At 52.3% G+C, this 57,671-nt stretch carries 49 protein-coding genes, 8 tRNA genes, 1 rRNA gene and 1 other RNA gene (1 of these 59 running past the window's edge); 9 read left to right on the top strand and 50 right to left on the bottom strand.

Annotated elements, in window-relative coordinates:
• Window positions 1-1,370 carry the 5' portion of a putative thiazole-containing bacteriocin maturation protein gene (locus HMPREF1207_RS14590; RefSeq protein ID WP_009676365.1) on the bottom strand. The gene continues 589 nt to the left of window position 1, outside the view, so only the first 1,370 of its 1,959 coding nucleotides appear in the window; the start codon lies at window positions 1,368-1,370; its stop codon lies beyond the left edge, outside the window.
• Window positions 1,371-1,657: 287 nt separating this feature from the next.
• Entirely contained in the window at window positions 1,658-1,900 is a 243-nt protein-coding gene (locus HMPREF1207_RS30785) for a heterocycloanthracin/sonorensin family bacteriocin (protein ID WP_138918233.1), read from the bottom strand.
• Window positions 1,901-2,435: 535 nt separating this feature from the next.
• Between HMPREF1207_RS30785 and HMPREF1207_RS28505 the strand changes: the two genes are divergently transcribed.
• Window positions 2,436-2,825: a DUF3888 domain-containing protein gene (locus HMPREF1207_RS28505; RefSeq protein WP_050803035.1), complete on the top strand. Its 390-nt coding sequence runs from the start codon at window positions 2,436-2,438 to the stop codon at window positions 2,823-2,825.
• A gap of 205 nt (window positions 2,826-3,030) precedes the next feature.
• Here HMPREF1207_RS28505 and HMPREF1207_RS14580 read toward each other — a convergent pair whose 3' ends face one another.
• Complete coding sequence (locus tag HMPREF1207_RS14580) at window positions 3,031-3,987, bottom strand: 5'-nucleotidase (RefSeq protein ID WP_016423767.1); 957 nt, start codon at window positions 3,985-3,987, stop codon at window positions 3,031-3,033.
• Between the two features lie 736 nt (window positions 3,988-4,723).
• Entirely contained in the window at window positions 4,724-5,068 is a 345-nt protein-coding gene (locus HMPREF1207_RS14575) for a hypothetical protein (RefSeq protein WP_036740127.1), read from the bottom strand.
• Window positions 5,069-5,189: 121 nt separating this feature from the next.
• Between HMPREF1207_RS14575 and HMPREF1207_RS29285 the strand changes: the two genes are divergently transcribed.
• On the top strand, window positions 5,190-5,585 hold the full coding sequence (locus tag HMPREF1207_RS29285; RefSeq protein ID WP_138918234.1) for a hypothetical protein: 396 nt from the start codon (window positions 5,190-5,192) through the stop codon (window positions 5,583-5,585).
• The gene (locus HMPREF1207_RS14570) at window positions 5,566-6,084 is read left to right on the top strand and encodes a hypothetical protein (RefSeq protein ID WP_016423765.1); all 519 of its coding nucleotides are present in this window, start codon (window positions 5,566-5,568) and stop codon (window positions 6,082-6,084) included. The genes HMPREF1207_RS29285 and HMPREF1207_RS14570 overlap by 20 nt, the downstream gene beginning before the upstream one ends.
• Window positions 6,085-6,797: 713 nt before the next feature.
• Here the strand turns inward: HMPREF1207_RS14570 and HMPREF1207_RS14565 are convergent.
• The 13 genes from HMPREF1207_RS14565 to HMPREF1207_RS14505 form a co-directional block, all read right to left on the bottom strand.
• Window positions 6,798-12,095 carry an S-layer homology domain-containing protein gene (locus tag HMPREF1207_RS14565; RefSeq protein ID WP_231392086.1) on the bottom strand — a complete coding sequence of 1,766 codons (5,298 nt, stop codon included), beginning with the start codon at window positions 12,093-12,095 and terminating at the stop codon, window positions 6,798-6,800.
• An 89-nt stretch (window positions 12,096-12,184) separates the two neighbouring features.
• Window positions 12,185-12,361, bottom strand: coding sequence for a hypothetical protein (locus HMPREF1207_RS29280; protein WP_009674531.1), 177 nt, complete (start codon window positions 12,359-12,361; stop codon window positions 12,185-12,187).
• 154 nt (window positions 12,362-12,515) lie between these two features.
• Window positions 12,516-12,881, bottom strand: a transfer-messenger RNA (tmRNA) gene (gene ssrA / locus HMPREF1207_RS28820).
• A 164-nt stretch (window positions 12,882-13,045) separates the two neighbouring features.
• Window positions 13,046-13,525, bottom strand: a complete 480-nt coding sequence (gene smpB / locus HMPREF1207_RS14550) for an SsrA-binding protein SmpB (RefSeq protein WP_009674535.1) — start codon at window positions 13,523-13,525, stop codon at window positions 13,046-13,048.
• Window positions 13,526-13,951: 426 nt separating this feature from the next.
• Entirely contained in the window at window positions 13,952-16,891 is a 2,940-nt protein-coding gene (gene rnr, locus HMPREF1207_RS14545; RefSeq protein ID WP_231392143.1) for a ribonuclease R, read from the bottom strand.
• A gap of 515 nt (window positions 16,892-17,406) precedes the next feature.
• Window positions 17,407-17,643 carry a preprotein translocase subunit SecG gene (secG, locus tag HMPREF1207_RS14540; RefSeq protein ID WP_009674538.1) on the bottom strand — a complete coding sequence of 79 codons (237 nt, stop codon included), beginning with the start codon at window positions 17,641-17,643 and terminating at the stop codon, window positions 17,407-17,409.
• A 183-nt stretch (window positions 17,644-17,826) separates the two neighbouring features.
• Window positions 17,827-18,552, bottom strand: coding sequence for a M50 family metallopeptidase (locus tag HMPREF1207_RS14535; protein ID WP_009674537.1), 726 nt, complete (start codon window positions 18,550-18,552; stop codon window positions 17,827-17,829).
• Between the two features lie 58 nt (window positions 18,553-18,610).
• Window positions 18,611-19,903: a phosphopyruvate hydratase gene (eno, locus tag HMPREF1207_RS14530; protein WP_009674533.1), complete on the bottom strand. Its 1,293-nt coding sequence runs from the start codon at window positions 19,901-19,903 to the stop codon at window positions 18,611-18,613.
• Window positions 19,904-20,062: 159 nt separating this feature from the next.
• Window positions 20,063-21,604, bottom strand: a complete 1,542-nt coding sequence (gpmI, locus tag HMPREF1207_RS14525; RefSeq protein WP_009674534.1) for a 2,3-bisphosphoglycerate-independent phosphoglycerate mutase — start codon at window positions 21,602-21,604, stop codon at window positions 20,063-20,065.
• 1 nt (window position 21,605) lies between these two features.
• Window positions 21,606-22,358 carry a triose-phosphate isomerase gene (tpiA, locus tag HMPREF1207_RS14520; protein ID WP_009674536.1) on the bottom strand — a complete coding sequence of 251 codons (753 nt, stop codon included), beginning with the start codon at window positions 22,356-22,358 and terminating at the stop codon, window positions 21,606-21,608.
• A gap of 27 nt (window positions 22,359-22,385) precedes the next feature.
• A complete protein-coding gene (locus HMPREF1207_RS14515) occupies window positions 22,386-23,567 on the bottom strand; it encodes a phosphoglycerate kinase (RefSeq protein WP_009674528.1) in 1,182 nt (393 codons plus the stop codon).
• Between the two features lie 341 nt (window positions 23,568-23,908).
• The gene (gene gap, locus HMPREF1207_RS14510; RefSeq protein ID WP_016423763.1) at window positions 23,909-24,913 is read right to left on the bottom strand and encodes a type I glyceraldehyde-3-phosphate dehydrogenase; all 1,005 of its coding nucleotides are present in this window, start codon (window positions 24,911-24,913) and stop codon (window positions 23,909-23,911) included.
• Between the two features lie 51 nt (window positions 24,914-24,964).
• Window positions 24,965-25,993, bottom strand: coding sequence for a sugar-binding transcriptional regulator (locus HMPREF1207_RS14505; RefSeq protein ID WP_009676835.1), 1,029 nt, complete (start codon window positions 25,991-25,993; stop codon window positions 24,965-24,967).
• Between the two features lie 241 nt (window positions 25,994-26,234).
• Between HMPREF1207_RS14505 and HMPREF1207_RS14500 the strand changes: the two genes are divergently transcribed.
• Window positions 26,235-26,306: transfer RNA gene (locus HMPREF1207_RS14500), tRNA-Arg, on the top strand.
• Window positions 26,307-26,379: 73 nt separating this feature from the next.
• Here the strand turns inward: HMPREF1207_RS14500 and HMPREF1207_RS14495 are convergent.
• A complete protein-coding gene (locus tag HMPREF1207_RS14495) occupies window positions 26,380-27,030 on the bottom strand; it encodes a DedA family protein (protein WP_009676858.1) in 651 nt (216 codons plus the stop codon).
• Window positions 27,031-27,385: 355 nt separating this feature from the next.
• Between HMPREF1207_RS14495 and clpP the strand changes: the two genes are divergently transcribed.
• The gene (gene clpP, locus HMPREF1207_RS14490) at window positions 27,386-27,988 is read left to right on the top strand and encodes an ATP-dependent Clp endopeptidase proteolytic subunit ClpP (RefSeq protein ID WP_009676841.1); all 603 of its coding nucleotides are present in this window, start codon (window positions 27,386-27,388) and stop codon (window positions 27,986-27,988) included.
• Between the two features lie 83 nt (window positions 27,989-28,071).
• Here clpP and HMPREF1207_RS14485 read toward each other — a convergent pair whose 3' ends face one another.
• The 24 genes from HMPREF1207_RS14485 to HMPREF1207_RS14370 form a co-directional block, all read right to left on the bottom strand.
• Window positions 28,072-29,829, bottom strand: coding sequence for a copper amine oxidase N-terminal domain-containing protein (locus HMPREF1207_RS14485; protein ID WP_009676839.1), 1,758 nt, complete (start codon window positions 29,827-29,829; stop codon window positions 28,072-28,074).
• 151 nt (window positions 29,830-29,980) lie between these two features.
• Window positions 29,981-30,250 carry an HPr family phosphocarrier protein gene (locus HMPREF1207_RS14480; RefSeq protein ID WP_016423762.1) on the bottom strand — a complete coding sequence of 90 codons (270 nt, stop codon included), beginning with the start codon at window positions 30,248-30,250 and terminating at the stop codon, window positions 29,981-29,983.
• A 269-nt stretch (window positions 30,251-30,519) separates the two neighbouring features.
• On the bottom strand, window positions 30,520-31,461 hold the full coding sequence (gene whiA / locus HMPREF1207_RS14475; RefSeq protein ID WP_016423761.1) for a DNA-binding protein WhiA: 942 nt from the start codon (window positions 31,459-31,461) through the stop codon (window positions 30,520-30,522).
• Between the two features lie 6 nt (window positions 31,462-31,467).
• The gene (locus HMPREF1207_RS14470; RefSeq protein ID WP_009676861.1) at window positions 31,468-32,454 is read right to left on the bottom strand and encodes a gluconeogenesis factor YvcK family protein; all 987 of its coding nucleotides are present in this window, start codon (window positions 32,452-32,454) and stop codon (window positions 31,468-31,470) included.
• A gap of 12 nt (window positions 32,455-32,466) precedes the next feature.
• Window positions 32,467-33,354 (bottom strand): RNase adapter RapZ, encoded by an 888-nt coding sequence (gene rapZ / locus HMPREF1207_RS14465; RefSeq protein WP_009676833.1) that lies wholly within the window; start codon window positions 33,352-33,354, stop codon window positions 32,467-32,469.
• A gap of 67 nt (window positions 33,355-33,421) precedes the next feature.
• A complete protein-coding gene (locus HMPREF1207_RS14460) occupies window positions 33,422-34,369 on the bottom strand; it encodes an ROK family glucokinase (RefSeq protein ID WP_009676840.1) in 948 nt (315 codons plus the stop codon).
• A 172-nt stretch (window positions 34,370-34,541) separates the two neighbouring features.
• A complete protein-coding gene (gene trxB, locus HMPREF1207_RS14455) occupies window positions 34,542-35,489 on the bottom strand; it encodes a thioredoxin-disulfide reductase (RefSeq protein ID WP_009676865.1) in 948 nt (315 codons plus the stop codon).
• A gap of 132 nt (window positions 35,490-35,621) precedes the next feature.
• Window positions 35,622-37,373 carry a tetratricopeptide repeat protein gene (locus HMPREF1207_RS14450; protein ID WP_009676855.1) on the bottom strand — a complete coding sequence of 584 codons (1,752 nt, stop codon included), beginning with the start codon at window positions 37,371-37,373 and terminating at the stop codon, window positions 35,622-35,624.
• Between the two features lie 72 nt (window positions 37,374-37,445).
• Window positions 37,446-38,396 (bottom strand): ribose-phosphate diphosphokinase, encoded by a 951-nt coding sequence (locus HMPREF1207_RS14445; protein ID WP_009676852.1) that lies wholly within the window; start codon window positions 38,394-38,396, stop codon window positions 37,446-37,448.
• 319 nt (window positions 38,397-38,715) lie between these two features.
• Window positions 38,716-39,393, bottom strand: a complete 678-nt coding sequence (gene hisIE / locus HMPREF1207_RS14440) for a bifunctional phosphoribosyl-AMP cyclohydrolase/phosphoribosyl-ATP diphosphatase HisIE (protein WP_009676836.1) — start codon at window positions 39,391-39,393, stop codon at window positions 38,716-38,718.
• Complete coding sequence (hisF, locus tag HMPREF1207_RS14435) at window positions 39,390-40,148, bottom strand: imidazole glycerol phosphate synthase subunit HisF (RefSeq protein WP_009676838.1); 759 nt, start codon at window positions 40,146-40,148, stop codon at window positions 39,390-39,392. The genes hisIE and hisF overlap by 4 nt, the downstream gene beginning before the upstream one ends.
• Before the next feature lie 97 nt (window positions 40,149-40,245).
• Complete coding sequence (gene hisA, locus HMPREF1207_RS14430; protein ID WP_009676848.1) at window positions 40,246-40,971, bottom strand: 1-(5-phosphoribosyl)-5-[(5-phosphoribosylamino)methylideneamino]imidazole-4-carboxamide isomerase; 726 nt, start codon at window positions 40,969-40,971, stop codon at window positions 40,246-40,248.
• Between the two features lie 42 nt (window positions 40,972-41,013).
• Complete coding sequence (gene hisH / locus HMPREF1207_RS14425) at window positions 41,014-41,631, bottom strand: imidazole glycerol phosphate synthase subunit HisH (protein WP_009676845.1); 618 nt, start codon at window positions 41,629-41,631, stop codon at window positions 41,014-41,016.
• A 2-nt stretch (window positions 41,632-41,633) separates the two neighbouring features.
• The gene (hisB, locus tag HMPREF1207_RS14420) at window positions 41,634-42,350 is read right to left on the bottom strand and encodes an imidazoleglycerol-phosphate dehydratase HisB (protein ID WP_009676834.1); all 717 of its coding nucleotides are present in this window, start codon (window positions 42,348-42,350) and stop codon (window positions 41,634-41,636) included.
• Window positions 42,343-43,632, bottom strand: a complete 1,290-nt coding sequence (hisD, locus tag HMPREF1207_RS14415) for a histidinol dehydrogenase (protein ID WP_009676860.1) — start codon at window positions 43,630-43,632, stop codon at window positions 42,343-42,345. Before hisD ends, hisB begins: the two co-directional genes overlap by 8 nt.
• Before the next feature lie 91 nt (window positions 43,633-43,723).
• Window positions 43,724-44,359 (bottom strand): ATP phosphoribosyltransferase, encoded by a 636-nt coding sequence (gene hisG, locus HMPREF1207_RS14410; protein ID WP_009676837.1) that lies wholly within the window; start codon window positions 44,357-44,359, stop codon window positions 43,724-43,726.
• 221 nt (window positions 44,360-44,580) lie between these two features.
• Entirely contained in the window at window positions 44,581-45,804 is a 1,224-nt protein-coding gene (locus tag HMPREF1207_RS14405) for an ATP phosphoribosyltransferase regulatory subunit (protein WP_009676843.1), read from the bottom strand.
• Between the two features lie 190 nt (window positions 45,805-45,994).
• Entirely contained in the window at window positions 45,995-46,579 is a 585-nt protein-coding gene (locus tag HMPREF1207_RS14400; RefSeq protein WP_009676850.1) for an acyltransferase, read from the bottom strand.
• On the bottom strand, window positions 46,576-47,229 hold the full coding sequence (gene ppaX / locus HMPREF1207_RS14395; protein ID WP_009676863.1) for a pyrophosphatase PpaX: 654 nt from the start codon (window positions 47,227-47,229) through the stop codon (window positions 46,576-46,578). The genes HMPREF1207_RS14400 and ppaX overlap by 4 nt, the downstream gene beginning before the upstream one ends.
• Before the next feature lie 35 nt (window positions 47,230-47,264).
• Window positions 47,265-48,197: a prolipoprotein diacylglyceryl transferase gene (lgt, locus tag HMPREF1207_RS14390; protein ID WP_009676844.1), complete on the bottom strand. Its 933-nt coding sequence runs from the start codon at window positions 48,195-48,197 to the stop codon at window positions 47,265-47,267.
• A 50-nt stretch (window positions 48,198-48,247) separates the two neighbouring features.
• Window positions 48,248-49,189 (bottom strand): HPr(Ser) kinase/phosphatase, encoded by a 942-nt coding sequence (gene hprK, locus HMPREF1207_RS14385; RefSeq protein WP_009676857.1) that lies wholly within the window; start codon window positions 49,187-49,189, stop codon window positions 48,248-48,250.
• 189 nt (window positions 49,190-49,378) lie between these two features.
• A complete protein-coding gene (locus tag HMPREF1207_RS14380; RefSeq protein ID WP_009676853.1) occupies window positions 49,379-50,503 on the bottom strand; it encodes an ABC transporter ATP-binding protein in 1,125 nt (374 codons plus the stop codon).
• A 102-nt stretch (window positions 50,504-50,605) separates the two neighbouring features.
• Window positions 50,606-51,721, bottom strand: coding sequence for a PucR family transcriptional regulator (locus tag HMPREF1207_RS14375; RefSeq protein ID WP_009676859.1), 1,116 nt, complete (start codon window positions 51,719-51,721; stop codon window positions 50,606-50,608).
• A gap of 122 nt (window positions 51,722-51,843) precedes the next feature.
• Complete coding sequence (locus HMPREF1207_RS14370; protein WP_009676849.1) at window positions 51,844-52,791, bottom strand: MraY family glycosyltransferase; 948 nt, start codon at window positions 52,789-52,791, stop codon at window positions 51,844-51,846.
• 258 nt (window positions 52,792-53,049) lie between these two features.
• Between HMPREF1207_RS14370 and HMPREF1207_RS14365 the strand changes: the two genes are divergently transcribed.
• The 4 genes from HMPREF1207_RS14365 to HMPREF1207_RS14350 all read left to right on the top strand — a co-directional run bounded on the left by HMPREF1207_RS14365 (window position 53,050) and on the right by HMPREF1207_RS14350 (window position 56,241).
• Window positions 53,050-53,442, top strand: a complete 393-nt coding sequence (locus HMPREF1207_RS14365; protein WP_009676864.1) for a hypothetical protein — start codon at window positions 53,050-53,052, stop codon at window positions 53,440-53,442.
• 5 nt (window positions 53,443-53,447) lie between these two features.
• Complete coding sequence (locus tag HMPREF1207_RS14360) at window positions 53,448-54,044, top strand: gluconate 2-dehydrogenase subunit 3 family protein (protein ID WP_009676842.1); 597 nt, start codon at window positions 53,448-53,450, stop codon at window positions 54,042-54,044.
• Window positions 54,041-55,600: a GMC family oxidoreductase gene (locus HMPREF1207_RS14355; RefSeq protein ID WP_009676854.1), complete on the top strand. Its 1,560-nt coding sequence runs from the start codon at window positions 54,041-54,043 to the stop codon at window positions 55,598-55,600. Before HMPREF1207_RS14360 ends, HMPREF1207_RS14355 begins: the two co-directional genes overlap by 4 nt.
• 332 nt (window positions 55,601-55,932) lie before the next feature.
• Window positions 55,933-56,241 carry an MTH1187 family thiamine-binding protein gene (locus HMPREF1207_RS14350; protein ID WP_009676862.1) on the top strand — a complete coding sequence of 103 codons (309 nt, stop codon included), beginning with the start codon at window positions 55,933-55,935 and terminating at the stop codon, window positions 56,239-56,241.
• Between the two features lie 240 nt (window positions 56,242-56,481).
• Here HMPREF1207_RS14350 and HMPREF1207_RS14345 read toward each other — a convergent pair.
• The 8 genes from HMPREF1207_RS14345 to HMPREF1207_RS14310 form a co-directional block, all read right to left on the bottom strand.
• A tRNA-Lys gene (locus HMPREF1207_RS14345) sits at window positions 56,482-56,554 on the bottom strand.
• A 10-nt stretch (window positions 56,555-56,564) separates the two neighbouring features.
• Window positions 56,565-56,650 (bottom strand) — tRNA-Tyr (locus HMPREF1207_RS14340).
• A gap of 42 nt (window positions 56,651-56,692) precedes the next feature.
• Window positions 56,693-56,768 (bottom strand) — tRNA-Phe (locus tag HMPREF1207_RS14335).
• Window positions 56,769-56,797: 29 nt separating this feature from the next.
• Window positions 56,798-56,874, bottom strand: a tRNA-Asp gene (locus tag HMPREF1207_RS14330).
• Between the two features lie 15 nt (window positions 56,875-56,889).
• Window positions 56,890-56,965 (bottom strand) — tRNA-Val (locus HMPREF1207_RS14325).
• A gap of 14 nt (window positions 56,966-56,979) precedes the next feature.
• Window positions 56,980-57,056 (bottom strand) — tRNA-Met (locus tag HMPREF1207_RS14320).
• Between the two features lie 7 nt (window positions 57,057-57,063).
• Window positions 57,064-57,154, bottom strand: a tRNA-Ser gene (locus tag HMPREF1207_RS14315).
• A gap of 133 nt (window positions 57,155-57,287) precedes the next feature.
• Window positions 57,288-57,671 (bottom strand): 23S ribosomal RNA (locus tag HMPREF1207_RS14310); the annotation flags it as partial.

The raw sequence follows: 57,671 nt of genomic DNA, 5'->3' as shown, positions 1-57,671 counted from the left end.
GGTTCTATCCTGCCGGCCTCTTCTCCCTGATGGGAAGGAAGCATTGAAACGAGCAAACCGGCCATTCGCGACACATAGGCTTCAATCCCGGCCAGCCCCGCTTCCCGTCGCGCCTCCTCATGCGTCAGATCGGTACAAATCATATCCGGCAGCAGCCCAGCGGGTCCTTCCGATAACGGATCGATGGCCTGAACGCGACACTGAGAGAGCGGAAGCTGCGTTAAATCCCCCTCCTCCCAAACATGAAAAATCCCTGATTCCGCCGAAGTCAATCGGCTGAAATAAGGAATCAATCCATGCTCACTCTTGTTTGATCTCCGTTTGAGCTGAAGATCGAAATCTTGAATCCATTCAGGTGCGCTAAGTCCGGTCACAAGCGGATGGGGCAGGAAAGAATGCCATTTTCCTTCCAAAGTCTCCAGATTAAGCAGAAAAAATCGATTGTTCTGTTCCGAATCGTCCGCTCCCGTCATCTTTTTAAACAGCTCAAACACGCTCACATTGGCCAACATCGCTCCCGCTGTTGAAGAAAAGGTATGCAGTTCCGGGTCTTTAGAAATTGCGGATTGGTGCAGGCGACGCCACGCTGACTCCCAACATCCCTCAAAATCCGGATGAACCAACGGTCCCACCATACCCACCTGTTGCAGGCATACAGCAGAAAGAAACAACTTCTGCTCCTCCCGGCAAGCTGCATGAAGAACTCTAAGTTCCCGGGCATCGTTCTCCCGTGATACAAACAGAATCGAATCAAACGGCCTCACAGCCTCCCGCCAGCAACTCTCCCCCTCCTTTTGCAAGGTAACCTCCTCTACTCCCACCTCGGAGTCCGTTATACGGGCATGTGCCACCAGCTCTGCCATCCGCTGCCGATCAGTCGAATCCGTACCCGAGAGCAGTACATAAAACTTGGGCAATCCGGATTCAAGCAGCGCAGAAATCGCCGAGATCAAAAATGGACCCGAGCCGACCAGCAATACTTTGGCCTGACGATAAGACTGAAACCGGTACGCGCCCGAATCACCGAAATGATCCAAAAATTCAATTTGAGAAGCATACTTTGTGAGAACCTCTTCCGGCAATTGATGTGGAGTATCCTGGCTCACATCCCGAGCAAAACCGTTACGATACAAAACTTCTGCAATTTCATACACCTGGTTCCGGTGTTGGTCCGGCAATCCGTCAGTCAAATCCTCCAATCTATGCTCCCCATTGAATATCGGTATCAGTGTTTCAATCCACTGATCAATCCCCTCACCTTCCATGCGGAACGAGCTTACATTATTTCGAAAATACACACCGCTCAAATCTGGAAGAAAAAATGTATCCCTTTTAACCTTTAGACGCATCGAAGGGTTCAAATTTGTCATTCTACTCCTCCTCCGTAGGCTGTTCGCAATCTGCTCCAGCACTTCACAAATAATCTTATGTACAGCTATTTGTCCCTCATGACTGTAACGTTGAGCTTCTGTCTTTTCGTCGCCAGCGCAAAACACCCCTAAAGTAGATTAGATTAACCCAAGGGTTTTTCTAACATCTATTTTAGGGGCGCACATCAAAGTGATTCAGGGTCTTTTTCTTCTCATTAGACAACCGCTGTTTCAAAGAGAAATAAGTAATATGGGACACAAATATTTACTTATCGGCAATAAATACCTTATTGTCCTCCACGGTGACAGTTGTGACAATTGGAGCAGTTGTGACAATTGGAACACCTGAAGCAACTGGAGCAATTGAAACAACTGGAACAGTTGAAACAATTGAAACACCTGAAACAATTGAAACAGTTGAAGAAGCATAAACGAGCCGATTGTTCGTTTTGAGCGTTCCAAGGAGTCGTCTCACTCGCCGTAAATTGGGAAACATTCAATTTCGCTAAATCATTTTTGAAATCGTTCATAATAATATTACCTCCATTTTTTATAAACAATTTGATTGGCGCATAAACCGGCACTGGCAAGAAGAACAGAAACCAAGACAATCAAGTAGAAACGACTTCGTTGTCCTTTTCAAAGCACGACGGTGTTTTTGCGAAAAACAATTGCCCTGACGTGATCCGCCAATTCTAATACTTCATGACAACATATGAATCGAGCTCCGCTCTTGTTACTGATCTAAATGCCTGTATATTTATTTTTCTTCGTCCATTGAAAATCGCTTCTCCGTGTTAGCTGAGACAGGAATAATAAAAAAAGCTTTCCGGCTGAACGGAGTCATGCAGGGAAATACAAAAAGGAGCCTGCCACCATTACAGTGACAAGGCTCCTTTGACTGGAACCATATCGTTGCCGCGAGCCCATGCGAATTCAAAGATTGAAAGGGGTTGTTTAATGACTATCGGTGAAGCAACAAATTATTTTGCGTGAAATCCTATAGAAGTTAATAAACTGGGAATTATATTATAGCGGAGATCTTATATTGGGAATGATTAGAGCGTGAAAAAAATACCCAAGCTTCTATTGATGTGCGTTCTCAGCATTATGTTTTTGCCTTCACCGGTTTCTGCGGAGCCGCTAAAGGCTTCAGAACATAATATTACCGATGCATTTTTAGCAACTATTGCACCTGCAATTGGCAATGCTCTGACTGGTTATTATGGCAAACTTAAACAGTTCGAACTTTACGATGCAAAAGTCGTAAGTCTGGAAAGAAAAACACAAGGTGGGTTCGACTTCATTTGTAAAGTTGCAGTGACTACCTTTGAAGGAGCCCACAACCCTCCATATGGAGACGACATTCTTACATTGGATATTTCGGGAGGGAAAATACATGTAATAAAATTTGAGCATAAAGATAAAAGAAAAGATTGGCCAATATGCAATTAAGTACAATAAATAAAAAACCTCCAAAAATCGTTATAAACGATCATGGAGGTTTTTTCTTACTCTAAGCCGCGAGTGATTGGAAGCATCTCCTTGCCGCAGTGGCAAAATTATGTTTCAAGCCACACAGCCTCTCGGCTAGCACCTTTTGCTGTTTGATGGAGGCGAGCCATGGCTATGCAAACCACAATTCGCCGCAGTGTATTAGTTAGGATGTTTGGGGAGGTGGCGTCAGCGATTTAATCTTATTAGCAACCCCAAAAGGAACATGTGCGGTTGGAGAAACACTCGACACTCCCTCAATATGACCTACCTGATCGTCGAAAAAGATATGAGGACGAAATACCTTTAATACTCTCCCCTTCTCTATTCCACCAAGGAAGAAAGCTTCATCAACTAGTATACCAAGAGTTCTTAGTGTCGTTACTACGCGTTCATGTGCAGGTGCATTTCTAGCAGTTACTATAGCTATCCGGACACGCGGGGAATAAGCATTATCCTTCTGCTTTTTTTTCCACTCACGGCGCTGAAGAGTGGCTATTTCACCAAAAAATTTAAAAAGCGGTCCGGGTGGCAGAGCTTCGCTTGCCTTTTGCCTCTCATTCTCATGAAAGCCTTCCATTCCAAGAGCCTGATAGATCCCTTCCGCTGAATCGTCTGCAATGATACCATCAAAGTCAAACGCAATCCGAAGTTCCAACTCTTTCTCATCATCAATAAATCCAGTAGGAAACACCTGGGCGGCTGGCAAACCCATTTCGATGGCAGATCGCACATCGTTAGGATCTGCCGAAAGAAATAATGAAGCGTTAAATGCATTCATGTAAATGAATGGATTCGATCCTGCAACGAATGCAGCACGAGATATCGAAAGTCCATAATGTTGAATAGATTTGAAAACACGAAGACCCGTATCGGGATCATTCCTCGACAATAGCACGACCTCAACCGGTTGGCCGGCTGGATCATCACCGTTGATCATGAGTAGACGTTTGATCAAAGGGAAAGCAACTCCCGGTTCTAGCACATCCTGTTCATGATCATGTTGATATTGGCGATATTCTTCCTCTCCCTTTTCCTTAAATACCTTGTCGGACTCCTCCAAGTTAAAAAGGGCACTTGAGGCGACAGCTACTACAAACTTATCTTCTATAGGAAAAGGCATGGTCTCCCCCTCACTGTTATATGTGAGATAGTAAATTCCAGTGGGGAAAAGCCAGTCCTTTCCCGCTGATTATTATCTCAAATAATACTACATCAATATTCGACTCCATCTTCCAAATCCCTCCACTTACAAATAAAAAAGTACCTACTCAACGTCGCATTGACGTAAGTCGGGTACTTTGCTGTGCAAAACCATAATTCGCCGGAGTATGATGGCTTGAATTTTAAGTGAGTTAAAAATTATCTAGTATGCTTAGAATATAAAAACTTCCGCATATTAATTGGGTTACAATGATTTTTCAGAAGAAGCAGCAACTTCATCCGTTACTATAGTATGCTCTGAGTCGATTACCTTTGCCCCTGATTGAATATCTCTCATCAAATCATATACCTGCCCTGCATCCCTGCTTCTGCTTAGATAACTTTGATATGTGCTTGCATCGCATTCCGAATTAATTCAGAATAAAGTACTACACGTGCGTCTTGACTCTTGAGTTTAGCAACGTCCTCTACTCTTTTACGGGAATCTTCCCACCCTCGCATAGGTTTTCCCAATACGCAGATGAATTCAAGTGATTCCTTGGCTCCTGTTTCATCAAGAATTCTTTGCATAGCGGACCTATACTTATCTATTTGCTTACCTAATTCCTAATAGTCCACGATACATTTTTATACCTAATATCTAGCCTCGCTCGTCTTTCTTCGTCACTTAAGTCAGCATCAAGAGCACCAAAAACTTAGTCTATGCGTTCTTCCATGTAATCGGAATCTGTAGCCCTTTCCCATGAAGGATCTAATAACCAAAGGTGGTTGAAAAAATGTTCTTGAATAACCTTTTCTAGATCGTTAGCATCTACTTTATCTTGAAGTACTCTAATTACCTCTATACGTTCCTTAATAATCTGATAGTAAAGAAAGGCTTCTAAATCATCCAATCTACCAAATACTTCACTCAAAGCCTGTAAGTTTTCCACTGAGATTTTATCTAAAGCATCAAGATTATCACGGTACCTTAGACTTTCGAATGCTAAAACCGCATGGCTAGAAAGTGTACCTCTATCTTCGCTTGATTCTGCAGTCATTTGGTTAATACGTCCGAACAATTTTGTAGCTGATGATTTATAATCCGGTGATAAAGTATTAAACCTCTGGTTTGGTTTATCCCTAATGTGCGTAATTATAGGTGAATGGTTGCTTTCGCAATTGCTAGCAGCATTAGCAGTTACTATTGGTGGTGTAGCATATGTGGTAGTCTCAGAAATTGCAACGACTTTAAGAAACGATAATCGATATGACCATTATATGGCTAATATTATGCAAGGAAATCTTTGGATTGGAAATTCACTAACTTTACCACAGGCTGTCGGAAGACTTGTTAATCCTATGTTTGTAAGTGGGGGAGAGGACGTTTGGTCTAGCAATTCCACATTAGCAGCAGAAGTAGCGAAAGTTGCTGGTGGGAATAGAATTCCTGTTGGCCCTGAGTTAACATTCAATCAAATACCTGGTAATTTTTACTACACTCACTATCATACATGGAACAGAGTGGGTGGACATCTTTCTTTTAATGGGGAATCTTATGCGAATAGAAGAACTTGATAAGCTTTTAAAGAAATCCAAATTGCCATTCAGGTATTCATTGAAAGATGCGGAGAAAATACTTAGAGACAAATATAACACAATCGAGATCGATAAAGAAATAGTTGACGATTTGAAGAAAGATCCCCTTGTTAACTATGATAACATCATGAAGTGTTACAGGGTAAATGATAGTAAAATTCTTTCTGCTCTCTTTAATGATAATGAACGGAGTATGCACGCTGAGATTCGGCAGTGTAATGCTAATGAGCCAATATCAAATTCTGAGATTACGGAATCTGAGTTACTCTGGAGAGATATTCAAGAAGGAAAGTTCCTCCAACTAGTACTCGAAAGTACAGATAGGGAGTATATTTCTTCGTTTACTATACAAGGTTTAAGCGAAAAAATGTTAGATGAATTGATCATACTTAAGGGTATTCCACCAGAAGAAGGTTACATAGGGAATCCCGCATATGAATTTTATTTAAACGTTTTGCACAAAAATGATTTAATTTAAATCGGTCGAGCTCTATTTAACAAGAAGCATCGTTTAAGAATCCAAAAAGGAGATCCTTGAACGATGCTTTTTGGCGTTTGTCGTAAAGGTCCCTCCTCAGCAGCAATAGGATCGCCAGTTGTAGCTATTCCGCATTGCAGGTGAGGGGAGAGAATTACACATCTGTAGGTCAGGTTCCTGAAATCTAGAAGTTCATCGGCAGCCATGTGGAAAAGGTGATCGTCTACGAAGAACTCTATCCAACCTGCTCACGCAGTACCCCTACGCGGACAATTCCAGCGGTTGATTGCAATCCCGTGCTCCTTCGCTTCGCTCCGTCCGCGCGGACTGGACCCGCGGGCTTCTCCTCCTCTACGCGGAACAGCAAAAAGGCCCCGGTCTCTCGGTTAGGGCCTTTCTGCTGTGTGTATGGAGGCGAGCCATAGCTTGATAAATCCACAATTCGTCGCCGCGTGATGCTCAGGATGTTTGGGGAGGCAGCTTAACCTAAATCTCCTAAAGTACCACTCACTAATGTCAGACTGCTCAGATTCGTATTGCTGGATCCGGACGTTGCGCTTGCTTCGTTGCAACAGCCATTGCTGGCTCCCGCGTAGTTCGCTTTGACTGCAATAATAGGGTTTTACCGTTTGCCAGCCCCGTTACGCAGTAAGTTACACTGCTAAACGTAGCAACCGGAGTCGTTCCATAAGCGTCTGCTGTCGTTCCCTGGCTTAAATCAGGCCGGATTTTTGCAAAAGTCCCTGAATAATTTTGGAAACCTCAGCCCTAGTAATGTAATCCTTTGGCGCAAGCTCATTGCCGCTTCTTCCTGATACAATGCCAGCCTGTACATTGTCCGCGACGCTGCTCAGCGCCCATGCAGATACTGCTGCCGTATCTCCATAAGGACGAAGTATTACGTCTGTCGATTGAACAGAACGCTCGGCTTTCAGTCTAGTGATCGTCATCGCTTTGGAGAGGACAACCATCGCCTGTTCCCGCGTAATCCTGTCCATCGGACGGAAAGTGCCATCTTCAAAACCGCTGATCAAGTCATACGCATAAGCAGTATTGACAACACTGCTATACCAATCTGTCGATTTTACATCCGAGAATGGTGTTGCTCCATTCTCCGGCTTGAGTCCCAATCCGCGAACAATGACGGCTGCAAACTCAGCGCGGGTAATATCGCGGTCAGGGCTGAACATACCGTTGCCCGTACCATCGATGACCATCCGCGATCCCATGTCGTCCACTGCTTGTTTTGCCCAATGATTCGCCACATCTCTAAATTCGAGCGGATGCCAGACGAGAGAATACGTGCTATTCGTCAAGCTGTTGATTTGGGCGTAATATTTGCCGCCAATCACGACAATCTTGGTCGGTACATGACGAACGGTTCCGTCCGTTTCAACAACAATCCCTGTGGTAATCTTGCCGGGATCAACACCATCTGGAATCGCAATAGTTCGTTTTACATAGGCATTGAACTTCGATACTTCGATAGTCTTATCTCCGTAGGTGCCTTTCACCGTAAAGTTTAGCGGCGGTGCGACAAGCGTGAACGTTCCCTTGGCTGCCGCGTTCTCAATAACTTTCACCGTATCTGTTGTTGGTGCTGCGATTTCGATTTGAACCTGAATGTCTTGCAAGGCTACCGACTTGCCGACTTGTTCGGATAGGGTGTTAATATTGATTTGTTGCGCCGGAATCGTATAGGTCGCACGATCGGTTTTGATCTCAAGAACAGCTTGCTTGTCCTCCATGTTTTTCACCATCTGACCGTTCAGTGAGCCAACGACCACATCGGATTTATGGTTTACTAGAATCGCAACCACAGCATTTTGACCTTCCGCCGCGAGCTTGTCCTCCAGCTTTTTCTGATCAACAAACACGGTTGTTAGGGTTTGACCGTTTCGTTGGGTTCTCGTTACGGTCCCCGCATTCTCCACTTTACCGTTGACAAGTATATCCACATCAGCATTCGTTTTCTCCGGTGTTGTTGGAGTACTAGGCGCGGATGGCGTATCGTTAGAGCCCGTGCTGCCACTGGATGGCGTTTGCGGAATGACCGCATTCGTATTAGCGGAAGGTACACTTTTTCCTACACCATTGATCGCTTTCACCGTAAACGTATAGCTTGTTCCATTCCTCAAACCTGTAATAACAATCGGGCTTGCTGCTCCTGTTACGACTACATTCCCTGATGAAGCTGTTACTTCATACCCCGTAATCGCACTTCCTCCGTTATCGGTTGGAGCCGTAAAGGTAACGGTGGCTTCTCCGTTTCCAGCTACTGCCGAAACATTCGTTGGTGCTGCCGGAACAGTTGCTGGAGTTGCGTTTGCCTGATTCGATTCCCCACTCATGCCTCCTGAATTACCTGCTTTCACCGTAAAGAAATAGGTCGTGCCGTTTAGCAAGTTTTGTACATGGTAGGTAGAGGAAGTGACGGTAACAACTGAAGCGTTACTAAACTGACTTGAATCAGTCGCTATATAAATGTTGTAATACGTCGCTCCCGTTACCGTATCCCAATTTAGTGTAACCTCACGGTCTCCTCCGGTAGCCACAAGATTTTGCGGATTCGCGAGAGCGTTCGGCAAGTTCACAGTTTGTGTCACTGTAAACGTCACACCCGTCATATGAGTTGCCGATAACGTTAACGTTGCGGTATAGGTGCCGGCTGGCAAGCCGTCTTTCGCTTTAACCGTAAAGCTTGTCGGAGCCGCTCCGTTTATTAAAGTCGCACTTGGTTGCGTAATCACAAAATCGCTAGCATGATTGCCGCTAACCGTTGCCGACAGATTGGATATATCGCTCGTACCGGTATTTGTTACATGGATGGTTTTTGTCTCTTGGGTACCCGGAGCGTAACCTTGAGTAAGTGCAGTTAACGTTTGATTAGTAATAGGAGCAATCGCATAGGTAGGCGCGATGTTCACCGTGACCGCAGCAATGCTGCTCGTTGCCGTTGCCGTCTTCGTGCCGCTCACGCTGTTGTTCGTATTCGTCACGACAACATAGTAGTAGGTCGTGCCGACCGGTGTCGTCGGTGCGGCATAGCTTGCGCTTGTTGCACCCACGATCGTCGTGCCGCTGTTCGTGCTGTTCGCCGTATTGCTGTACCACTGGTAGGACAGCACTCCGCCGTCGCTTACGCTGGCTGCTGCGCTCAAGGTCGGGCTGCTATCGCCTTCGTTTACCGTGGCGCCCGTCGGCTGCGTATCAATGCCCGGTGTGGCCGCGTTGGTCAGCGCATTCACCGCGACCGCAGCGATGCTGCTCGTTGCCGTTGCCGTCTTCGTGCCGCTCACGCCGTTGTTCGTATTCGTCACGACAACATAGTAGTAGGTCGTGCCTGCCGGTGTCGTCGGCGCGGCATAGGCTGCGCTTGTTGCGCCGCCGATCGCTGTGCCCCCGCTCGTGCTGTTCGCCGTATTGCTGTACCACTGGTAGGACAGCACTCCGCCGTCGCTTACGCTGGCTGCTACGCTCAAGGCCGGGCTGCTGTCGCCTTCGTTTACCGTGGCGCCCGTCGGCTGCGTATCAATGCCCGGCGTGGCCGCGTTGGTCAGCGCGTTCACCGCGACCGCAGCGATGCTGCTCGTTGCCGTTGCCGTCTTCGTGCCGCTCACGCCGTTGTTCGTGTTCGTCACGACAACATAGTAGTAGGTCGTGCCGACCTGTGTCGTCGGCGCGGCATAGCTTGCGCTTGTTGCTCCCACGATCGCTGTGCCGCCGTTCGTGCTGTTCGCCGCATTGCTGTACCACTGGTAGGTCAGCGTTCCGCCGTCGCTTACGCTGGCTGCTACGATTAAGGTCGGGCTGCTGTCGCCTTCGTTTACCGTGGCGCCCGTCGGCTGCGTGTTAATGCCCGGCGTGGCCGCGTTGGTCAGCGCGTTCACCGTGACCGCAGCGATGTTGCTCGTTGCCGTTGCCGTCTTCGTGCCGCTCGCGCTGTTGTTCGTATTCGTCACGACAACATAGTAGTAGGTCGTGCCGACCGGTGTTGTCGGCGCGGCATAGCTTGCGCTTGTTGCACCCACGATCGCTGTGCCGCCGTTCGTGCTGTTCGCCGCATTGCTGTACCACTGGTAGGTCAGCGTTCCGCCGTCGCTTGCGCTGGCCGCTGCGCTCAAGGTCGGGCTGCTGTCGCCTTCGTTAACCGTTGCGCCCGTCGGCTGTGTAGCAATGCCCGGCGTGGCCGCGTTGGTCAGCGCGGCTATTGTTGGTGATTGCAAAATCATTCCACCTGATCCCACCACCACATATGTGTCGTTGCCGTAGGTGATACCATAAAGAGCATTCGAGGTACCCGACACGCGCCCCGTCCAGCTCACCCCGTCACTGGAGGTCAATATCGTTCCGCCTAACCCCACCACAACAAACGTGCCGTTGACGTAGCCGACGCCACGAAGTTCATTCGAGGTGCTCGACGTTTGGCCCGCCCAGCTCACTCCGTCACCGGAGGTCAATATCGTTCCACCTGCTCCCACTGCCACATACGTGCCGTTGTAGTAGCTGACGGCGTAAAGAATATTCGTAGTGCCCGACGTTTGTCTCGTCCAACTCGCTCCGTCACTAGAGGTCAAGATCGTTCCACTTGCTCCCACCGCAAAATACGTACCGTTGATGTAAGTAATGTTCCATAGATCATTCGTAACGCCCGATGTACTGCTCGTCCAATTCGCTGCGTCACTGGAGGTCAATATCGTTCCGCTTGCCCCCACCGCCACATACGTGCCATTGCCGTAGCTGACGCTAGAAAGATTATTCGTGACGCCCGACGTGCGGCTCGTCCAGCCCGCTCCGTCACTGGAGTTCACTATCCTTCCACCATACCCCACCGCCACATACGTACCGTTGCCGTAGCTGACGCCATAGAAAGGAAACGTAGTGCCCGACGTGCGGCTGGTCCAGCTCGCTCCGTCACTGGAGGTCACTATCGCTCCACCTAACCCCACCGCCACATACGTGCCGTTACCATGGCTGACGCCGTAAAGAGGATTCAAGGTAGCACCCGACATGGATCTCGTCCAGCTCACGCCGTCACTGGAGGTCAAGATTGTTCCACCTGCCCCCGTTGCCATATACATGCCATTGACGTAGCTGACACCAACAAGATGATTTGTGGTGCCCGACATGCGGGTCATCCAGCTTACGCCGTCACTGGAGGTCAATACCGTTCCACTTACCCCCACCGCCACATACGTGCCGTTGCCGTAAGCGACGCTAATAAGATTGTTCGTGGTTCCCGACGTGCGGCTGGTCCAGTTCGCTCCGTCGCTGGAGGTTAAGATCTTTCCACCTAACCCCACCACCACATACGTGCCGTTGACGTAGTTGACACCATATAGGCCATTCGTGGTTCCCGACGCGCGGCTCATCCAGCTCGCTCCATCGCTGGAGGTCAATATCGTTCCAACTGCTCCCACCGCCATATACGTGCCGTTGGAGTAGCTGACGTCAAAAAGATATTGCGTGGTGCCCGACGCGCGGCTCGTCCAGTTCTCTCCGTCACTGGAGGTCAAGATCGTTCCAACTTGCCCCACCGCCACATACGTGCCGTTGCCGTAGGTGACTCTACGAAGATCATTCGTGGTTCCCGACGTGCGGACCATCCAGCTCACTCCGTCACTGGAGGTCAAAATCGTTCCAGCTGCCCCCACCGCCATATACATACCGTCAACGTAAATGACGCTAAGAAGATCTCTAGTGCCCGACGAGTGTGTCATCCAGCTCATTCCGTCACTGGAGGTTAAGATCGTTCCAGCTTGCCCCACCGCCACATACGTGCCATTGCCATATGCAACGCTATTTATATTTTGTCCCGTAGACCGTACGTACCAATTATCAAGGGAACTCGTTACAGGTGCTGCATTTGCTTCTATCCCCCAATTGATCGACATAAATGTGCTAAACAGCAACAAAAACGACAATTTTAGTCGAATGATCTTAAAAGCCATTTGCCTCCAAGCAGGAAAATTCGTATTGAATTTCCTTGCTGTTTTTCCTTTATTCAGCAACTTTCATCTTCCTTCCCCAAGTCTCATACTTTAGCCCGTTTGACCATATCACATCATTCTGAACAAATTCTGAGCAACAAAAAAGCGGCTCACGCCTTCGACTCATCGTCGGCATTGCCGCTGTACAGCTCGGAAAATAATCGAACCGTGGATCTTAACGGAGTTGTTCCCAGTTCTTCTTGCAGTAGCTTCGTAAATCGTTCATGATGCCTCATCATGTGTATGAAGGCGAGGGGAGTATCGCAATCCTCATCCAACCCGCTCACGTAGCTTCCCTCCGCCGACAACCCTAGCAGTAGATTGCAATCCCGTGCTCCTCCGCTTCGCTTCGTCCGCGCGGACTGAACCCGCGGGGTTCTTCTCCCGCCTCCCCAAACAGCAAAAAGGCCCCAGCCTCTCGGCTGGGACCTTCTGCTGTGTGTATGGAGGCGAGGGGAGTCGAACCCCTGTCCGAAGATAACGACACATAAGCTTCTACGGGTGTAGTCACGGGTTTGATGTCACCCAAGCAAGCGCCCCGTAACCGGCTCTCGCTAAGGTCAGCCTGATTGTCTTCTTCAGCACACCCCAGGCGGAGATGTGACAGCGTATCCCACTAAAGGTTAGCCCCTACATCCGGCACATGGGCGATACAGGAGAGGAGCACGCTCACAGGTTATTAAGCTGCGAAAGCGTAGTTTTGTTGTTGTTTGCCGTTTAATAGGCTTTAGCGTTGATGAAGCGGACGCGTCCCCACTACCCGCTACCCATGCTCGAACTACCCCCGTCGAATCCAAAAACGCCCCCGTAATAGAAAAGGAACTCGGATGCAACGGCTCATCGAGCCGGATGCTGTGTTCTTCTTACTCTTTTATTATACCACATTTCCCGTCAAAAGCAGGTGCTGATCCATGGAAGTCCAGGATCGGTTTCCCACCCGCTCCGCAAGGAGCAGCTAATAAACAACGTTGTTACCTGGCGACCTTCTGCTTCTCACGCAGAGCCCGCTGAATATCGCGCTGAGCATCGCGTTTAGCCGCAGTATCGCGCTTGTCGTACTGTTTCTTACCTTTACCGAGTCCGATCAGCAGTTTCGCATAGCCGTTGCGGATATAAATCTTAAGCGGGACCAGCGTATAGCCTTCCTGCTTGGAAGCGCCGATCAGCTTGTTGATTTCCGCTTTCTTCAGGAGCAGCTTTCTCGCTCTCGTCGGATCGGTCGGATTGTTCCGGTTTCCCTGTTCAAACGGACTGATGTGCATATTATGCACGAACGCTTCGGCATTGCGGATGGTTGCGAACGAATCCGAAAGATTCGCCCGGCCGTTCCGCAGGGATTTGATTTCCGTACCCGTCAGCACAAGCCCGCACTCGTAAGTGTCTTCAATAAAGTAGTCATGCGAAGCTTTCTTATTCTGTGCCAGCACCTTGCCGTCCGCTTTCTTGGTCACGGTCATCCCTCCAGTCGTCCATGCTATTAATACCCCATCCGTGCCTTTTTGAAAAGGCGGAGTGTTCTTTATTGTAGCAACTTCCCTGCCAAAAATCAAGAAACGCCCGGGCCACTGCATGTCCGTTAAAAAGACATGCGCATGTCCGGGCCGTTTCCTTAATTCTCATGTATTTATTTGCCGCTGTAAAAATTCAACGGGCTTAACTTTTAGGCATGTAAGCTCTGTTTATGCAAAGGGGTAACCCCCTCACCGGCTGCGTACGATCCACCAATGGAATGTATGCCAGACCACAACCGTCAGGGGCGCGGATTCCTACATATCATCGCGCGGACCATAAGCCCATTGCAAATCACAGCGGGTTTACGATTGTCAGCTGCGCTGCGTTGGCAGTTCTTTCCCCGCTTGCCCCTCACACGCGCCTTGCTACCGGCGCGGACGTCCACCACGTCGCCCGCCCGGCTCGGACGGATCGCGGCCGTCGGGCGTGTGACGGTCGCCGCGGACCGTCTTCGTCAGCGCGTTTACGGACGACGCCCAGTTGCCGGAGTACGTCGACTCCGTCCGCGGGCCGCCGTTCTCGCGGCCCGACGCCGCACCGGCGCCCGCTTCGCGTCCCCGCCGGCCGCGGCCGCCTTGTCCGCCGCCTTCGCCGGACTCACCGCGCAGCGAGACGCCGCGGGCCGGAGCGGCGCCTTTGCGGCGCTTGCCGCCGCCCTCCGTGCCTGCAGCCGGCGTTACGGCCGCTTCGCCTTCGGCTCCGCCGCCCTTGCGCTTCCGGCGCCGTCCGCCGCCATTCTCGCCGGACTCGGTCACAAGTCCGTTCTCACGGCCTGTATCGGGCGCTGCAGCCGGATTGCCTCCCTTGCGGCGCTTACGTCCTCTGCCGGCTCCCTGAGCCTCCTGGGACAAGCTGCCGTCCTCAGACGGCGTGCCGCCCGGTGCCGCTGCAGGTGTGATTCCGAGCGGCGCTTCACCCGACGCGCCTTTCTTCTTCCGCCTGCGGCGCTTGGTTCCGCCGCCCTCGGATGCTCCTGCCGCTGCCGCATCGGCAGCACCGGCTGTTCCACCCGGCGTACCGGGCTTCACGATGACATCCCGCACACGGCCGCGGTCTTTACCGCGTCCTCCTTTGACAGGACGTCCGCCTGCGACGCGCTTCTTCTGGCCGCCGCGGCCGCCGGACTTGCTTCGGTCGAGCATACTGAACTTGTTGGACCGGGGTTTCATATCCACCATTTCAAAGTCGATGGTTTTCTCGTCCATATTGACCCGGCCTACACGGACTTTAACTTCGTCGCCGATCCGGTAAATTTTCGACGTGCGTTCTCCGATAAGGGCATGCTGCATCTCGTGATAGTGATAGTAATCGTCCGTCATGTCGCTCAGGCGGATCAGGCCCTCGACCGTGTTCTCCAGCTCCACAAAGATACCGAAGCTCGTCACGCTCGAAATAATGCCCTCGAATTCCTCACCGACTTTATCCAGCATGAACTCCGCTTTTTTCAGCGCATCGGTTTCACGCTCGGCATCAACGGCCACACGCTCCCGCTGGGAGGACTGCTCGGCGATATCGTCCATCCGTCCGCGCAAATATTCGCTGCGCTTATCGGTCAGAGCACCATCGTTTTCCAGCACTTCCCGGATCACACGGTGAATGATCAAATCCGGATAACGCCGGATCGGAGACGTAAAGTGGGAATAGAACTCCGCCGCCAGACCGAAATGCCCGATGCTGTTGGAATCGTAACGGGCCTGCTTCATGGAACGGAGCATCACCGTACTGATGACGGTCTCCTCCTTCGTCCCTTTGATCTCTTCAAGAAGAGACTGGAGCGCGCGCGGGTGCACGGTATTGCCCCGTCCGCGTACGACGTAGCCGAAATTCGTAATGAACTCCATGAAATGCGCCAGCTTCTCCGCATCCGGGTCTTCGTGAATCCGGTACAGGAACGGCACCTTCAGCCAATGGAAGTGCTCGGCAACCGTTTCGTTGGCCGCCAGCATAAACTCTTCGATGATCATTTCCGCGATGGAACGCTCACGCTTGACGATATCGACCGGGGTTCCGTCCTTGTCGACAATGATTTTCGATTCCTGGAAATCGAAATCGATCGCGCCGCGCTGAATACGCCGGTTGCGCAGCTTCATGGCGAGCTCTTCCATCAGTTTGAAATCATCCACCAGGTAGCCGTAACGCTCCAGAAGGTCCGCATCGGGCTCTTCCTCGGTCAGCAGCTTGCGGACGTTGTTATAGGTCATTCTTTCGCTTGTTTTGATCACGCTCGTAAAAATGTCGTGCCTCACCACGTTAAGCTCGGCATCGAACTCCATCTCGCAGGACATAGTCAGGCGGTCTACCTGCGGGTTGAGCGAGCAGATTCCGTTGGACAGCCGGTGCGGCAGCATCGGAATGACCCGGTCCACCAGATACACCGAACAGCCGCGGTTGTAGGCTTCGCGGTCCAGTGCGGAATTTTCCGTTACATAGTAGCTTACGTCCGCAATGTGGACGCCCAGCAGGTAGTTGCCGTTCGGCAGCCGTTCCACGTTTACGGCATCATCGAGATCCTTTGCATCCTCGCCGTCGATGGTCACGATGCGTTTACCGCGCAGATCCCGGCGCTTCTGGCTGACAATTTCCTCTTCCGTGATGGAGTCCGGCACACTTTCCGCTTCCCCGATCACTTCTTCGCTGAACGCTTCCGGAAGCTGGAACTTGCGGATGATAGACAAAATGTCCACACCGGGGTCGTCCTTGTGACCGAGAATTTCGATCACTTCGCCCTGGGCAGCCGCGCGGCCCTCGGGATACTGGACAATGTTAACGACGACCTTCTGTCCGTCTGCCGCACCGAGGAAAGCGTTTTTCGGAATAAAAATATCCCGTTGCACACGCTTGTCATCCGGAACGACGAACCCGTAGCTTTCGTGATTCTGGAACGTTCCCACGATTCTCGTGTTGGCGCGTGTGACGACGCGGTCCACTTCCCCCTCGAGCTTGCCTCCGGCGGCGCCTTTGCTCGTAACGCGGACGAGAATAATGTCATTATTCATTGCCGTATTCATATCATTGGCATGAATGTACACGTCGGGGTGATCCCGGTCGTCCGGAATCAAGAATCCGAATCCTTTGGGATGGGCCTGCAGCCGGCCGCGGATGAGATTCATCCGTTCCGGCACTCCGTAACGGTCGTTGCGCGTGCGCAGCACGTGTCCGGATTGCTCCAAGTCGTTAAGCAGCTTGACGAAATCTTTGAATCCCGCAGCGCTCTCAATGCCGAAATGCTTTTCAAGCTCCTGGTACGTCATCGGCTTGTACGCATTCTCGTGCATAAAATTTAATATATCCTGCTCTGTCACCATAGTTGTCACCTTCTTATTAGGTTGAGCTTCTCCGTATTCATACCCGATAACCATTTCTTTGAACAGGCTTAGCCGCTGCTGCAAATCGCATCCTCTACCCGTTTCCGGGACATCAAGGGAATTTCCAGGTGCCTGTTCTTCCGCTTTTCCCCCTGCCTCCGGGGCATCTCGGTCTGGCGGATGTATGATTGTGTGCGAGTGTCCCTATCGGCCTGTACGACCGCGGGTAACGGGTGTGCCTTCGTTGGGTCTTCTTGCAGCTTTCCGGTCGTTGATTCGTTTAAGCTTCTGCCTTATCATTCCTCACGGTTCCCGGCGAGACCCACATTTAACCGGTTGACAAGCAGGTGCAAGTTACTAACCAGTATATCCTGAAAAGACAAAAACATAAACAAATCAATTCTTTTCACCGCTGCGTCCCTCGATGCATCCACAATCGGCAAAACGCCATGAAAAAACAGCAGGAGTAGCTTCCCCCTGCTGTTTGCAATTTATGTGCACCGTCTGTTCAGTTGTTAATACTTCACTACGTAGGCCACGATGACCGTCAATACAATAAAAATAGCCGCCAAAACCACGGTAATCCGGGCCAGAACCAGGTCCATGCCTCTAGCTTTCGTTTTGCCGAACAGATGCTCGGCACCGCCGCTGATCGCACCGGAAAGTCCCGCACTTTTACCCTTTTGTAGTAATACCGTTACAATTAAGCCCAGCGAGGCGATAACCAACAAAACTTTTAACAGGATAACCAATTCGACACCTCATTAGCATGTTCTTATTTTTAGAATGTGCATAAAAAGTCTATCATAAAAGGCCTTTTTCTGCAAGATTCTGGTTGGACAACCTCACTTATTTTCCCCGCTTTATAAAAGAAAACCCGCCGACGGAACAGAGCTTCCATCCAGCGGGTCGTTTATTGCGATTTAACGACAGGGTTACCGTTCACCCGGCCCCATCGGGTAGGCTCTTTCGGACCTTCGGGCTTTCCTTCGCCTGTTTGCATCTCCGCCCAGAAAATACTGAATGGCCGCTTTGGCGCACCAGAGAGAGAAAATCAGGAAAACAACGCCCCAGATCAGAGCGGGTACAGGCGTAATGGAAGCCAGATTCGTTGCGTCTCCCGCTTTGTTCGGATTACCTGCTGCCAGCAGGGCTAGCGTCAGCGGCCCGTAGACCGACTCCTCCAGACAAAGGAAGGCGACGAGCAGATAATAGGCGTTGCGGATAAACCCGCTCGTAAAAGCGAGCACAATGATGTTCAGCGCGATGAAGCCGATCAACCAGCCCACGCCGAATTCATTGCGTACGAACAACACCAAAGACAGCACGGCGATCACCGTCGTTATCTGGAGTCCTAGTCTTTGCTTCCCCCGGGCATACGCCCAGAAAAGAAAAACCGCAAACAAGGACGCCGTCACATAGCCTGCGATTGAAATCGGCAGGAGTTTCCACGAGCCGCTGACCGACGAGTAAGTAACCCCGCTGTGATCGGCATTGAGCACGATAGCCATGACTTTTCCCGACAGGATCATCGTCACGGCTGCGTGCCCGAACTCATGGACCATGGTGTCCAGGTTGCGGAAATAGGCCGAGAAAGGGATGAACTGAGTTAACAAGGCCGAACCGATTAACAACAAAATCGTTTTTACCCAAGCACTCATATTCATAACCCTCCCCGACGTTTAAAAGGCTAAATCATTCACTTTGTGAAAGGTTTTCTTACTTGAATTTTTTCAAGTTGTAGAAAGCTTCTTTGCCGGCGTATTGAGCAATGCCTTCCAGTTGGTCTTCGATGCGAAGCAACTGGTTGTATTTCGCTACGCGGTCCGTACGGGACGGTGCGCCTGTTTTGATTTGGCCGGCGTTAGTTGCCACGGAGATGTCGGCAATCGTGCTGTCTTCGCTCTCACCGGAACGGTGGGAAATAACAGCCGTGTAGCCTGCGCGTTTCGCCATTTCGATCGCGTCGAATGTTTCGGTCAGCGTACCGATTTGGTTTACTTTGATCAGGATGGAGTTACCGATGTTCTCGTTGATGCCTTTGGACAGACGCTCGGTGTTCGTTACGAACAGGTCGTCGCCGACGAGTTGTACTTTGCCGCCCAGCTTCTCGGTCAGCAGCTTCCAACCTTCCCAATCGTCCTCGGAACAACCGTCTTCGATGGTAAGGATCGGGTATTTGTCTACCCAGGAAGCGAGCAGGTCAACGAATTCAGCCGGTGTGAAGGATTTGCCTTCGCCTTCGAGCTCGTATTTGCCGTTCTTGAAGAACTCGGTGGAAGCTACGTCCATACCCAGGAATACGTCTACGCCCGGCTTGTAGCCAGCGCGCTCGATAGCGGTGATGATCGTTTGGATCGCTTCTTCGTTGGAGCTCAGGTTCGGTGCAAAACCGCCTTCGTCGCCGACAGCCGTGTTCAGGCCTTTATCTTTCAGTACGGATTTAAGGTTATGGAAAATCTCTGCGCCCATGCGGAGAGCTTCTTTGAATGTAGGGGCTCCTACCGGAAGCACCATGAATTCTTGAACGTCAACGTTGTTATCGGCATGCTCGCCGCCGTTGATGATGTTCATCATTGGAACCGGAAGAGTTTTAGCGTTGAATCCGCCCAGGTATACGTACAGAGGCAGTTCCATTGCTTCAGCGGCAGCGCGGGCAACAGCCATGGATACCGCGAGGATCGCGTTGGCGCCCAGCTTGCCTTTGTTATGCGTGCCGTCCAGCTCGATCATTTTCTTGTCGATGGATACTTGATCCAAGGAGTTCAGACCGATAATTTCAGGCGCGATGATCGAATTGACGTTGTCAACGGCTTTCAGTACACCTTTACCCAGGTAACGGCTTTTGTCTCCATCGCGGAGCTCGACAGCTTCGTGAGCGCCTGTGGACGCACCGGAAGGTACGATTGCGCGGCCTACAACGCCGGATTCCAGATATACTTCAACTTCAACAGTCGGATTGCCGCGGGAGTCAAGTACTTCGCGAGCATAAACGTCAGAAATGATAGTCATTGTGTTTGAACACTCCTTAACAAGGTTATGTGTATGAAAAACTTCGGGAACTCATTCCCATAAAGGGCAGCGGCGCACCTTACCGATCAAAATAAGATGCTGTATTCCAAGGAATGGTTCCCGAAAACTTGCTGTCTTAATCAAGAAACGAGCGGGTTACTATTTCTTCTCTTCAATGATCGACAGTCCTGTCATTTCCGGCGGCTGCGGCAGCTTCAGCAGATGCAGCAGTGTCGGGGCGATGTCGGCCAGAACGCCGCCTTCGCGCAGAGTGACGTCGTTCGATGTAACGATGAACGGCACCGGATTCGTCGTATGAGCCGTGAACGGACGTTCGGCATCGTCCAGGACGAGGTCCGCATTGCCGTGGTCGGCTGTAATGCAGACAACTCCGCCCTTTGCGAGAATGGCTTCAACGACTTGGCCCAGGCACTCGTCCGTGGCTTCAACGGCTTTGATAGTCGGCTCCAGCATGCCGGAGTGGCCTACCATATCCGGGTTGGCGAAGTTCAGAATGATGACGTCCTGCTTGTCCTCATTGACTTCCTTCACCGCTGCCGCGGCAACTTCGTACGCGCTCATTTCCGGCTTCAAGTCGTAAGTCGCGACTTTCGGCGATGGAATGAGGATACGCGTTTCGCCCGGCAGTTCCACGTCACGGCCGCCGCTGAAGAAGAAGGTAACGTGCGGGTACTTCTCGGTCTCGGCGATACGAAGCTGTCTCTTGTTATTCTGGGCCAGAACCTCGCCAAGCGTGTTATCGAGATCTTTCGGTTTATACGCGACGTATCCTTCGACCGTTTCACTGAACAGCGTCAGGCAGACGTAGTACAGATCTTTCGGAAAAAGCTCGCCGCGGTCAAAACCGCGGAAATCTTTATTCGTAAATACCTGCGACAATTGAATCGCACGGTCCGGACGGAAGTTGAAGAAAATAACCGCATCGCCGGATTCAACGAGTCCCACCGGCTTGTCGTTCTCATCCGTGATGACAGCCGGCATCACAAATTCGTCGAATACGGATTTCTCATACGATTCGGTGATCGCTTTGACCGGGTCCGTGTAGTGCGGGCCGTCCCCGTACACCATGGCACGGTAAGATTTCTCGGTCCGCTCCCAGCGCTTGTCCCGGTCCATCGCATAGTAGCGGCCTTGTACCGTCGCCACTTTGCCGACGCCGATTTCGGCGATTTTGGCCTGGAGCTGCTCCATGTAGTTCTTCGCCGAATCGGGCGCGACATCGCGTCCGTCCAGGAAAGCATGGATATAAACATCTTGCAGATCTTCTTTCTTCGCCAGCTCAAGCAGCGCGAACAAGTGCGCGATGTGGCTGTGTACGCCCCCATCGGAAAGCAGCCCGTACAGATGCAGCTTCTTGTTGTTCTGCTTCGCATGACGTACGGCGCCGATCAGCGTGTTGTTGTCGAAAAACTCACCGTCCCGGATCGACTTGGAAATACGAGTCAGGTCCTGGTAAACCACACGGCCGGCACCGATGTTGAGGTGCCCCACTTCAGAATTACCCATTTGGCCTTCCGGCAAACCTACGGCTTCGCCGCAGGCAGTCAGCGTCGTATGAGGGAACTGGTTCCAATAGCGGTCGTAGTTCGGTTTCTTGGCTTGAGCCACGGCATTGCCGTGAACCTCGCCCCGAAGTCCGAAGCCGTCCAGAATAATCAGCGCTACCGGTTTAGTCGCCATCTTACTTCGCCCCCTCAACGAGTTGGATATAAGAAGCCGGCTCCAGGCTGGCGCCGCCGACAAGAGCTCCGTCGATATCCGGCTGAGCCATGTACTCGGCGATGTTGCCCGGTTTTACGCTGCCGCCGTATTGAATGCGGACCGCATCGGCTACGGAGGAATCGTACAGGGAAACGATCAGCTGGCGGATGTAAGCAATAACTTCGTTGGCGTCTTCAGCCGTGGAAGATTTGCCTGTACCGATAGCCCAGATCGGCTCGTAAGCCACGATGACTTGTTTCGCCTGATCGGCGCTGAGGCCTTTGAAAGCCGCTTCCGTCTGTACGCGGCAGACTTCTTTCGTTTGTCCCGCTTCGCGCTCTTCGAGCTTCTCGCCTACGCAAACGATCGGGGTCAGACCGTAGTTGAAAGAAGCGAGAACCTTTTTGTTAACCGTTTCGTCGGTTTCGTTAAAATAAGCCCTGCGCTCGGAGTGACCGATAATCACATACGTTACGCCGAGATCTTTAAGCATAGCGCCGGAAATTTCCCCGGTGTATGCGCCGTTTTCTTCCCAGTGAAAGTTCTGTGCGCCGATTCCGATCGACGTGCCTTTCACAGCTTCGACAAGCGCCGGCAGATTGGTGTAAGGAGCGCAAATTACGCTCTCCACCCCTGCCACTTCCGCCTTGCCTTTTATATCATTCACGAAGCTTGCCGCTTCGGAAACGGTTTTGAACATTTTCCAGTTACCTGCAATAACGGGTTTTCTCATGATCTTCAAAACTCCTCTCTGTATCTCTTACTTATCGTTAAGAGCGACTACGCCAGGCAGAACTTTGCCTTCCATGAACTCCAGGGAAGCTCCGCCGCCTGTGGAGATGTGGTCCATCTTGTCGGCGAGGTGGAACTTCTCGGCTGCAGCCGCGGAGTCGCCGCCGCCGATGACGGTGTAAGCGGATGTGTCGGCGCAAGCTTGGGCCACCGCACGCGTACCGTGGGAGAAAGGCTCGATTTCGAACACGCCCATAGGCCCGTTCCAGACGACAAGCTTGGAGTTCTTGATAACGTCCGCGTAAAGTTCACGCGTTTTCGGACCGATGTCGATGCCTTCCCAATCGGCCGGAATGGAATCGATTCCGACGATGTTGGTGTTGGCATTGGCACTGAAGTCATCGGAGATGACGATATCTACAGGCAGAAGGAAGTTCTTGCCGAGTTTCTTCGCCTTTTCGATGAAGCCGAGCGCCAGATCAAGCTTCTCGTTGTCCACGAGAGATTGTCCGATTTCATGGCCTTGCGCCTTAAAGAAAGTATAGGAAAGGCCGCCGCCGATAAGGATGTTGTCGGCGATTTCGAGCATTTTATTGATGACGTCGATTTTGTCTTTAACTTTGGAACCGCCGACAATCGCGGTGAAAGGGCGCTCCGGATTGTTAAGCGCTTTGCCCAGCACGTCCAGTTCTTTCTCCATCAAGAGACCGGAAACCGCCGGAAGCTGATGAGCGATGCCTTCCGTGGAAGCATGCGCACGGTGAGCCGCTCCGAAAGCATCGTTCACGTACAGGTCGGCCAGCGCCGCGAACTGTTTCGCCAGCTCCGGATCGTTCTTCTCTTCGCCCGGGTAGAAGCGGACGTTCTCAAGAAGCAGCACGTCGCCGTCTTTCAGCTCGTTTACTTTCGCTTGAACCGCTTCGCCGACAGCTTCGTCCGCTTTCGCTACCGGCTTGCCGAGAAGCTCGGACAGGCGGGCTGCTACCGGAGTCAGACGAAGGTCTTCGTTGACTTGGCCTTTCGGGCGGCCCAGATGGCTCGCAAGGATAACTTTAGCGCCTTTGTCGATCAGGAACTTGATCGTCGGCAGCGTTTCACGAATACGTGTATCGTCCGTAATTTGACCGTTTTCGAGCGGCACGTTGAAATCGACGCGTACAAACACGCGTTTACCGTTAACTTCTACATCGCGAACACTTTTCTTGTTCATGAAATATCCTCCTCTGAGCTTTCCGAAGGAAAGCTGTCGTCGTAAGCATTAGCCGAGCTTTCGTTAAGAAAGCTGGCGTCGTAAGCATTAACTGAACTCCCAGTAAAGCTGTCTAAAGCTGTCGTCGTAAACTTAGGCCGAGCCTCTCCCTTTCACGGGAAGGGCCGACGATCGAAACGGAAAAGCTTTCGTTCAGGAAAACCTTCTTCGCAAGACCTTTGGGGCCAGGCTTTCCTGAGGAAAGCTTCGTACATTCCGGGGACTTATGTAAAATTCATGCCCCGATAAGCAATGGGAAGAGGAGAATTTCTTCTCCTCTTCTTGCATGGCTTATTTAAGGATTACAGACCTTTTTTAGCGATGAAAGCGGCCAGGTCAACGACACGATTGGAGTAGCCCCACTCGTTATCGTACCAGGAAACGACTTTCACCATGTTGTCGCCCACTACCATAGTCGACAGAGAGTCGATTGTGGAGGAAGCAGGGTCACCGTTGTAGTCGCTCGATACAAGCGGCTCGTCGGAGTAGTTCAAGATGCCTTTAAGCGGGCCGTCAGCAGCTTCTTTAAGAGCATTGTTCACATCGTCAACGGTTACGTTAGCGTTCAGCTCGACAACCAGATCCGTTACGGAAACGTTTGGAGTCGGAACGCGCATAGCCATACCGTTCAGTTTGCCTTTAAGCTGCGGCAGAACCAGGGAAACGGCTTTAGCTGCACCCGTAGTGGAAGGAATGATGTTCTCGGCTGCCGCACGAGCGCGGCGAAGATCCTTATGAGGCAGATCAAGCACTTGCTGGTCGTTCGTATAGGAGTGAACAGTCGTCATCATGCCTTTTACGATACCGAACTTCTCATCCAATACTTTCGCGAAAGGAGCGAGACAGTTAGTCGTACAAGAAGCGTTAGAGATGACGGTATGAGCGGAAGGATCGTATTTCTCTTCGTTAACGCCCATAACAACTGTGATATCTTCGTTCGTAGCCGGTGCGGAAATGATAACTTTCTTCGCTCCGCCTTTCAAGTGAGACTCGGCTTTCGCTTTGTCTGTGAAGATACCAGTGGATTCAACGACGATTTCAACGCCGTACTCAGCCCAAGGAAGGTTTCCAGGGTCACGCTCTGCAAATACCTTGATGGATTTGCCGTTTACTTTCAGTTCGCCTTCGCCAGCTTCAACCGTTGCGTTAAGTCTGCCGTGAGTCGTGTCATACTTGAGCAGGTGCGCAAGCGTGCTTACGTCCGTCAGATCGTTGATTGCTACGATTTCCACTTCAGCGTTGTTCAGAGCGGCGCGGAATACGTTACGTCCGATACGACCGAAACCGTTAATACCCACTTTAACCATTGTAATTCCTCCCAGTAGAAAGTTTATATTTCAAGACGCGCCTAAGGCCCGTCAAGATAACGTGTAATTTAACATCTCCACGGCTGCAGCCTCATCCGTCACCAGGATGTCCTCCTGGCCGTATTTTAAAACCGAAGCTACAGCCGCACCCTTGCTTTTGCCGCCGGCTACGCCGATCACGACTTCGCAGTGCTGGATATCTTCCAGCCGGAGTCCTACGGTCGGCATCTTATGGACAACCTTGCCCTCGGGGTTAAAATAGTAGCCGAACGCTTCGGCGAGCGCCCCTTCGCCTCGCAGGCTGTCTATCGTCTCGGAGTCTACCTTGCGCCTCTGCGCCATGACGATAGCATCTCCAATGCCGTGAATGACGATGCGGCTGCTGCGGACCACGTCCATCATCTCCTGGATGTTCGGTTCCTGGATCAAAGACTGATAGGCCTCCTCGCGGAGATGATCCGGAACATGCAGCAGGCGGTACTGTCCGCCGGTCTTCTTCGCCATCTTGGAGGCGATCATGTTCGCCTGCAGCTCCACGCTTTCGCCGAGCCCTCCGCGGGCCGGGACGAACAGGCTGCCCTTGAGGGCGCTCGTCGTGGACAGGTGCTCCGCCACTTCGGCCATTGTGGAGCCGCCGGTAACCGCGATCACGTCATGCTTCGTGACGTGCTTGCGCAGCATCAGTGCGGCCGCCCGGCCCAGCTCCTTCTTCGCAAACAGCGAAGAATCCGAATCGCCGGGAACGACTACGACCTGCTCCAGGCGGAAGTGGTCGCGGATCCGCTTCTCCAGCTCGTTAAGCCCGAGCATCTCCTTGATAAGCGGCTGAAGCTTCTCCAGCAGTTCCCTGCCCGATTCGCTGATGCGCATGCCCGATGTTTCCGTTTCAATCAGGCCTTGGCCTTTCAGAAACTCCACTTCGCTGCGCAAAACCCGCTCCGTCATATCGAGAGCGCCGGCCAGGGTTCTGCGTCCCACGCTTCCCAGCAGAAAAATATGCTGCAGAACGGTGTAACGCTTGTTCAGAACCTCCAGCAAGTCCGGCAGGAGCTGTTTCTGGACGTCGAGAATATCTCTCATGCCATACACTCCTATTGATCGTGTTGGGACTCAATATGTCCCGCGAGTGCATTTTAAGTCCCACCTGGATCAAAAAAAACTTCCCTTGCACAACCCCATTATACCCCAGTTCCTATAAAAGAATCAATGTGTGCAAAGTTTGATTTTTGTAAATGGGCGTCGAAAAAAAATCTAAGCCACAGGACTTGCTTTTTTCATACCTCTATCATATAATAACCTTTGCTGTTACTTAATGAAACATGCGCCCGTGGTCCAATGGATATGACGTAGGCCTCCGGAGCCTGAGATCGAGGTTCGATTCCTCGCGGGCGCGTATAATGTTAAACAAGAGAAAGCTCCCGTCTTCGGACCGGAGCTTTTTTATTTTCCCCTTAAGGTTGGGCCGCTTATTCCGCCGATCCCATGAACATCTTCTGAATACCGGCATACCGGGCGCGAAGCCATCCCAAAACCGCTTCTTTGTTTCTTTTTACAACCAGGAATCCCGTCAAAGCGATAGCGGCAATAATAATCGCAATCGTTGAGTATTGGGCAATCACATGCAGCAGCTGCTGAATTTTCGTGCCGAACAAGAAACCTACCATCACGTACGTGAATACCCACAGAACGCCGCTCAGTCCGTTAAAAATCAGAAAAGTCTTCAGGCGGATTTTCAAAATCCCCGACACATACCCGGTAAAATGCCTCAGTCCCGGCACAAAGTAACTGACCAGAATAATTTTGTCCCCGTATTTATCAAACCATTTCTTAATTTTGAGTAGTCTATCCGGGTTAAGAAGCACATACCTGCCGTACTTATCAAAAAAAGGCGTCCCCAACTTCCGTCCAAGCACATACGTAAAGATAGTTCCCGCAAAAGCTCCCGCAAATGAAACGCCCATAACGCCAGCCATATTAAACGTGTTCACGTGCACCATATGTCCCGAAATCATCATAGCCAGTTCCCCGGGAAAAGGCAGGGCCACCGATTCTGCGAAGAGGCCCAGGAAGAGCACCAGATACCCGTATTGTGCGAAAAGATCACTAATCCACTCCATAGTCCGCTCCTTATTCCACTTAATTTCCTGTCTTTGTTAGCCAGTATACCTTTTAAGGAGGAGTTTCATAATGGTCCCCGGTTTAGTTTGGAAACTGGACTTTGGTCGTGGCAGGAACCAGACCCTCTGTTAATTTATGGGTATAGCCTGTGGATTTTTTCACCACTTTGACATACAGGGGACTTTGCGGGTGCATGAGATGTTTCACTAATTCCGCTTGAGGGGAAAGAACGAGAGAGGTTTTTCCAAATAAGTTTGACCTTTCTTGACCTTTTGACGTTTTTTCGGTATCATATTTGTAGATACTGAAAATTAACGCAGTTATAGCGGCGTATTATCGAAGGAGGTAACATTAATGAGTTTTATTCCAATGGTTGTCGAGCCTGATGCAAGAGGAGAACGCGCTTACGATATCTACTCCCGTCTTCTTAAAGACCGTATTATTTTTCTGGGTACCCCGGTGAATGATCAGGTCGCCAACGCGATTATCGCCCAACTGCTGTTCCTAGATGCGCAGGACCCCGACAAGGATATTCATTTGTACATTAACAGCCCCGGCGGTTCCATCACAGCTGGAATGGCGATTTACGACACCATGCAATTTATCAAATCCGACGTTTCCACGATCTGCGTAGGGATGGCGGCTTCCATGGGCGCTTTCCTGCTTGCGGCAGGCGCCAAAGGCAAGCGTTACGCCCTGCCAAACTCCGAAGTCATGATTCACCAGCCGCTCGGCGGCGCGGAAGGTCAGGCGACGGACATCGAGATTCGCGCGAGACGCATTCTCAAAATGCGCGAGAACCTGAACAAAATTCTCGCGGAACGTACAGGCCAGCCGCTGGAGCGTATCGATAAAGATACCGACCGCGACTACTTTATGAGCGCGGCTGAAGCCAGCGCCTACGGTCTTATCGATAAAGTGATCGAGAAGACGACCGAAGGCGGCAAAGAAGCTTAAGCAGCCCAAAGAAAAACCCCGGATCATCGACTTACGTCGGTAATCCGGGGTTTCTTTTTTAATGCGGGCGAAATGAAAACAAATTAGTCCAGATCCGCAAGCGGATAGAAAATCAGATCGATCGGGAAAGCCGAACCGGCCGGAGGCGTAAACTCGATATCGAGCGATTTCTCCGTTCCTGTGGTGCGGTGGAGAATTTGCATGCCGTCAAAAGCGGTAATCACGCCGGAATACGGAATCGACTGGATTTCTCCGTTGATCTTGATCGGCCCTTTGAAGACACCGCCGCGGGCCAGCAGCATAATCGCCATTTTGCGCGGTTTGTCCGCGTGAATCTTGTAGACAACGCCGTAGTTGCCCCCATTCTTCACGTTTTCCTTACGCATCACGTCATAACCGTCCACGAAAGGATCGGTTTTCCCGTCCCCAATGACCAGCTTGGAGGCTTTCGTGAAGGAAGAAGCATCAATATTCCAGTTCACCTCGGAAACATCGAATGAGCCCCTTACGTGCCCTGTGAAGCCGAGCAGCTTGCTTTCGGACAGCGTCGTGTTCGTCAGCTCGTCAGCCGCCAGGAAGGAGAACTGAACTTCTCCGGAAGTTTCAAGATCATAGAACAGATTCACACCTTGGCCCGGATAGAAATCCGGAAGCTGGCGGTAAACGAGCGTATCATGCGGCGGAATGGTCAGTTTCTCGTTATATGTATTGCCCAGCAGGAAGTCTACGGAAGCCTCGCTGCCGATCAGGTTCGCATATACGGAAGGCCATACCTCGCCTTTGTTGGTCGTTTTGACCGTAACGGGCTTATCCGTCGTATTCGTTGCCATAATGGCGAACGTCACTTTGTTCTTCGTTCCGTTGATGTGGTCCGCATACAGACGGCCTTTGCCGTTGATCATGTCCTGATACAGGATGCCCGGCTCCGTAAATTCTTCGGGGCTGTCGCTGACGAGCAGCTTGCGGCCCGGTACGTTGGTCGCTTCTTTGGGAAGCATTGGCAAGTTATAGAAGTGGGAAGTCAGCGTATCCCAGCTCAGTTTGTAGAAGCTGCCGATCTCGTTGTGATATACCGGATATTCGGCTTCCGACACAAGCGGTATATCTTCGACAATGACATTTTTGGTGAACACCTTGCTCACGTGTCCATGCCTGTCGTAAACCTTAAGACTAACCGGATAGGAGCCCGGCTTGAAGAATGCGTCTTGTTTGCCCGTCCATTCGTACTTGGCGATCCCTTCCGCATCCGGATCGTAGCAGAGGTCAATGTACTTGACGGTCTCGCCGAGACGGTATTTCTCTTTGTGGGTCGTAAATTTGGCAACGGGATTCGAATTATTCGCTCCATTGTCGTAAATGCCTTCCGGCTTCGGAACGTAGACGATTTCCACTTTGCGCGATTCGTGGTAGTACGTATACTTGGCGCCCATATAATCGGCTACCCAGGTCAATTTGACGAGCAGCTTGCCTTTTACGATGGCCGCAACCGAATCGAACGGCACTTCCTCGCCATTGATATAGGCTTTTTTCAGATCGCTGCTCAAGACGATGTTATAGCCCGGAGGCTGCATTGTGATCGTTCTGGCCGCATTGTCCCAAGTAACGGGGAACCCCAGACTGTCACCGATAAATTTAGCCGGAACGAACGTTTTGTCCTTGATGATGGTGGCCGGCGACTCCAGCTCCACCTGATCTTCATTGACGAACGCCTGCTTGTTATCCAGGTACAAAACAATTAACGACGATGAGGACGAGATTGCACGCGCCTGAATCGGCATCAGGAAAGCTGCGAACAGCACCAGCGCCATCAGAAGCGAAACCTCTTTCTTCCATTGAATCATGCTCCTACTCCTTTTCCTTCCTTTTTCTAAAAAACGACATGACAAAAAAGCCTTCTCCCGAAAAATCGCCCAATCTTTAGACGTTTTCTGCTGGAAAAGGTTTCTGTTTGACAAAAATAAAAAAGCTCCCTTGGCAGGAAGCCTTCCGCTCTTACTGATTTTCAAGTTCTTCTTTGCTGACCAGTGTGACTAAAGCGTTTACAGCCTGTTCAGCGTCCGAACCTTCTGCACTTATGTAAATTTCGGTTCCCGTGCTGATCGCAAGGCTCATAATTCCCATAATGCTCTTGGCGTTTACTTTCTTCTCGTCCTTCTCTACAAAAATTTCAGACGAAAATTTATTCGCTTCCTGGACAAATAAAGCAGCGGGTCTGGCGTGAAGGCCGGTTTTCAATTTCACCACTACTGGGCGTCTCGACATGGATTGGATTCCCCCTACGTTCTTAATTTGCAGTCTATAATGCATCCCCGGCAATATCGCTCGGAGGTTCCCCTTACGTGTAACTTATGTCGGTTAAGCATCAGGCATGATGATTTCTATCCAATTCATGTTGGATGTTCATCGAACGGGGACCTGGCACCGGGCTGCGCTTGTCCGTTCAAGAACCTCGAGTGCCGTAAAATGCGTAATCTGCTTCATATTATACCATTTTACGGCGAAATACTCTAGGAAAAAGTTCCCGTATAGGTCTAACGGATGGCAGCGCCGTTGCGAATTTTGTCAGCCAGTTCGTCTATTTTACGCAAACGATGATTGACGCCCGACTTGCTGACGCTGCCCTTCAGCATGTCCCCGACCTCTTTAAGATTCAAGTCGGGATGCTTCACACGGATTTCCGCGACTTCGCGGAGTTTCTCCGGCAGGCTCTCCAGGCCGACTTCCCGTTCGATGAGACGGATGTTATCGATCTGCCGGACAGCCGCACCGATGGTTTTATTAAGATTCGCCGTTTCGCAGTTTACGATTCGGTTCACCGAATTTCGCATATCCTTCATGATCCGGACATCTTCGAAACGCAACAGGGCCTGGTGTGCGCCAATAATGCTGAGAAACTCAATAATCCGTTCGCCTTCCTTGATGTAGAAAACGAACCCCTTCTTGCGCTCGATGCATCTAGCGTTCAAATCGAAACGGTTAGCAAGCTGGCACAGCGCCTGACAGTGTTCTTCATACATGGAAGCAATTTCGAGATGATACGAAGAACCCTCCGGATTGTTGACGGAGCCTCCCGCAAGAAAAGCCCCCCGAAGGTAGGCCCGCCGGCAGCAGTTTGTTTTTACAATGCTTTTGTCTATGCCCGGAGTAAACTGGAAGCCTTCCGACACGATATAAAGGTCGGAAAGCAATTCCTGCACCTGGTTCGGCACGCGGACGATATAGACATTATTCTTCTTAAGACGCATTTTCTTACGGACGAGCAGCTCGGTGTGAAGCTTATACCGCTTTTTAAGCAAAGAGTAAATCCTCCTGGCAATAGCGGCGTTTTCCGTTGAAATATCAAGAATGACGCGCTGATTCGTCAGCTGTACGGAACCGTTCATGCGGATAAGAGCCGACAATTCGGCTTTCTCGCAGCAATCCTCCGCTTCGATTAGGGTCAATTCCTTCTTCGTTTGCGCCGCAAAAGACATGGGGACTCACCTCTTCCTGAGCATCCAGCTCTCCACGATCTGATAGATATGCTCGCTTAATTTATCCGCATCGTGGCGCAGATAGGTCCGGAAAAGCACCAGCTTGTCGGCGATGACGCGGTATCCCCGCTTCGTCACCTCGTCCAGATCCAGATGGACGGCTTTGGCGCCCTTCTCGGCATATTTATTCTGTACCTGAGGAGGGATCTCCCCGTTATTTACAATGACATAATCAAACAGATGATGGCCTATATGGTTATGAATGGCCGTCAGATGATCCCCGACGGAGTAATCGTCCGTCTCGCCCGGTTGGGTCATCACGTTACAAATGAACATTTTGACCGCATCGGATTTAAGGATCTCCTCCGCTATTCCGGGCACGAGCAGGTTAGGAAGAATACTCGTGTACAAGCTGCCGGGACCGCACAGGATGGCATCCGCCTCACGGATAGCCTCGATCGCTTCCTCCAGCGGTTCGATATCCGCCGGCTCCAGCATAACCCGCTTGATGCGCCCTCCGGCCAGTGGAATCTTCGACTCCCCTTCCACGATCGTGCCGTCCTCCATTAACGCCCGCAAATAGAGCTCCTGCCTCGAGGCAGGAAGCACCCGGCCGCGAACCGCGAACACGCGGCTCATCTCGCGAATTCCGGTGACGAAGTCACCGGTGATGTCCTTCATCGCCGCGAGAATCAGGTTCCCGAGACTATGCCCCGCGAGCCCGGTTCCGGCCGGAAAACGGTACTGCAGCATCTCGGAAAGCAACGGCTCCACATCCGCGAGCGCCGTAAGTACATTGCGGATATCGCCCGGCGGCGGAATTTGCAGCTCCGAACGCAGAATGCCGGAGCTGCCTCCGTCGTCGGCTACCGTAACGATAGCCGTGATATCCAGCGGTTTCTGCTTCAACCCCCGAAGCATGACGGACAATCCTGTTCCGCCCCCTATGACGACTATCCGGGGGATATCGGCAGGGCGGTAAACTTTAGACATGGTTTCACCCTCTTATGGTCGGTCGCGTTCCGCATCTCGATGATTGACTCTGACGATCTCCGTCTCGCTGTTTCCCATAACCTTGCCCAAATACTCGGCAATAGCCACAGACCGATGCTTGCCGCCCGTACAACCGATGCCTACGACAACCTGGCTTTTGCCTTCTTTTTTGTACTGGGGAACAAGAAAGTGAAGCATATCGAGCAGTTTCGTCAGAAACTCCTGCGTCTCGTTCCACTTCATCACGTAGTCGTATACATCCGCATCCTGCCCCGTATTCGGGCGAAGCGTCTCCACATAATGCGGATTCGGCAGGAAACGTACGTCAAAAATCAGATCGGCATCAATCGGGATGCCATATTTAAAGCCGAAAGAGATGACATTTATAGATATGCCGCCGCTACCCATATTGGTGAAGCGGGAGGCGATTTTTTGTTTGAGCTGCGCCGGTTTCAGCGCACTAGTGTCGATTACCTGCGAAGCGTGACCCTTTAATTCTTCCAGGAGCTTGCGCTCCAGCAGAATGCCCTCTAGCGGCGCATCATTGGGAGCAAGCGGGTGGCGGCGCCTGCTTTCTTTGTAACGCTGAACCAGAGTGGAATCCGTTGCGTCGAGAAACAAAATCTCGTACGTCAATGTGTAATCTTCCTTAATGGAACGCAGCGATTCCTGCAGCGCCGTGAAAAATTCCCGGCCGCGGAGGTCGATAACCAGCGCCACCTTGCCGATTTTGCCGTGGGACTGCTCGATTAATTCCGCAAATTTCGGAATCAGAACAGGCGGCAAGTTGTCCACACAGAAAAATCCGAGATCCTCGAGACTTTGTACGGCAATTGTTTTCCCTGCACCGGACATGCCGGTAATAATGACAAGCTTGGCCGCCGCTTTGCTTTCTTCCATGAGTTCACCTTCCTCATCCGTTATAGGGTACCCTTCCGGGTGGAAGCCGCATTGTAAGCTTTGGTTGCTAATGCAGGTTTAAACCCGCCGCTCCTACGATGCCCGCATTGTTGCCCAGTGTGGCCGGCACGATTTCAACGCCTGTATAAGCGCGTTCCGGAGTCAGCTTGCGGAATGTCTCGCGGATCGGATTGAACAGGATTTCTCCCGCTTTCGATACGCCGCCGCCGATAATGAACCGCTGCGGATTAACGGTTACCGCTACGGCCGCCATGGACTTGCCGATATAATAGGCGGCACGGTTAACGATGCGCACGGCGACCTCGTCTCCCGACTTCGCCGCATCGAATACGTCTTTCGCCGTAATCTTCTCGATCAGCGCCAGACTCGTACGGTCGCCGCGCTCTTTGGCATCGTTGGCCATTCTGACGATACCCGTGGCGGAAGAGACCGTTTCCAGACATCCGGATTGTCCGCAGTTGCAGGCAATCGCTTCAATATCCGGAACAACGGACATATGTCCGAGCTCGCCTGCCATCCCATTGAAACCTTGGTAAATTTTTCCGTTTATAATAATGCCTCCGCCCACGCCGGTTCCAAGCGTATAGCAGACCAGGTTCGGGATTCCCCGTCCGGCTCCGCCCCACGCCTCACCAAGCGCCGCGACATTGGCGTCATTGTCGATTTTTACGGTTTTGCCAAGCTTCTCCTCAAGGGTCTTCTTGACTGCGACATTGCGCCAGCCCAGATTAGGCGACAATTCCACAAAGCCTGTCGGAATGTCCATAAAGCCAGCGATTCCGGCCCCGATCCCCGCTACTTGTTCCCATTCGTATGGCGATTCGTCTACGATCCTGTGGACGTACTCAACAATACGGTCAAGCACAAAATCGGGACCGTGCTCGGCTCCGGTAGGACCTTCATAAGTCTGAATCAATTTTCCTTCTTCGTCGCAGAGGCCTACCTTGATGCTGGTGCCCCCTAAGTCCACTCCGACATAAATCCGTTGTGTCATGCTAAATGTCACCTCAGTGAAGAGTTAAGTTATTTCCAAATCTTTCGCGATGGGTGTTGCTCCTGTACCCACTATAAGCGAACCCTATAGGAAGGTCAAGGACGGCAAATTGAAAAAACGTGGAAGGGTGTAGGCCGTTCCACGTCTTTGCGTATGAGTCTAATAATCCGTTTTACAGGGACTGGCTCCAATCGTGAACCATGTGGCCCTCGAGGAATTTTTCGCAGTCCAGAGCCGCCATACAGCCGCTTCCCGCCGCCGTAATGGCTTGACGGTATTTCAAATCCTGAACGTCTCCGCAAGCGAACACGCCAGGGATGTTGGTTTCCGTCGTTCCCGGTTTAACGAGGATATACCCCGTTTCGTCGGTCGTGATCTGTCCGCCGAGGAACTTCGTGTTCGGAGTATGGCCGATAGCCACGAAAATACCGTCGGTTTCAAGAACCTCTTCCGCACCGGTTTCGTTGTTAAGAACCTTAAGGCCGGTTACGCCTTTGTCTCCCGCAACGACTTCAAGCGGAGTGGAGTTCAAGCTCCACGTGATTTTCTCGTTCTCACGCGCACGATCCTGCATAATCTTGGAAGCGCGGAGTTCGCTTCTGCGGTGAACCAGTCGAACTTCGGAAGCGAAACGTGTCAGGAAGTTCGCCTCTTCCATTGCAGAGTCGCCGCCGCCGACGACGATGATTTTCTTGCCGCGGAAGAAGAATCCGTCGCAAGTGGCGCAAGTGCTCACACCGCGGCCGATATTCTCGCGCTCGTTCGTGATGCCGAGCAGCTTAGCGGAAGCGCCGGTGGAGATGATCAGAGATTCAGTCTCGATCTCCCCAAGACCTTCCACATTGAGCTTGAACGGACGCTCCGTAAGCTCTACGCTGTTAACCCAGCCGGTTTTGAACTCGGCGCCGAAACGCTCAGCCTGCTTGCGCATGTTAGCCATAAGTTCCGGCCCCATGATTCCTTCCGGGAAGCCAGGGAAGTTTTCGACCTCGGTCGTTGTCGTCAACTGTCCGCCCGGTTCCGGACCTTCAATAACCAAAGGGTTGAGATTGGCGCGTGCCAGATAGATGGCTGCTGTTAATCCGGATGGTCCGGTTCCTACCACAATTGTTTTATACATGGATCGATCTCTCCTCCTTGGGAACAAATCAGAATTCGTATGATCGCGGGCTGAGTGTTGAGTCATCACTGCCTACAATCATTCTCTATTTAAAATAATTCTAATTAAAATTATTCTAATTTGCAAGTGTGATTAATCCCGGCCCTTCTTTTCCACGTTCCAGAGCTTCGGCAGAATCGCATCCATCTTCTCCTTAAGCCCGCAAGCTTCGTCAATCAGCTTCACATTCTTGCTTACGGTCGAAACGGTCGTATGGTAGCGGCTGGCTACCTCGTGATAGGAAATCGACCTGCGGTGCATTTTGGCGACCAGGTATTCGAGAGCGGCGGACCAGCCCTCCACTTTCGTAATCCTCGGCACGCTCGGATACACTCTGCTCAAATATTCTACCCATAGAGTCTGAAGGTCATGCTGCTGGATCATGTCGTACCGCTGGTGCATATGCCGGTGAGCGGTCTCCATGACGGTCTGCCATTTGGGCTCCCATTTCGGAAGATCGGTCGTATGCACGGAGTTTTCCACGGTTTTTACGGCACCGTCCAAATGAGCTTTCAAAGGCTCTTCGACTCCGATGGTCCGCAAAACGAAGATAGCTACCTTTTTGAGGTAGTCGTCCTCTTTAGGGTCACCGATAAACTCGATGAGGGCTTCTTTCACTTCATTGTCGCCGATATACACGAACGTCTGAAGCACCTGCAGCTTCGTTTCCACATCTCCGTGGCGCAGCGCCCAGAAGAAGGAGCTGCGGACAAGCGGGTCCTTCGCAATCTGATCTGGGATCGATTCAGGAGACTGCTCCAATTGGCGGAACTGTTCCTCGAACGGAAGGTTATAGTGGTAACTCAAGGACAGCGGGCGGTCATCGGAACGGCGGTTCAGCTGCTCCAAATAAAAGCGGGCGATTTCCGACCCGTTCTCCAGCTTATCCACCTGATTCCAGAGAACCCGAGCTTCCTGAAATCTGCCGATATTGCAAGCGGCCACGGCCGCATAATGGTAAACGCACGGATCCAGACCGCTGTCGTTGGAACGGGAAACCCTCCTGAAAAGCTGATAGGCTTTCTCATGATCGCCCAGAATCCCCATGGTGGTCGCAAGCTTGAAGACATGCTCCTGCTGGAAAGGATACGTTTTGCGCAAAGTTCCCATCAGTTCGGCAAGTTCTTCCTTGCGTCCGAGATGCTGGTAGAAGATCGCCATATTGCACAGCGCGTGAAGGTTCCCGGGATCTATGTTCAGCACCTCGACAATAGCATCCAGCGATTTCTGAAAATGACCGGTGTAATAATAAGCCAGCGCCAGGTTATTACGGGCCGCCAGAAAATCGCCATGCTCTTCGACGAGTTCTTCCAGAACACGCACCGCTTCCGCGAACTTGCCTTCTTCCAAAAGCAGACGCGCCTGGTCGTGCTCATATAAGCCCTCGCGGGATTTGATGGTCTTGAGTTTGGCGGGACGCTCCAACTCGTAGCTGAGAAAATCAAGCATTTCCTCGGCTTCTTCCAGGTAATGTCCGTTTGTATCGTTCTCCAGATAACGGACAAGAGCGCCCTCCGCCTGTTCGTACTGGTCCATGTTGGCGTAATTGTTCGCCATATAGAAGTAGCATTCGGTCATCGAGGGATCGATCCGGTCGAGAACATCTTTTAAGATGTCGTTGGATTCCTCGTACTTGCCCAATTCGGAGAGAACCCCTGCAAGGTTGCAGTGGTTCACCGGGTTATCGTATTCGTATTCTACCGCTCGCCGGAAATATTTCAACGCCTTATCGTAATGGAAACGATCGAGCGACTGAACCGCTCTTTCAAAAAAGAACGTGGCATCCATGCTGATGGGAATAATTTTCGGTTCCGGCTTTACGGAGACACGCTTTTTCTTTTCCATGACTAGGCACCTCCGGTACTTTGAGATCTATGATCAAGTATAGCACAGTCCCCGAGGTTTCAAAAACACGATTTAAACGCCGCCGTATTTAAACAGCGAAGAGAGAGAGCCGCCGTCGCTGACGATACGTACCGCATGCGAGAGCAGCGGAGCAACGGAGAGCACCTTGAAACGTTCCGCGTGATCGTCCGGAATCGCCAGGGAATCGGTGATTACGACTTCACGAATGTTCGGGTGATCCAGACGCTGGAGAGCCGGGCCCGAGAATACCGCGTGAGTGGCGCAAACGTAGATATCGTTGGCTCCGCGTTCCTTCAGTCCTTCCACAACGTTCACGATCGTTGTGCCTGTGTCGATCAGATCCTCGATGATGATCGGCGTACGGCCTTTAACGTCCCCAATTACGTGAGTCACGACCGCTTCGTTGTGAGCGGGACGTTTCTTGAACATCATAGCGAACGGAGCATCGAGAATGTTGGCAAGACGCTCAGCCGTTGTAGCTCGGCCGGCATCCGGAGATACGATGACCGGATCGACGATATTTTTCTTCGTGATGTAATCGCTGATAAGATCAAGAGCGGTCAGGTGATCCACCGGAATGTCGAAGAAGCCTTGGATCGCCGGTGCATGAAGGTCGATGGTAATAACACGGTTCGCTCCTGCGGCACTGACCAGATCGGCGACAAGTTTCGCGGAAATCGGTTCGCGCGGCGCGGCTTTTCTCTCTTGACGGGAGTAACCATAGTAAGGCAGGATCAAGTTGATCGTGCGGGCGGATGCACGCTTGGCAGCATCCATCATAACCAATAGTTCCATAAGGTGTTCATTGATCGGATGGGAGAACGTTTGTACTAAAAATACATCGCAGTTACGGACACCTTCTTCATACAAACAATAAATTTCCCCGCTTTTGAAGCGAGACAGCTTGATTTTACCGAGCGGAACGCCCAGGTCGTCGCAAATGCTCTGTGCCAGCTTCGGGTTGGAAGAGCCGGAGAAAATTTTAATGTTGTTGAGATCCATGGTTATGGTTACCTCCGAAATGTTTTTGATTATTGGGACTGCAGACGGGTCAAACTTCTGTATAGAACGCTTCGCATACGTTTTCATACGAAAGCGCTTTTTAGCATGTAAGCGAGAAAAAAGATGCCCCCTCTGTCTAGTATCTAGTACCAGGGACATTCTCCTACCCCACCATTATACATGAAACTTGTCGAAATGAAAAAGCACAGAGGGACGCCAAATCGAGGTAATTGTGGCTAGTTTATGAACTTCGAAAACAAAAATCGGCACCCGTTCCTCTAGATGGCATATTTGCCTATAGAGTCGGATGCCGGTCCCTTTATTTGGATTTGCTCATGTGGCGCCGCTCCAACTCCGCCATTACATCGTCAAGCGGAAGCTTGGACTCGCGAAGAAGAACCATCAAGTGAAAAATCAGATCGCTCGTTTCGTACCGGAGCTCGTCGTGGTCCCGGTTTTTGGCCGCGATGATTACCTCTGCCGTTTCCTCGCCTACTTTTTTGAGAATTTTGTCGATTCCTTTCTCGAACAAGTAGGTCGTGTAGGCGCCTTCGGGTCTTTCCGCTTCGCGGGAAGCAATGACGGATTCCAGCCTCGACAAGATGCCGAACCGGTCGGCGGAAGCTGTCACGGCTGCAGGTTCTCCGGTTTCAGCGGAATCTGCGCCGGCCACCGGGATTTCACTGCCGAAGCAGGTGTAGGATCCGGTGTGGCAAGCGGGTCCGGTCTGCTCCGCCAGCACCAGAAGCGTGTCCGCATCGCAGTCATAGCGGAGTGAAACCACGCGCTGCGTGTGCCCCGAAGTCGCCCCCTTGTTCCAAAGCTCCTGCCGCGAGCGGCTCCAGAACCAGGTCGTGCCGGTGGCCACCGTTTTTTCAAGCGATTCTTTATTCATATAAGCCAGCATCAGAACGTCTTTGCTGATGGCATCCTGTACAATAGCGGGAACGAGACCCTGCGAGTCGTAGCGGATGCTGTCCAGTTGTATGCCTGTCATCGAATCTCCACTCCTTTATTCTTCAAGCTCTCTTTAACGCCCTGCACCGTCAGTTCTTTATAATGAAAGATCGTCGCGGCCAGACCCGCATCGGCACGGCCTTCGGTGAACACCTCGTAGAAGTGTTCTTCATTTCCGGCACCTCCGGACGCGATAACGGGGATTCCGACAAATCCCGATACCGCCTTGGTCAAAGCCAGATCGAACCCGTCCTTCGTCCCGTCCGCATCCATGCTGGTAAGAAGCAATTCCCCGGCGCCCGCCGTCTCCATCCGCTTCGCCCACTCGACAGCCCGGATACCGGATGCCGTCCGGCCCCCGTGCGTATAGACTTCCCACTCGCCCCAGGCCGGGTTGAACTTGGCGTCAATGGCGACGACGATGCACTGGGACCCGAATTTGCGGGCTCCGTCCGATACAAGCTGCGGATTCTTGACCGCCGCCGTGTTGATGCCGATTTTATCCGCACCGGCACGGAGCAGATGCTTCATATCATCGGTAGTCGAAATTCCTCCGCCGACCGTGAACGGAATCGTGATTTCGCCTGCCGTTTTCTTCACGACCTCCACCATCGTCGCCCGTCCTTCAACCGAAGCCGATATGTCCAGGAAAACGAGCTCGTCGGCACCTTCGCGGTCATAAATGGAAGCAAGCTCGACCGGATCGCCCGCATCTCTCAAATTCACGAAATTTACACCCTTGACGACCCGGCCGTCCTTCACGTCCAGACAGGGAATAATCCGTTTAGCCAGCATTCTGACTTCCCCCTTCAACTCTGTACCACTTTATATCGGAGCATCTTGATGCGTTCATTATTTCTTAAGGCGTTGTTCTTTCACAGCGCTCTCCGGCCTAAACCAGCTTCAGCGCTTCCTCAAGCCGGATGCTGCCCGTGTAGAGCGCCTTGCCGACAATCGCGCCGCCCACGCCATTCGCAGCCTCGGCGGCAAGCCGCTCCAGGTCTTCCGGTCGGCTCACGCCGCCGGAAGCGATAACCGTCCGGCCCGAAACCTTAGCCAGGCGTACGATAGCCTCCACATTCGGCCCGCCCATCATGCCGTCCCGTGAAATATCGGTGAAAATAAACGTCTTGGCTCCATGCTCGGCAAGCTGAACAGCCAAATCCTCCGCTTTTACCGAGGAAGTTTCGAGCCAGCCCCGGGTCGCGACGAAACCGTCCCGCGCGTCCAAGCCGATGGCGACGTTCTCCCCGTGTTTGGCCAGCAGAGACTGGACGAAAGCCCGGTCCTCGATGGCGGCTGTCCCGAGAATGACACGGGATACGCCCAGCGACAGCAGACGATCCACATCCTCTTCCGTACGGAGTCCGCCCCCCACCTGGACCGGAACTTTCACCGTGCGTGCGATTTCGCCGATCAGCTTGTCGTTAACCGGCCGTCCTGCCTTCGCGCCGTCCAGGTCGACCAGATGAATCCACTGTCCGCCTTGAGCTTCCCAAGCTTGCGCGACCTCGAGAGGATTTTCGTTATAGACTGTTTCCTGATTATAATCGCCTTGAACGAGACGGACGCATTTGCCGTCCCGGATATCGATTGCCGGATAAATAATAAAGGACATTTTTCGTTACCTCCACCTGATAGGCCGCAGGGCCGGTTAATCTTAGACCCCTACCTTGCTTTGACAAAGCCCTACGAAATTTTGAAGCAGCCGCATGCCCAGCTCACCGCTTTTTTCCGGATGAAACTGCATGCCGAAGACGGAACCTCTTCCTACTACAGCCGTAACCGGCTGATGATAATCCGTGACCGCCAGAAGATCCTCCTGACGCTCCGGCTTCACATGATAAGAATGAACAAAATAAACGTGGCCCTCTTCAAGCCCTTCCAGAAGGGGGCTGCCCTGCTTGAACTCCAGCCGGTTCCAGCCCATATGAGGCACCTTGTAGTCCCCTTGGAATCGCACGACTTGACCGGGAAGCAGATTGAGGCCTTCATGCTCTCCGTATTCTTCGCTGGAGGTGAAAAGCAGCTGCATACCGAGGCAAATACCGAGCAGCGGCTTCCCTTGAGTGGTCTGTTCCCGCAAAAGCCGATCGAGACCGAGCGAGCGGAGCTGCTCCATCGCGTCGCCGAACGCTCCTACTCCGGGCAGAATAAGCCCGTCGGCCTCGGCCAGAATCTCCGGATCGGATGTAACCGTGGACTCGCATCCGAGACGTTCCACGGCCTTGCTCACACTATGCAGGTTGCCCATGCCGTAATCGATGATGGCAATCATGCTTAGAGAACTCCCTTCGTCGAAGGTACTCCCTTAACACGGGGATCGATGGAAGTGGCTTCATCCAGAGCGCGTCCTAGCGCTTTGAACACCGCTTCGACCATGTGATGCGTGTTCCGGCCGTAATGAACAATGACATGAAGGGTAATCCGGGCCTCCAGGGCAAACTTCCACAAGAACTCGTGAACCAGCTCCGTCGTGAAACTTCCGACCTGCTGGGACGGATACTCCGCCCGGTATTCGAAATGAGGCCGGTTGCTGACATCGATAATCACCTGCGCCAGCGCCTCATCCATCGGGATAAATACGCTGGCGTAACGCTTGATGCCCTTCTTGTCCCCAAGAGCTTCCCTAAGCGTCTGACCGAGACAGATTCCGATGTCCTCTACCGTGTGGTGATCGTCTATGTCAACGTCTCCGCGAGCTTGAACTTTAAGATCGAACTGTCCGTGCTTGGCAAAAAGATCGAGCATATGGTTCAGAAAAGGAACATCCGTCTCCAGCTCCGAGACACCGGTTCCGTCCACGCCGAACGAAAGTTCGATGTCGGTTTCATTCGTTTTGCGCGCTACACTGGATACGCGCGCACGCGAAACGGGTTCCGTGACGGACAAGCCTTCACCTGCGCCCGTGTCTACCGCATCCGCGTTAACCGATCCACCGGAGTATCGGCCTTCCAGTCCCGCTTGTTTTGCATTCTTGTCCACTTGTTCAGCCATGAAAGTTCCCTTCTTTCTGCAATCGAACTTGTATCGCTCTGGCATGCCCTTCGAACCCTTCGTTTCGGGCGAGCGTCATAATTTGCTCTCCGTTCGCAAGGAGCGCTTCCTTACTATAAGAAATCACACTGGATTTTTTAATAAAATCATCGACGTTCAGCGGCGAGGAGAAGCGGGCCGTACCGTTCGTCGGCAGCACGTGATTCGGTCCGGCGAAATAGTCGCCCACCGGCTCCGGGCTGTACGCGCCGAGGAAGATCGCCCCGGCGTTCTCGATCCGCGGCAGCACCGCGAACGGGTCGTCCACGAGCAGCTCCGCATGCTCCGGAGCAATCGCGTTGACGACGCGGATGCCCTCGTCCAGATCCCCGACGAGGACGATCGCGCCCTTGTTCGCCGTGGACACCTCGGCGATCGCTTTGCGCGGCAGCGCCTGCAGCTGCCGCTCCACCTCTCCCCGCACCTGCTCGGCGAGCTCGCGGGACGGTGTCACCAGAATGGCCGGTGACAGCTCGTCATGCTCCGCCTGGGCCAGCAGGTCCGCGGCGATGTATTCGGGGTCCGCCGCCTCGTCGGCCAGGACCACGATGTCGGTCGGCCCGGCAATCATGTCGATATCGACGACGCCGAATACGGCGCGTTTCGCGAGGGCGACGTAAATATTGCCGGGTCCGACGATCTTGTCAACGGCACGAATCGTATCCGTGCCGTAAGCGAGCGCCGCGACGGCCTGTGCGCCGCCGATGCGGTAGATCTCCCGCACGCCGGCCTCGGCTGCCGCCACCAGGATGTGCGGGTTGATGCCCTCTTCCCCGGCTGTAGCCGGCGGCGTCACCATCACGATCTCGGGAACGCCGGCGACGACTGCCGGGATGGCGTTCATGAGCACCGATGAGGGGTAAGCCGCCTTCCCTCCGGGGACGTACAAACCGACGCGCTGCAGCGGCCGGATGATCTGGCCCAGCAGGGACCCGTTGTCCTGCAGATCCATCCAGGACACGCGTTTCTGCTTTTCGTGAAACGCGCGGATGTTGGCGGCGGCTTGACGCAGCGCCTTCAGAAACTCGGCGTCCACCCGGTCGTACGCCGCCTCGATCTCGGCTTCGTCTACGCGGAGTTCGTGAAGGTCGACGCCGTCGAACTCCTTGGACAGCCGCCGGAGAGCCGCATCGCCTTCGCTGCGTACAGCGGCGATGATCGATTTTACGGCGTCGTTCTGCTCCGCCGTCCCGTAGTCCACTTCCCGGGCGAGTTTAAACTCTTCCGCAGGCACGATTTTCATGCGCAATCACCCTTTCGTAACGCCGGCTTTCGCCTGCTGATCGTTTTTGTTTTATAACGCTTTATGTCATCCGTCAAGGGATAGCAGCCTCTTACTCCGGCAACGCAATCGTTGTCTGCAGAGCGTCGCAAAGCTGCTGAATCCGGTCGTTTTTCATCCGGTAACTGACGCGATTGGCGATAAGCCGGCTCGTGATCGGAAATATCTCCTCATATTCCACCAAGCCGTTTTCCTTCAAGGTCTGACCGGTTTCGACCATGTCGACGATACGGTCGGCCAAGCCGATCAGCGGCGCCAGTTCAATCGAGCCGTTCAGCTTGATGACTTCGACCTGCTGTCCTCTTTCCCTGAAATACTGGGAAGCCACCCGGGGATACTTCGTCGCGACGCGGGGATTCAGAACGGGCTGCCAGTCCGGCAGCGCGATAACGGACATCCGGCAGCGGGCGATACCGAGATCAAGCAGTTCGTAGACGTTCCTGTTTTCTTCCATCAATACATCCTTGCCCACCACTCCGATATCCGCCACCCCGTATTCCACATAAGTCGGAACATCAACGGGTTTGGCGAGAATGAATTCCATGTTGGCTTCCGGAAAGGTAACGATCAGTCTTCTGGAATCGTCACCGCTATCTTCAGGCATCGGCAATCCCGCTCGGCGGAAAAGTTTGAATGCCTGTTTATATATACGCCCCTTGGGCATGGCTACCTTAAGCATTTCCTGCATGCCTTCAGCCTCCTGTCAACAGCTTCTGTCGAAGCTAAATGATTGCGGGCCCCCGTTACGACGCGTAAGCCGCAAGCAAGGCCCGCTGTATAACCGCGAAGGCCGGTTTGAATGGCCTGAATCGTTTGTTTTATCGCATCGTCAACCGGTTTAGGCTGCCGCATTCGTTGGTTTAACAACTCTACACCGGCCGGCGAATTTATCAACTCGGACGTTGAAAATTAATCCGTTAGGTAGAGCAGGATTTCCGAGTACACGTTCCCTTCGTACCGGTAACGGCCCTGTCCCAGTTCGTGCAAAGCTGCCGGATCCCACGACGCACAGGACCCGGTTCCATTGCCGGCGTGGCGTGTCACAACGACCTTTCCGGGAAGGGTTCTCAGCTCCCGGGCTTTGCCCAGCGCTTCGCCGCGGCGGGATTCCCCGTATACGATCAGGACCCGCTCCTGCTGCTTGCGGACCGCATCTCCAGCCGCTTCCAGAATGCGGTTCGTCTTCAAGGCAAAGCCCGTTGCCGGTGCGGGACGTCCGAACTGAGCGAGCAGATTGTCGTATCTGCCCCCGCTGCACAGCGGGAACCCGAGATCCGCCGCGTACCCTTCGAATGTAAGACCCGTATAGTAAGAAAAATTCCCGATCATCGTCAAATCAATCAGCACATGCTCGCTGACTCCGTAAGCCTCCAGAACGTTCCATACCTCGCACAGATGGGCGATGGCCGCTTGGGCCGTCGGGTCGGAAGTGACGCTGAGTGCCTGTTCGCAGATGTCTTTGCCTCCGCGCAGCCGGAGGATGCTCTCCAGTTCGCCGCGCCGGGCTTCGTCCACACCCATACGCCGGATGGCCGTGCGGTAACCGACGTAGTCCCTGGCGAGCAAGCAGCTCTTGAGCTCTTCCTGAGCTTCTGGATGGTCTTTGAGCGTTTCGCCGAACAAGCCGTGTAAAAACCCGACATGCCCCAAGGCAAACTTAAACGCTTTTACGCCTGCGGCCTGTAAAGAAGCAATCGCCAAAGCCACTACTTCGGCATCCGCTTCCGCGGACGGGTCGCCTACGAGTTCCACACCGGTCTGCAAGAACTCCGAATCGCGCCCGGCTTCTTCCTCCATCGCCCGGAAAACATTCCCGTGATAGCTGAGACGGAGCGGAAGAGGCTCATCCCGCAGAAGAGAGGAGACCACCCGTGCGATAGGGGCCGTCATGTCGGAACGAAGTACAAGCGTTTTCCCGTTGCGGTCCAGCAGCTTGAACTGTTTCCGGTCTTCGATGGAGCTGGCCATCCCTACCGTATCGTAAAATTCCAGCGTCGGAGTCACGATTTGGCGGTAGCCCCACCGTTCCATGCAGTCCAGCACGCTGAATTCGATCTCACGGATTCTCGCTACCGATTCCGGAAGCAAATCTTTAAAACCCGTAGGTTTTTCAAACACTTTAGGTTTAGACATTCATGTTCCTCCTTGCCCTGCCGGTACACCTCTATTTTCAAAACGCTTTAGCACGCTACCATACTACCAAATTGAAGGATATCCGTTAGTTTATCACGGAATGTCAGAGGCGTCAATTTGCAGATTCATTCCCATTCGTTTCTCTGCAGCCAATGTCCTCTTCGCTTCAAATAAAAAACAGTTCACCTTCTTAAGAAGATGAACTGTTTGGATTGGTGCTGTTGCCGGAAGCCGACTCCGGTCCGGATATTTCCGCTGACGCTCCGAAAGTCCGGGCTTCTGCGGAATCGGGAGTTCCCGTCCGGATAACCTGAAGCGGATTACCCGCTACGAAGCTGTATGGTTCCACATCCTTGTGGACGACAGATCCTGCACCGATTACGGCGCCATCCCCTATCGTTACACCGGGCAGAATGGTCGTGTTCGCCCCGACCATCACATTCGATCCGATCCGCACTTCACCCAGACGATACTCCTTGGTCAAATACTCGTGAGCCAGAATGGTGGTGTTGTACCCGATGATCGAGTTGCGGCCGATCTTTATTTTTTCCGGAAAAAATACATCCACCATCACCATCAAAGCGAAAGCGGTGTGTTCTCCCACCTCCATGCCCAACATGCGGCGGTAGATCCAATTTTTAACCGGAAGCGAGGGACAGTAGCGGCTGATTTGTATCCAAACGAAATTTTTGACCGCTTTCCATTTGCTGACTGTCCGGTAAATCTGCCATAAGGCGTTAGGTCCGTCGACCGGGTATCTGTCGGTTTTCCTCAAACACTTTCCTCCGTAATCCCGAAAATCATATACAGTTCGCGCATATCCGCGATCATATGCTCCGGATGGTACTGTTCCAGGTAGGCCTGGCCCTTAAGAGACCAGTTGACCGCCACGGCTTCAACGCCTGCGGCTTTGGCCGCTTCGATATCGTAATGGCTGTCCCCCACCATGACGGCTTCCTCCGCTGTTGAGCCCAGTTCATGGAGAGCCTTCCTGATTCCTTCCGGGTCCGGCTTCGCGTTCGTAACATCATCGACGGTCACAATACTTTGGATATACGGCAGCAGTTCGCAAAGCTCCAGGCCCAGCATGGTTGTCAGCCTGATTTTGCTGGTTACGACGCCGATTTTGACTCCGTAGGCATGCAGCTTGGCCAATACCTCTTTTACATAAGGAAAAGGTCTCACCAGCTCGTCGTGGTGTTTAAGATTATAAGACCGGTAAAGAGTCAAAAGATCCGTCACTTCATCCAGGCCGCTGAAAAACTGGAGCTGCTCGATGAGAGGGCGCCCCATGTGGGGAATGATGTTGTCTCTTGTAAACAGCTCGGGCGTCTTTCCTTCCAGCGCATGCAGGAACGACTGGATAATGAGCTCGTTGGTGTCCAGAATAGTGCCGTCCAAATCAAACAATACCGTATGCTTCATGCTGTGCTCCTTATTATCAAGAGTTCTGTCTGTTTTCAATGGCTTGTGTTGGCCGAAGCCGGTGTCCCGCCGATTTTCTCGATCGGATCGCTGTACTTGGTTTTCGCATAGCCCATACGGCGGCGCAGGACGATGATGATGATAGCCGCGATGATGATAAGCACGGCAAGAAGCTGGGAAATGCGGATGTTGCCGCCATAAGTCATCGTACCCGCTTCACCGAACAGCAGGGACATCGGCGACCACAGCCCGTTCAGCAGGGAAGCCAGCCAGGCCGGTCCCGTGAAATCGAGGCTGTCCGTACGCAAGCCTTCGATGAAGAAGCGGCCCAGCGAATACCAGATAAAATAGCTCATAAATAACTCGCCCGCACGAAGGAACGGACGGCGGCGCAGCCAGAAGAGCAGCAGCAGACCGACGAAATTCCATACCGATTCATACAGGAAAGTGGGATGATAGAAAATGCCTTCGATGTTCATCTGGTTCACGATCCAATCCGGCAGATGAAGCGTGTTTCGCAGGAAAGATTCGCTGACCGGGCCGCCGTGGGCCTCCTGGTTCACGAAATTGCCCCAGCGGCCGATCATTTGGCCGATAATGAGTCCCGGAGCGCAAATGTCCGCGATCCGCCAGAACGAATATCCTTTGCGGCGGACATAGATGAGCGCTGCGATAATGGCCCCGATCAGGGCGCCGTAAATGGCGATCCCCCCTTTCCAGATGGCGATAATTTCGCCCAGATTGTTTTTGTAGTTTTCCCATTGGAAGGCCACGTAATAAATACGAGCGGCCACAATGGCAGACGGTACTCCGATCAGCAGCAGATCCATGAAAAATTCGGGCTGCAGCTTGAAGCGCTTGCCCTCCCGAATGACAAGCAGCAGCCCGATCAGGGCCGCCATTCCTAATATGATGCCGTACCAATGCACGGAAATCGGGCCTAGCTTAAAAGCGACTGGATTTAGCATAAACGGTCGATATCCTCCTATTCCTTACCTGTCTGGGTATGAACCGGCTCTCAGTCCATGTCGTCCAAATCTTCGGCCAGCGTTTCCGTCAGCTTGTTGGTGAACTGCAGGGCCGCGTTGAAGCCCATCCGCTTGAGCCTGTAGTTCATCGCCGCAACTTCGACGATGACCGCCAAGTTCCGTCCGGGACGAACCGGGATGGTGATCAGCGGCACATCCGTTTCAATAATCCGGGTCGTTTCTTCGTCCAGTCCGAGGCGGTCGTACTGCTTATCCTGCTGCCAAGTTTCCAACCGGGCAACGACGGATATTTTCTTGACGTTCCGCACCGCTCCCGCACCGAACAGCGTCATTACGTTAATAATGCCGACGCCGCGGATTTCGAGCAAATGGCGGATCAGGTCGGGAGCGTTCCCGTACAGCATATAATCGGCTGTCTGACGGATTTCAACGGCATCGTCCGCTACCAAACGGTGGCCGCGCTTGACCAGTTCGAGCGCCGTCTCGCTTTTCCCGATTCCGCTGCCGCCCGTAATAAGCATTCCGACGCCGTACACATCCACCAGTACACCATGAATGGTAGTGGAGGGAGCAAGCTTGTTTTCGAGGAAGTTGGTCAGCCGGCTGGCCAGAATGGTGGTCGCCACCTGGCTGCGGAGAACCGGAAGTTGGTGCTTCTTCGCTTCCTCCACCAATTCCGCCGGAATATCCAATCCGCGGGTGACGATAATGCAGGGCGTCTCTTCGCTTGCACAAAGCTGCTCGGCACGATGCAGCCGGACCGTTTCATCCAGCGTTTCGAAGAAAGACATCTCGGTGCGTCCCAGCAGTTGAACGCGTTCCTGCGGATGATAATTGAAGTAGCCCGCCATTTCCAGACCGGGCCGGTAAAGATCGGCAACCGTTACAGTCCGCTTTAACCCGTCTTCGCCGCAAATGACTTCCAGGTTGTAATGCTCAACCAGCTCAGACACTCTCACTTTTTTGCCCATCGTTCATTCCCCTTTGTTTTCCCAATAGTTCCATCGTAATTCAACTGCCGGGTGAAAATCAACCTGCCGCCAGGCCAACCGGTATCCCTGCAGAGGTGTAACTTCTGCAGCATACCCACAGGCCGCCTCATCATTCCCTAATACGTCAAAAAAGCCAGTCACGATGGACTGGCTTTAAATTAATGATTCTTACGAGTTCAGAAGAATGGAGTTCGTTGTTTCTTTATCGAAGAAGTGAACTTTGTTCATGTCCAGAGCAAGCTTCACGTTAGCGCCGTCTTTCAGACCGGAGCGGCCGTCAACACGCGCCACGACTGTACCTTCGCCGATACCGGCAAGGTGAACTTGCATTTCGTGACCCAGGTTCTCGGACACTTCGATCAGAGCGTTAACCACTGTCTTAGCGGAAGCTTCGAGGAACACAGGCTCATCGTGGATATCTTCAGGACGAATGCCCAGAATAACTTCTTTGCTGGCGTAGCCTTTATCGCGAAGAACTTGAGCTTTGCCTTGCGGAATAACAACGTCTACGCCTTTGGCTTTGAAATGAAGCTCTCCGCCTTGGTCACTCAGCGAGCCGTTTACGAAGTTCATGGAAGGAGATCCGATGAAGCCCGCTACGAACATGTTGACCGGGAAGTTGTAGATCTCTTCCGGAGAAGCCGCTTGTTGGATGATGCCTTTGTCCATAACGACAATCCGGCTACCCATTGTCATAGCTTCGGTTTGGTCATGCGTTACGTAGATGATCGTTACGCCGAGACGTTTGTGAAGTTTGGAAATTTCGGCACGCATTTGTACACGAAGTTTAGCGTCCAAGTTGGAAAGCGGTTCGTCCATCAAGAAGACTTGCGGTTCACGGACGATTGCGCGGCCCAGGGCGACACGCTGACGCTGACCACCGGAAAGTGCTTTCGGCTTGCGGTCCAGAAGGTGTTCAATATCGAGAATTTTAGCCGCTTCACGCACGCGTGCGTCGATATCGGCTTTTTTGAATTTACGGAGTTTAAGGCCGAACGCCATGTTCTGGTACACGTTCATGTGCGGGTACAGGGCGTAGGACTGGAATACCATCGCGATGTCGCGGTCTTTAGGAGCCACGTCGTTCACGAGACGGTCGCCGATGTACAGTTCGCCTTCGGAAATTTCTTCAAGACCGGCAATCATCCGCAGAGTTGTGGATTTACCGCAACCGGATGCTCCTACCAATACGAGAAACTCTTTATCTTGAATATCGAGATGGAAATCCTTAACGGTTGCTTCTTGGTTGCCTGGGTACCTCTTTACGATATGGTTAAGACGAACGCCTGCCATAGTTCATTCCCCCTGGTTCTTGAATGTTCTTAATTTGGAATCTGTACATTTATCTTAGCTTAAATGCCCGAAGACTGACTATGCACAATCTTCACAAAAAACTCACTTTCTTTTTGTTACTTTGTACAATACGAGCGCCAGCTTTACCAGAACGGCGTCGTGGAAAGTTCTTACGTCCAGCCCCGTCTCGTTTTTGAACTTGTCCAGCCGGTATAAAAGCGTGTTGCGATGAATATACAGCTTTTTAGCCGTCTCGCTCACGTTGCAGTCCAGCGCAAAAAAACTTTCCAGCGTGGACTGCGTCTCGGCATCCATGGAATAGTCCTTCAGCACGTGCTCCAGAAACTGATGTTTCTCGGAATCGGGGATCGGATGGAGCAGCTTTTCCATTTGCAAATGCCAAGGCGTGTGAATGTTGTTCGTCACATTGTATAACCGGCCGAGCATAATCGTCGAACGTAGAGAAAGCATGGACGCCAGAAGCGTCTGGGCAGGCTGGATAGGGTAGTGAACCCCCAGGTGGCTTTCTCCTACCCATTCGGTAGCCAGCATATCATGAAGTCCTGACGCCAGGGCGTCGAGCATCTGCTCGGTGCTCTCTTCCTGGGCGTCCGTCTTGTCTTCCTGCCCTACTGTGAGCAGATAATCCGGCGCGAGAATCAGCCATTCTTTATCCAGCAATGGAATCAATATAATTTCCGCGTCAAAAAACGTCTCCAGCAGCCTTTTCAGCTCCCGGTAAGACGCCCGTACGTTGGAAGAATAATCTCCATACAGGAGAAAAGGTATCTTGGTCGAATAAAGCCCGGCCTGGGAAGAAATCGTGTCGGGAACCTCCGCTTGGGAGTCGGTTTCGGCATGCTGCAGCAGCCATTCCCTGAGCGCGGAAAGCTTTTTCTCTTCTTCGAGCAGAAGAGTGCCGCTTTGCCTTTTCTCCGGCTGTGCGGATTCAATGAGCCACTCGACCAGATGACGTTCGTCTCCGGCCATGTTCCCCGCAGGTATAGACAAAGCATGGACTTGATTCCCTTCCCTGCCCAGCAGGAAATAAACATCTTTGCCGATCAGCATGCTGCTTTTATTCAGGGCCTGCCTGTCCCCGTTATTTTTCCCCGCGTTTCTTGTAAGGGTTTCCCACTCTTCCGGCGTCTTTGCAATCAGTCGGACCGGCCCTTTGCCGATCGATTCCAATTGTTCTTTCAGCCTTTCCCAATCCATCCGCATAGCTCCCTATCTGTGTAATATCGAGGCTGCCATGGTGCTTCCTATTATTGTAACACAGCTAAGGTAAGCGTTTCACTTAAAGGTGGCTTTAATAAGCCTCGGGAGCGGGATGCGGTTCATACGCCCATGAGCACCACAATAATAGAAAGCAGGGAGAACAGAGCGCCGACCAGGTACAAGAAAGAAACGGTTTGGGTTTGGGACAGCCCCCACTGCATAAGGCTGTGATGAGTATGAAGCTTATCGGCCCGGTGCAGCCCTCCGCCTTTCAGGAGCCTTCTCGTAAACACGATGACCGTATCCAAGATAGGAACGCCCAGCGCCAGCACAGGAACCAGGAGGGAGATAAAAGTCGCGCTTTTGAAAGCTCCGTCCACAGCAACGACCGCAATTGTGTACCCCAGGAAAATCGCCCCGGCGTCACCCATAAAAATTTTGGCGGGATAAAAATTGAACGCCAGAAAAGCCAGGCAGGCTCCGACCAGAATGCCCGCAATCAATGCGGAATCCTCCTGCCTTTTGACTAGGGCCGCCACAAGCAGCGCCAAAGAAGCGATCGTTACGATCCCCGAGGCGAGACCATCGACCCCGTCAATGAAATTGATCATATTGGTGATCCCGAAAATCCAGGCCATCGTGCCGAGCCAAACAAGCCAGACCGGGAAAAAAATCATGCCGCTGAAATGGAGATTCGACACTCCGATTATTTGAATGCCGAATAAAAGCGGCACCGCGGACACCGCAATATAAATGATCAGCCTGGGCCAGACGGGAAAGTCCTTGCTCCGGGTTTTAAACCAGTCGTCCGTCAAGCCGGTCAGCATAAGGACCGTTCCGCCGATCAGCACCGCATAGGAAAGATTGCCGTTACGGCTGAACAGTAAAATAGCCGCCGCGCAAGCGATGTAAATCGCCACTCCTCCGAGCAAAGGGATAGGAGCGGCATGAATTTTGCGGGTAGACGGCCGGTCGACAAACCCTGCTTTTACAGCGATCCGCTTCATAACGGGTACCAGCAGCGCCACCAGAATAAAGCTCGTCAGCATAGGGATTAGATAGTGCATACGCTTGATTCCTCCTGCCTATCGTTACCCTTACGGATGACGATGGGTAAATGGCTTTTTCACCGCATCTGTTAGCGTCTCCCAATCGAATTCCGGCCATACTTACCCCGTTTGGTAAAGGTTTGGTCGACTAACCCGCTCAAAACCTTGAGAACATTTTGTCAGAAGCGAGTTAACTCCTCCCTTTATGGAAAAAATAAGAAGGAATTCAACCATTTAAGCGGATGTTCAAAACGAATCAAAGGAGATCCCCCTACGATGATCTGGAACACCTGGACGTTAGACCGGTCCGTTATTTTGTTTACGGCTTTCGCTTATTTAGTTATCGCGGCTCAAGTGACCTTGTCCCATTACCGGCAAAATTTTCACCGCAAAGTCATGCTGGTTCCCGTTATTACCGCCCCGTTGTACTTTCTGGTTGGGCTGCTCGCGGTTCTCCTTAACCGGCCCTGGTTTCTCCATCTTTTTCATATGGGCATGTGGCTGGGAATTTTGACGGGCTTATACGGGCTGTCCCTTCATACCCGGGGAGTGGGCAAACGCGTCGGGTCTTATGCGTTCCGCAATTTCCTTATCGGACCTCCCGTTCTGATGCCTCTGCTGTACTCGGCTCTCGGTGTCCTCGGGTTAATCGCTGTTTATGGAAGGTGACTTGTATGAGAAAAATGCCGAAATACCCTTCTTTCGATGTCATGAAGGAGCAAAACCACTGGGATCCCCACACGCGGTCTATCGTCAGCTCCCGTATGAGGCGGCGCCGTGAATATCGGCTGTTAACGCTGTTAGAAGCGGAACAGCTCAGAAGCGTATGCTCTCTTCTTGTCGCCGACGACAGGTCCGAAATCTTGACTTACGTGCTGGAGCATATAGATGACACTTTGTGCGGGCAAAAGGAAGAAGGCCAGAGAGGACCCGATACTCCTCCTCAGTCCGACTTAATCCGGAAAGGGCTGGAGGCGCTTGAGACGATGTCGCACGGGTTTCATGCGAGGCCCTTTCAACAGCTATCTCCGGCGGAACAGAAGGAGCTTCTCACGAATGTAGCCGAGGTTCGCCTACCCTTGAGGGGCGATTGGCCGGATGCCGTGCAGAAAGCCTTCTTCAACAGGCTGCTCGCGCTGACCGTGGAAGCTTACTATTCTCATCCCCAAATTTGGTCCGAAATCGGGTACGCAGGTCCTGCTTATCCAAGAGGTTACATCCGGGCAGACCGGGGGCATCTTGATCCGTGGGAGGCGAAACCGGAACGATGAAATGGAACACTCAATCGGAAACCGTTGATGTGGTCATTATCGGCGCGGGAGCGGCAGGCGGTGTGCTTGCACAGGAACTTAGCGAAGCCGGGCTGCAGGTCGTGGTAGTGGAAGCCGGACCGCTGCGGGATCCCCAAAGGGATTTTGCGAGCGACGAGCTGTCCATGCAGTGCCTGGGCTGGCAGGATACCCGTCTTGTGGACGGAGAGCATCCTCTTGCTATGGGGCACAACAATTCGGGCTGGGGAGTAGGCGGCGGAACCCAGCATTTTACCGGAGTGTTTTTGCGATTCCATGAATCCGACTTCAAAACGAGATCGATCGACGGAGTCGGCGAGGATTGGCCGATCCACTATAAAGATTTGGAGCCGTATTACTCCCGGATTGAAAAAGAAATCGCGGTTTCGGGTCCCCGCCATTTTCCATGGGGAAACTTCCGCGGGCCTTACCCTTATCCCGAACGGGACCCTCTGAGTCCTAACGCCTATTTGTTTCAAAGAGGCTGTGAGAGTTTGGGGATTCGCTCCGTTACGGCCCCCCTGGCGATTCTGTCTGCGCCTTTTGAGGGCAGGCCTCCCTGTATTAACCGTGGTTTCTGCCAGCAGGGCTGTATGCCTAACGCCAAATTCAGCACCCTTATTCAGCATATCCCGAAAGCTGTACAAGCAGGTGCTACTGTGCTTACCGATAGCAGGGTCACTCAGATCGAGACAGGGCCTGATGGAAGAGCCTCAGGTGTGCTTTTTATGAAGAACGGGGTCGAATACCGTCAAAAAGCCAAACTCGTGATCGTATCGGCCTATGCGGTCGAAACACCCCGATTGCTGCTGAATTCTGCGAACAGCCGTCATCCGGACGGACTTGCCAACAGCAGCGGCTGGGTAGGCAAAGCACTTATGACGCACAGCAGCCATGACGTGTATGCCAAGTTCGAGGAGGAAGTGCGGCTGTACAAGGGGACCCCTGTGCTGGCTACTACTCAGGAATTCTACGAATCCGACCGGAGCCGCGGCTTTGCGCGCGGGTATTCCCTGCATGCCCATGGCACGCGGCCTCTCGCTTTCGCCCAAGGGATTGTCAAAACAGGCGAATTTCCCATCTGGGGAGCTCCGTTACGGGAGGCTATGCTGGACTACAATTATTACGGCCGTGCGACACTGGTCGGAGAAGTCCTTCCTCAAGAGCATAACTGTGTCACGTTATCCCGGGAGAAAGACGCTTTCGGTTTGCCCAGAGCCAAAGTATCCTTCAGCTTCGGGGAAAACGACACCAATCTCATCGAGCATGCGGTCTCGAACATGAAATCTATTCTTCAGGCAGCGGGAGGAACACCCGAATTTGTGGTACCAGATACCGCCCACCTAATGGGAGGCTGCCGGATGGGAAGCGATCCTTCGCGATCTGTCACAAATTCATTCGGGCAAACGCACGATATCCCGAATTTATTCGTATGCGATGCGAGCCTATTCGTCACGTCCAGCGGAGTGAATCCCACTAACACCGTAATGGCTTTAGCAGCGCGAACAGCCGATTATATCGTAAGTGAAATCATTTAATCACCAAAATGAAGATATATGGAGACATTCAGCCTTTATCATGCGAACTGTTCATTTATGTATACTGAGCTACGAAAAAGCTCTAAACTCATATGCCGGCTGGACTTGGCCAAGTTCCTGATAACGCTTATAACGACCCAGGGCTCCCCTGCTTGGTACTCGATGCGGCAGTCTCTGATCGGGCGTTTGCCTCAGCTTCCCTTTTCTTGTTACAAATGCGCTGATGGTAACCCAGGCGCTTCCGCCTTTTCCAAGCAGCAAGTAGCCACCGGGCATCGTTTCCATTACAATTAAAAACAAAGCTATCTCTAACAGAGGAGGATCACTACTAAATGGCTATTGCAGAAATTACGGTTGTTCCTATAGGTACAAGCTCTACAAGCTTAAGTGAATATGTAGCTCATCTCCAAAAGGTGCTGGACAACCAGCCTCTCCATTATGAGCTTACTCCAATGAGTACCATCATCGAAGGCCCACTGGATCAACTCATGGAAGTCATCCTTAAGCTACACGAAAGCCCCTTTGAAAACGGCGCTCAACGCGTCTCCACCTCCATCAAGATAGACGACCGGCGTGATAAAACGGCATCCATGCAGCAAAAACTCCAGTCCGTTGCCGACAAACTGGAGCGGCTTCAATAGCTCGGAAGCTATACTCAACTACTCCCTGAAAACCTTTTTCGTTCACCTTGAACACCGGGAGTCCCCTAAAAAATCGAATTCACACCAGCGAATATTAGGGACTTTCCGGCACGGCTAGGTCGCGAGAGTTGGATTCATGCAGCGATTTAAGACATTTTTCCGTTCGCAAGCCAAAAAGACAACAAAAAAAGAGACCGTTAAGGTCTCTTTTTATATGAAGAGAATTGTTCACATGGCATGTGAGCCATGAAGGACTCGAACCTTCGACACCCTGATTAAAAGTCAGGTGCTCTACCAACTGAGCTAATGGCTCTTGGAAAAACTGGTGGAGGCTGATGGATTCGAACCACCGAACTCGTCAGAGAACAGATTTACAGTCTGCTGCGTTTGGCCACTTCGCTAAGCCTCCACATTACTGCCAAGCGCCGTTACGGACTAACTTGACTAAAAGTGGTGGCTCGGGACGGAATCGAACCGCCGACACGAGGATTTTCAGTCCTCTGCTCTACCGACTGAGCTACCGAGCCATACTATGAAATTGTTATACAAACTAAAATGGCGGAGCTGACGGGATTCGAACCCGCGGTCTCCTGCGTGACAGGCAGGCATGTTAGGCCTCTACACCACAGCTCCGTGCATAAGATTGTATGGTGGACGCTGACGGGATCGAACCGCCGACCCTCTGCTTGTAAGGCAGATGCTCTCCCAGCTGAGCTAAGCGTCCTTATGTAGTTGTTATGGTAGCGGCGGAGGGGCTCGAACCCCCGACCTCACGGGTATGAACCGTACGCTCTAGCCAGCTGAGCTACGCCGCCATAATACTGGCGGAGAGAGAGGGATTCGAACCCTCGCACCACTTACGCAGTCTAACCCCTTAGCAGAGGGTCCCCTTGAGCCACTTGGGTATCTCTCCAATGTGTAAACAAACTTTTCAGGTTGCTCCCTGAAAACTAGCAGCGAAACGTGCAGTCGATCCATCCAAAGATCTTGTGGTGCATATGTTGCATATGCTTTCGATGCGGTTTTTTCCTGTCGGAAATAACCTTGTGGTCAAGCCCTCGACCGATTAGTATTGGTCAGCTCCACACATTGCTGTGCTTCCACCTCCAACCTATCTACCTCGTCGTCTTCAAGGGGTCTTACTAATTGGGAAATCTCATCTTGAGGGGGGCTTCACGCTTAGATGCTTTCAGCGCTTATCCCTTCCGTACATAGCTACCCAGCGATGCCTCTGGCGAGACAACTGGTACACCAGCGGTACGTCCATCCCGGTCCTCTCGTACTAAGGACAGCTCCTCTCAAATTTCCTGCGCCCGCGACAGATAGGGACCGAACTGTCTCACGACGTTCTGAACCCAGCTCGCGTACCGCTTTAATGGGCGAACAGCCCAACCCTTGGGACCTACTTCAGCCCCAGGATGCGATGAGCC

Source organism: Paenibacillus sp. HGH0039, from assembly GCF_000411255.1.
Classification (GTDB): Bacteria; Bacillota; Bacilli; order Paenibacillales; family NBRC-103111; genus Paenibacillus_F.
The sequence above is the reverse complement of the archived record's forward strand: the minus strand, read 5'-3'. Positions and strand labels throughout refer to the sequence as shown.

Bases quoted from the DNA above. Each gene is read 5' to 3' on its own strand.
- HMPREF1207_RS30785 (WP_138918233.1), bottom strand. From the start codon at position 1,900: ATGAACGATTTCAAAAATGATTTAGCGAAATTGAATGTTTCCCAATTT.
- HMPREF1207_RS14580 (WP_016423767.1), bottom strand. From the start codon at position 3,987: ATGCCTTTTCCTATAGAAGATAAGTTTGTAGTAGCTGTCGCCTCAAGT.
- HMPREF1207_RS14575 (WP_036740127.1), bottom strand. From the start codon at position 5,068: ATGACTGCAGAATCAAGCGAAGATAGAGGTACACTTTCTAGCCATGCG.
- HMPREF1207_RS14570 (WP_016423765.1), top strand. From the start codon at position 5,566: ATGCGAATAGAAGAACTTGATAAGCTTTTAAAGAAATCCAAATTGCCA.
- rnr (WP_231392143.1), bottom strand. From the start codon at position 16,891: ATGGTGACAGAGCAGGATATATTAAATTTTATGCACGAGAATGCGTAC.
- HMPREF1207_RS14535 (WP_009674537.1), bottom strand. From the start codon at position 18,552: ATGAGTGCTTGGGTAAAAACGATTTTGTTGTTAATCGGTTCGGCCTTG.
- eno (WP_009674533.1), bottom strand. From the start codon at position 19,903: ATGACTATCATTTCTGACGTTTATGCTCGCGAAGTACTTGACTCCCGC.
- gpmI (WP_009674534.1), bottom strand. From the start codon at position 21,604: ATGGCGACTAAACCGGTAGCGCTGATTATTCTGGACGGCTTCGGACTT.
- tpiA (WP_009674536.1), bottom strand. From the start codon at position 22,358: ATGAGAAAACCCGTTATTGCAGGTAACTGGAAAATGTTCAAAACCGTT.
- HMPREF1207_RS14515 (WP_009674528.1), bottom strand. From the start codon at position 23,567: ATGAACAAGAAAAGTGTTCGCGATGTAGAAGTTAACGGTAAACGCGTG.
- gap (WP_016423763.1), bottom strand. From the start codon at position 24,913: ATGGTTAAAGTGGGTATTAACGGTTTCGGTCGTATCGGACGTAACGTA.
- HMPREF1207_RS14505 (WP_009676835.1), bottom strand. From the start codon at position 25,993: ATGAGAGATATTCTCGACGTCCAGAAACAGCTCCTGCCGGACTTGCTG.
- HMPREF1207_RS14495 (WP_009676858.1), bottom strand. From the start codon at position 27,030: ATGGAGTGGATTAGTGATCTTTTCGCACAATACGGGTATCTGGTGCTC.
- clpP (WP_009676841.1), top strand. From the start codon at position 27,386: ATGAGTTTTATTCCAATGGTTGTCGAGCCTGATGCAAGAGGAGAACGC.
- HMPREF1207_RS14485 (WP_009676839.1), bottom strand. From the start codon at position 29,829: ATGATTCAATGGAAGAAAGAGGTTTCGCTTCTGATGGCGCTGGTGCTG.
- HMPREF1207_RS14480 (WP_016423762.1), bottom strand. From the start codon at position 30,250: ATGTCGAGACGCCCAGTAGTGGTGAAATTGAAAACCGGCCTTCACGCC.
- whiA (WP_016423761.1), bottom strand. From the start codon at position 31,461: ATGTCTTTTGCGGCGCAAACGAAGAAGGAATTGACCCTAATCGAAGCG.
- HMPREF1207_RS14470 (WP_009676861.1), bottom strand. From the start codon at position 32,454: ATGTCTAAAGTTTACCGCCCTGCCGATATCCCCCGGATAGTCGTCATA.
- rapZ (WP_009676833.1), bottom strand. From the start codon at position 33,354: ATGGAAGAAAGCAAAGCGGCGGCCAAGCTTGTCATTATTACCGGCATG.
- HMPREF1207_RS14460 (WP_009676840.1), bottom strand. From the start codon at position 34,369: ATGACACAACGGATTTATGTCGGAGTGGACTTAGGGGGCACCAGCATC.
- trxB (WP_009676865.1), bottom strand. From the start codon at position 35,489: ATGTATAAAACAATTGTGGTAGGAACCGGACCATCCGGATTAACAGCA.
- HMPREF1207_RS14450 (WP_009676855.1), bottom strand. From the start codon at position 37,373: ATGGAAAAGAAAAAGCGTGTCTCCGTAAAGCCGGAACCGAAAATTATT.
- HMPREF1207_RS14445 (WP_009676852.1), bottom strand. From the start codon at position 38,396: ATGGATCTCAACAACATTAAAATTTTCTCCGGCTCTTCCAACCCGAAG.
- hisIE (WP_009676836.1), bottom strand. From the start codon at position 39,393: ATGACAGGCATACAACTGGACAGCATCCGCTACGACTCGCAGGGTCTC.
- hisF (WP_009676838.1), bottom strand. From the start codon at position 40,148: ATGCTGGCTAAACGGATTATTCCCTGTCTGGACGTGAAGGACGGCCGG.
- hisA (WP_009676848.1), bottom strand. From the start codon at position 40,971: ATGTCCTTTATTATTTATCCGGCAATCGATATCCGGGACGGCAAATGC.
- hisH (WP_009676845.1), bottom strand. From the start codon at position 41,631: ATGATTGCCATCATCGATTACGGCATGGGCAACCTGCATAGTGTGAGC.
- hisB (WP_009676834.1), bottom strand. From the start codon at position 42,350: ATGGCTGAACAAGTGGACAAGAATGCAAAACAAGCGGGACTGGAAGGC.
- hisD (WP_009676860.1), bottom strand. From the start codon at position 43,632: ATGAAAATCGTGCCTGCGGAAGAGTTTAAACTCGCCCGGGAAGTGGAC.
- hisG (WP_009676837.1), bottom strand. From the start codon at position 44,359: ATGCAGGAAATGCTTAAGGTAGCCATGCCCAAGGGGCGTATATATAAA.
- HMPREF1207_RS14405 (WP_009676843.1), bottom strand. From the start codon at position 45,804: ATGTCTAAACCTAAAGTGTTTGAAAAACCTACGGGTTTTAAAGATTTG.
- ppaX (WP_009676863.1), bottom strand. From the start codon at position 47,229: ATGAAGCATACGGTATTGTTTGATTTGGACGGCACTATTCTGGACACC.
- lgt (WP_009676844.1), bottom strand. From the start codon at position 48,197: ATGCTAAATCCAGTCGCTTTTAAGCTAGGCCCGATTTCCGTGCATTGG.
- hprK (WP_009676857.1), bottom strand. From the start codon at position 49,189: ATGGGCAAAAAAGTGAGAGTGTCTGAGCTGGTTGAGCATTACAACCTG.
- HMPREF1207_RS14380 (WP_009676853.1), bottom strand. From the start codon at position 50,503: ATGGCAGGCGTTCGTCTTAACCATATCGTAAAGAGGTACCCAGGCAAC.
- HMPREF1207_RS14375 (WP_009676859.1), bottom strand. From the start codon at position 51,721: ATGGATTGGGAAAGGCTGAAAGAACAATTGGAATCGATCGGCAAAGGG.
- HMPREF1207_RS14370 (WP_009676849.1), bottom strand. From the start codon at position 52,791: ATGCACTATCTAATCCCTATGCTGACGAGCTTTATTCTGGTGGCGCTG.
- HMPREF1207_RS14365 (WP_009676864.1), top strand. From the start codon at position 53,050: ATGATCTGGAACACCTGGACGTTAGACCGGTCCGTTATTTTGTTTACG.
- HMPREF1207_RS14360 (WP_009676842.1), top strand. From the start codon at position 53,448: ATGAGAAAAATGCCGAAATACCCTTCTTTCGATGTCATGAAGGAGCAA.
- HMPREF1207_RS14355 (WP_009676854.1), top strand. From the start codon at position 54,041: ATGAAATGGAACACTCAATCGGAAACCGTTGATGTGGTCATTATCGGC.
- HMPREF1207_RS14350 (WP_009676862.1), top strand. From the start codon at position 55,933: ATGGCTATTGCAGAAATTACGGTTGTTCCTATAGGTACAAGCTCTACA.